This window comes from Photobacterium carnosum (assembly GCF_021236965.1).
In the GTDB taxonomy this organism is placed as follows: Bacteria; Pseudomonadota; Gammaproteobacteria; order Enterobacterales; family Vibrionaceae; genus Photobacterium; species Photobacterium carnosum.
In genome coordinates this window covers 288357-333569 of record NZ_WMDN01000003.1, presented here as the reverse complement: position 1 = coordinate 333569, position 45213 = coordinate 288357, and the positions used below count along the sequence as shown (strand labels likewise).

The 45213-nt window shown below is 36.3% G+C and carries 42 protein-coding genes and 1 pseudogene (1 of these 43 cut by a window edge); 17 read left to right on the top strand and 26 right to left on the bottom strand.

Annotation, left to right across the window (positions count from 1 at the left end; genetic code table 11):
• From GLP24_RS05195 to GLP24_RS05180, 4 genes and pseudogenes are all read left to right on the top strand, one after another.
• Positions 1–384: pseudogene (locus GLP24_RS05195) on the top strand (ISNCY family transposase); the annotation flags it as partial.
• Positions 385–740: 356 nt separating this feature from the next.
• On the top strand, positions 741–1535 hold the full coding sequence (locus GLP24_RS05190; protein ID WP_232615637.1) for a winged helix-turn-helix domain-containing protein: 795 nt from the start codon (positions 741–743) through the stop codon (positions 1533–1535).
• Entirely contained in the window at positions 1525–1941 is a 417-nt protein-coding gene (locus tag GLP24_RS05185; RefSeq protein ID WP_232615636.1) for a hypothetical protein, read from the top strand. The genes GLP24_RS05190 and GLP24_RS05185 overlap by 11 nt, the downstream gene beginning before the upstream one ends.
• Positions 1942–2056: 115 nt before the next feature.
• Positions 2057–2302, top strand: coding sequence for a hypothetical protein (locus tag GLP24_RS05180; protein WP_101768332.1), 246 nt, complete (start codon positions 2057–2059; stop codon positions 2300–2302).
• Between the two features lie 34 nt (positions 2303–2336).
• Here the strand turns inward: GLP24_RS05180 and GLP24_RS05175 are convergent, their stop codons facing one another.
• The 3 genes from GLP24_RS05175 to matP form a co-directional block, all read right to left on the bottom strand.
• Entirely contained in the window at positions 2337–2738 is a 402-nt protein-coding gene (locus tag GLP24_RS05175; RefSeq protein ID WP_232578936.1) for a PPC domain-containing DNA-binding protein, read from the bottom strand.
• A gap of 67 nt (positions 2739–2805) precedes the next feature.
• Positions 2806–3111, bottom strand: a complete 306-nt coding sequence (locus tag GLP24_RS05170; RefSeq protein WP_232578935.1) for a DUF3634 family protein — start codon at positions 3109–3111, stop codon at positions 2806–2808.
• 66 nt (positions 3112–3177) lie between these two features.
• A complete protein-coding gene (matP, locus tag GLP24_RS05165; RefSeq protein ID WP_101768335.1) occupies positions 3178–3639 on the bottom strand; it encodes a macrodomain Ter protein MatP in 462 nt (153 codons plus the stop codon).
• 195 nt (positions 3640–3834) lie between these two features.
• Here matP and GLP24_RS05160 point away from each other — a divergent pair, with 195 nt between their 5' ends.
• Entirely contained in the window at positions 3835–5550 is a 1716-nt protein-coding gene (locus GLP24_RS05160) for an AAA family ATPase (RefSeq protein ID WP_101768336.1), read from the top strand.
• 68 nt (positions 5551–5618) lie between these two features.
• Entirely contained in the window at positions 5619–6134 is a 516-nt protein-coding gene (gene fabA / locus GLP24_RS05155; RefSeq protein ID WP_152652664.1) for a 3-hydroxyacyl-[acyl-carrier-protein] dehydratase FabA, read from the top strand.
• Between the two features lie 317 nt (positions 6135–6451).
• On the opposite strand, the gene rmf is transcribed toward fabA, so the two are convergent.
• From rmf to pepN, 8 genes are all read right to left on the bottom strand, one after another.
• Complete coding sequence (rmf, locus tag GLP24_RS05150; RefSeq protein ID WP_045029021.1) at positions 6452–6625, bottom strand: ribosome modulation factor; 174 nt, start codon at positions 6623–6625, stop codon at positions 6452–6454.
• Between the two features lie 170 nt (positions 6626–6795).
• Positions 6796–8856 carry a DUF3466 family protein gene (locus GLP24_RS05145; protein WP_232615635.1) on the bottom strand — a complete coding sequence of 687 codons (2061 nt, stop codon included), beginning with the start codon at positions 8854–8856 and terminating at the stop codon, positions 6796–6798.
• An 11-nt stretch (positions 8857–8867) separates the two neighbouring features.
• Positions 8868–10790: an ATP-binding cassette ATPase Uup gene (gene uup, locus GLP24_RS05140; protein ID WP_101768339.1), complete on the bottom strand. Its 1923-nt coding sequence runs from the start codon at positions 10788–10790 to the stop codon at positions 8868–8870.
• A 6-nt stretch (positions 10791–10796) separates the two neighbouring features.
• A complete protein-coding gene (locus GLP24_RS05135) occupies positions 10797–11051 on the bottom strand; it encodes a glutaredoxin family protein (RefSeq protein ID WP_232615641.1) in 255 nt (84 codons plus the stop codon).
• A gap of 6 nt (positions 11052–11057) precedes the next feature.
• Complete coding sequence (rlmKL, locus tag GLP24_RS05130; RefSeq protein ID WP_101768340.1) at positions 11058–13196, bottom strand: bifunctional 23S rRNA (guanine(2069)-N(7))-methyltransferase RlmK/23S rRNA (guanine(2445)-N(2))-methyltransferase RlmL; 2139 nt, start codon at positions 13194–13196, stop codon at positions 11058–11060.
• A gap of 443 nt (positions 13197–13639) precedes the next feature.
• Positions 13640–14650, bottom strand: a complete 1011-nt coding sequence (gene pyrD, locus GLP24_RS05125; RefSeq protein ID WP_232599764.1) for a quinone-dependent dihydroorotate dehydrogenase — start codon at positions 14648–14650, stop codon at positions 13640–13642.
• 558 nt (positions 14651–15208) lie between these two features.
• A complete protein-coding gene (locus tag GLP24_RS05120) occupies positions 15209–15427 on the bottom strand; it encodes a DUF2835 domain-containing protein (RefSeq protein WP_101768455.1) in 219 nt (72 codons plus the stop codon).
• Positions 15428–15553: 126 nt separating this feature from the next.
• Positions 15554–18184 carry an aminopeptidase N gene (pepN, locus tag GLP24_RS05115; protein WP_232615634.1) on the bottom strand — a complete coding sequence of 877 codons (2631 nt, stop codon included), beginning with the start codon at positions 18182–18184 and terminating at the stop codon, positions 15554–15556.
• Between the two features lie 379 nt (positions 18185–18563).
• Here pepN and pncB point away from each other — a divergent pair, with 379 nt between their 5' ends.
• Positions 18564–19763, top strand: a complete 1200-nt coding sequence (gene pncB, locus GLP24_RS05110) for a nicotinate phosphoribosyltransferase (protein WP_101768343.1) — start codon at positions 18564–18566, stop codon at positions 19761–19763.
• Between the two features lie 102 nt (positions 19764–19865).
• On the opposite strand, the gene GLP24_RS05105 is transcribed toward pncB, so the two are convergent.
• From GLP24_RS05105 to GLP24_RS05090, 4 genes are all read right to left on the bottom strand, one after another.
• Complete coding sequence (locus tag GLP24_RS05105; RefSeq protein ID WP_232583955.1) at positions 19866–20531, bottom strand: lipocalin family protein; 666 nt, start codon at positions 20529–20531, stop codon at positions 19866–19868.
• Between the two features lie 250 nt (positions 20532–20781).
• Entirely contained in the window at positions 20782–22785 is a 2004-nt protein-coding gene (gene prc / locus GLP24_RS05100) for a carboxy terminal-processing peptidase (protein ID WP_152652659.1), read from the bottom strand.
• A gap of 17 nt (positions 22786–22802) precedes the next feature.
• Complete coding sequence (gene proQ / locus GLP24_RS05095; protein WP_101768346.1) at positions 22803–23435, bottom strand: RNA chaperone ProQ; 633 nt, start codon at positions 23433–23435, stop codon at positions 22803–22805.
• A 109-nt stretch (positions 23436–23544) separates the two neighbouring features.
• On the bottom strand, positions 23545–24003 hold the full coding sequence (locus GLP24_RS05090) for a GAF domain-containing protein (protein WP_101768347.1): 459 nt from the start codon (positions 24001–24003) through the stop codon (positions 23545–23547).
• Positions 24004–24089: 86 nt separating this feature from the next.
• Between GLP24_RS05090 and GLP24_RS05085 the strand changes: the two genes are divergently transcribed.
• The 4 genes from GLP24_RS05085 (at position 24090) to rsmF (ending at position 31479) form a co-directional block, all read left to right on the top strand.
• A complete protein-coding gene (locus GLP24_RS05085) occupies positions 24090–25922 on the top strand; it encodes an ABC transporter ATP-binding protein (RefSeq protein ID WP_232615633.1) in 1833 nt (610 codons plus the stop codon).
• Positions 25923–26039: 117 nt separating this feature from the next.
• Positions 26040–27236: a paraquat-inducible protein A gene (locus tag GLP24_RS05080; RefSeq protein WP_232615632.1), complete on the top strand. Its 1197-nt coding sequence runs from the start codon at positions 26040–26042 to the stop codon at positions 27234–27236.
• Positions 27217–29844 carry an MlaD family protein gene (locus tag GLP24_RS05075; RefSeq protein ID WP_232615631.1) on the top strand — a complete coding sequence of 876 codons (2628 nt, stop codon included), beginning with the start codon at positions 27217–27219 and terminating at the stop codon, positions 29842–29844. Before GLP24_RS05080 ends, GLP24_RS05075 begins: the two co-directional genes overlap by 20 nt.
• A 204-nt stretch (positions 29845–30048) precedes the next feature.
• Positions 30049–31479, top strand: coding sequence for a 16S rRNA (cytosine(1407)-C(5))-methyltransferase RsmF (gene rsmF / locus GLP24_RS05070; protein ID WP_232575598.1), 1431 nt, complete (start codon positions 30049–30051; stop codon positions 31477–31479).
• A 432-nt stretch (positions 31480–31911) separates the two neighbouring features.
• Here the strand turns inward: rsmF and GLP24_RS05065 are convergent, their stop codons facing one another.
• Positions 31912–32226 (bottom strand): DUF496 family protein, encoded by a 315-nt coding sequence (locus tag GLP24_RS05065; RefSeq protein ID WP_101768351.1) that lies wholly within the window; start codon positions 32224–32226, stop codon positions 31912–31914.
• A gap of 542 nt (positions 32227–32768) precedes the next feature.
• Between GLP24_RS05065 and cspE (GLP24_RS05060) the strand changes: the two genes are divergently transcribed.
• Together cspE (GLP24_RS05060) and cspE (GLP24_RS05055) are read left to right on the top strand one after the other, a co-directional pair.
• Positions 32769–32978 carry a transcription antiterminator/RNA stability regulator CspE gene (cspE, locus tag GLP24_RS05060; RefSeq protein ID WP_101768352.1) on the top strand — a complete coding sequence of 70 codons (210 nt, stop codon included), beginning with the start codon at positions 32769–32771 and terminating at the stop codon, positions 32976–32978.
• 387 nt (positions 32979–33365) lie between these two features.
• Positions 33366–33575 (top strand): transcription antiterminator/RNA stability regulator CspE, encoded by a 210-nt coding sequence (gene cspE, locus GLP24_RS05055; RefSeq protein ID WP_101768353.1) that lies wholly within the window; start codon positions 33366–33368, stop codon positions 33573–33575.
• Between the two features lie 78 nt (positions 33576–33653).
• Here the strand turns inward: cspE (GLP24_RS05055) and GLP24_RS05050 are convergent, their stop codons facing one another.
• The 8 genes from GLP24_RS05050 to GLP24_RS05015 form a co-directional block, all read right to left on the bottom strand.
• On the bottom strand, positions 33654–34115 hold the full coding sequence (locus tag GLP24_RS05050; RefSeq protein WP_232577982.1) for a GNAT family N-acetyltransferase: 462 nt from the start codon (positions 34113–34115) through the stop codon (positions 33654–33656).
• Positions 34116–34206: 91 nt separating this feature from the next.
• Positions 34207–34779: an elongation factor P-like protein EfpL gene (gene efpL, locus GLP24_RS05045; protein WP_101768354.1), complete on the bottom strand. Its 573-nt coding sequence runs from the start codon at positions 34777–34779 to the stop codon at positions 34207–34209.
• 208 nt (positions 34780–34987) lie between these two features.
• Complete coding sequence (locus GLP24_RS05040; protein WP_232577983.1) at positions 34988–35407, bottom strand: GNAT family N-acetyltransferase; 420 nt, start codon at positions 35405–35407, stop codon at positions 34988–34990.
• Between the two features lie 241 nt (positions 35408–35648).
• On the bottom strand, positions 35649–35864 hold the full coding sequence (locus tag GLP24_RS05035) for a hypothetical protein (protein WP_101768356.1): 216 nt from the start codon (positions 35862–35864) through the stop codon (positions 35649–35651).
• A gap of 196 nt (positions 35865–36060) precedes the next feature.
• A complete protein-coding gene (locus tag GLP24_RS05030; protein WP_232615630.1) occupies positions 36061–37443 on the bottom strand; it encodes an MDR family MFS transporter in 1383 nt (460 codons plus the stop codon).
• A gap of 134 nt (positions 37444–37577) precedes the next feature.
• Positions 37578–38375 carry a Cof-type HAD-IIB family hydrolase gene (locus GLP24_RS05025; RefSeq protein ID WP_101768358.1) on the bottom strand — a complete coding sequence of 266 codons (798 nt, stop codon included), beginning with the start codon at positions 38373–38375 and terminating at the stop codon, positions 37578–37580.
• Between the two features lie 221 nt (positions 38376–38596).
• On the bottom strand, positions 38597–38776 hold the full coding sequence (locus GLP24_RS05020; protein WP_232577984.1) for a hypothetical protein: 180 nt from the start codon (positions 38774–38776) through the stop codon (positions 38597–38599).
• A gap of 113 nt (positions 38777–38889) precedes the next feature.
• Positions 38890–39699, bottom strand: a complete 810-nt coding sequence (locus GLP24_RS05015) for a Cof-type HAD-IIB family hydrolase (RefSeq protein WP_232615629.1) — start codon at positions 39697–39699, stop codon at positions 38890–38892.
• Between the two features lie 409 nt (positions 39700–40108).
• Between GLP24_RS05015 and GLP24_RS05005 the strand changes: the two genes are divergently transcribed.
• Entirely contained in the window at positions 40109–40690 is a 582-nt protein-coding gene (locus GLP24_RS05005) for a TetR/AcrR family transcriptional regulator (protein WP_221945088.1), read from the top strand.
• A 171-nt stretch (positions 40691–40861) separates the two neighbouring features.
• The gene (locus GLP24_RS05000) at positions 40862–41086 is read left to right on the top strand and encodes a hypothetical protein (RefSeq protein ID WP_101768362.1); all 225 of its coding nucleotides are present in this window, start codon (positions 40862–40864) and stop codon (positions 41084–41086) included.
• Positions 41087–41175: 89 nt separating this feature from the next.
• On the opposite strand, the gene GLP24_RS04995 is transcribed toward GLP24_RS05000, so the two are convergent.
• Complete coding sequence (locus GLP24_RS04995; RefSeq protein WP_232615020.1) at positions 41176–42015, bottom strand: class I SAM-dependent methyltransferase; 840 nt, start codon at positions 42013–42015, stop codon at positions 41176–41178.
• Positions 42016–42467: 452 nt separating this feature from the next.
• Between GLP24_RS04995 and GLP24_RS04990 the strand changes: the two genes are divergently transcribed.
• Entirely contained in the window at positions 42468–43703 is a 1236-nt protein-coding gene (locus GLP24_RS04990; RefSeq protein ID WP_232615628.1) for an SGNH/GDSL hydrolase family protein, read from the top strand.
• 73 nt (positions 43704–43776) lie between these two features.
• Here GLP24_RS04990 and GLP24_RS04985 read toward each other — a convergent pair whose 3' ends face one another.
• On the bottom strand, positions 43777–44337 hold the full coding sequence (locus GLP24_RS04985) for a beta/gamma crystallin-related protein (RefSeq protein WP_101768365.1): 561 nt from the start codon (positions 44335–44337) through the stop codon (positions 43777–43779).
• Positions 44338–44654: 317 nt separating this feature from the next.
• Here GLP24_RS04985 and poxB point away from each other — a divergent pair, with 317 nt between their 5' ends.
• On the top strand, positions 44655–45213 hold the 5' end (the start) of the coding sequence (gene poxB / locus GLP24_RS04980; RefSeq protein WP_232575594.1) for a ubiquinone-dependent pyruvate dehydrogenase. 1160 nt of this gene lie beyond the right edge of the window; 559 of the gene's 1719 nt are visible here — the first part of the coding sequence; it begins with the start codon at positions 44655–44657; its stop codon lies beyond the right edge, outside the window.

The following is a 45213-nucleotide window of genomic DNA, read 5'->3' as shown; positions in this document are numbered from 1 at the left end:
AGGCTGCGTATTTTAAATCTCATCCACGAATATTACGCAGACTTCGGACCCACATTGGCACGTGAAAAACTGATTGAACGCCACAGTATTAAGATCGGATTAGAAACTTTACGTCAATGGATGATCGCTGATGGCCTTTGGGTTCCGCATTTCAAACGTAAGCCTTGCATTTATCAACCTCGTTATCGTCGCGATTGTTATGGTGAGTTAATTCAGATAGATGGTTCACATCATGATTGGTTTGAAGGCCGCAGCGACAAATGTTGTTTGTTGGTTTTCATTGATGATGCCACCGGCAAACTGATGAACTTGCGGTTTAGCGAAACAGAATCTGCGTTTGATTACATGGTGACAACGCGCGAATATGTTGAGCAACATGGCAAGATTGAGACTCAATATGGTCATTGAAAATTAGACTTTAACTATTCTATGAATTTAAGATGCTAACTTCCCTACTCTATAATTCATTTTGATCACAATTAATTACTTCAAATAATAAACCTGATTAGTATCATAAATAGGCACATATTTAAAATTAAGATAATAATGTATAGATAACCGTTCAAATAGAATGAACATTACCATGACATTATAGATTTAATACTGGTTATACTTATTTCACAATTGCATATTTAACGGTTTTGTATAAAATACTAAGATACTTTGTCTGTTTAGATATAGTGTGTTTGATGACAATTTAGCTATTGTTTTATAGCTAAAACTGATAGATAAGAATAAAAATGACCGATGAAATAAACGGCGCTTGTAAACGTCTTGGGCGTTTCGATATTGATTTTTCACGTAGAACTATAACGCGAATTAGTGATGGTGCTTTTATTAAAGCCTCTCGATCAGAGACCTTAATTTTCACTCTTCTTGCTGAGTCAGCTAATAATACGATATATAGAGAGGTCTTATTAGCTGAATGTTGGCAAGGAAAAATTGTAACTAACAATTCACTAACGGTCGCAATCAAAAATTTACGCACTGCTTTTGCGAAAATTGGAGAGCATAAAATAATAACAACAGAGCCTAAATTAGGTTATTGCATTCGACAATTAGCACTCATTGATGATGGCTCTCATCCTCCAAAAAATGATGTAATAAAGAGAGGTAATAAAAACACACTAATTTTAAATGAAGAACAACCTATTGGTAATATGGAAAAAAAAGAAAAGATAATCAGTCAAGAATTGAAAAATGTGACTATTAAAAAAACATCCATATTTAATGTTACATTTTTTGACATTATTATTATTATCATTTTTTTCTTTTCTACATTAATGATTTGTTATCGTTTTCTGTTCTTTATTGATACAACCTCTGTTGAGGGGCTTCCTGTGATTTATAATGGTATCGATTTACCTAAACCAGTACAAAATGCAATATTACAGAATGATAATAGCAATATCAGTCAATGGTATGCATTCCCTATAAGTAAAGGATGTAACTACTATCAATTATTTAGTATGAATAATGATCATTTTGTTGATTACTCTTCTACTATTAAACAGGAAATATGTAGTGTTAAATAAAGCGCTTATTGGCATTCTTACTGCTATTGTTTTTTTAATCACACAAGCAATAATTAGCTCTGTTAATACTAAAGCTACATATCAATTTTCAATAAAAAATAACAATATTACACAAAACACATTGCAGTTAACATTGAATGATGGTTACGCATCTATGTTAATTTCAAGGAAATGTAGTAATAACGATTATTCTAGTCGTCTAAATGGTATATTTTTACGCTTCCAAAATCATTATTATATATTTGGAATGGAACATATAGATGAGAACAATGCTCAGTTAATGTTTAGTAATTTTTTTATTGATTCACTACGATCAGGTGATGCTATTTATATATCACACTCTCCTTTTTCTTGCCCCAATAATAAAGTTTCTGAAGTATTGTTAGGCAAAAGAATTGTCAGTTAAAAGGTAAAGATTATAGCTGAGTTGTTTATTAATATCAATAAAGTTATAGTGCGTTAGAATGATGTATTCACGAGCAGCTATCATTTTGATATCATTAATAATAAAAGGGATATATATGGCTATTACAATAAGAGATATTGAACAACATTATTATATGATTGAATCATTAAAATCTTTAACAAAAACAAATGTAACAACAAAAGCATTAATTAAAGGTGGTTATTTAGCCGTTGAAGTAGGTGAACAATTAGAAAAAGAAATCATTCTACGTTTAAACGCAGAAAAAGAACTTGCTGAATTAAAAGGAAAAATCGCTTTTTTTATTCAAAGTAAAGAAGCATTACTTAAATCTATTGGATAATAATTACAGCCCAAGAATGAATCACTTGGGCTTATTAATCACGCTTCAATATAACCAATTCATCAAATCCAGTTTGATGATCATATTCACACTCAAAATTTAAATTATTATATTCAATCATGCAGAGCTCTGCCGTATAAGACACTATACAACCAGAGACTAAATGACCACCATATACCCGCCCTTCTCCATCAGCCACAGATATATGTATATGAACATGCTTAAGCGTCAATGTTCCAGATAGTGATATAATTTCTAATGGCCCATCAAGATGTAATATTTTTTGCTCATTCGCTAATCTGATTTTAGCTTGAGATAAACAACCAACACCTGTTAATAAGGAACCCGATTGTATCTTATTTAATTGAATAAATTCTAATAGTGAATGATGTAAATCATCCCCTTTTAATAATCGTTTTGCGTAAGGCGTTATCATTTTTAACCTTATTTAAATAAAAAACGCTATCTTTAAGAATAACGTTTTTTATTCTTAAATTATATTTTTATGCTCTTTTCCCACTTTTAGATGTAGATATATTATGTGGAAAAACATTTTTAATTCGTTGTTTTACTTTAGCAGGAATTGTATTTGAAAAATCTAATTTTGTAGCAAATCGTGTTTTATATACTTTTACACGCCCAGAAAATGGTGTTTTATGAGCGATTTCTTTGCAAGCCGTTTTAAATCCAGAAGGTACTTGTCCTTTCGTCTTAATAAGCTCACCATTTTTAAACTCTAACACCATTATAGGACGATCTTTAAATACAAGAAAAACGACTACAACCGCTAATAAAAGAACATATTCCATTACACACCTCTCAATAATTAAATTTAACTAAAAAGAAAAGCACTACCGACTTAATCAAAAAGTATATTACTCAAAAGAATCTGAATTAAGTTGCTGAGTGAGATCATTCTTTGAATTTAAAACAGTTTGATTCACTTGTTCGATACGAGAACTTTCACTGATCAAATATTCAATAGTATCTGATAACGTCGAACCCAACTCTTGTGATTTTTCAGCTAATTTTTCCCATACCCGAAAATCCAAATCAATTGATTTCTTTTTCGTATGTGTTTGTTCTGAATTAAAATGTCGCTTACGTTTAGCTCGAATGGCTTGCTTTAGCTTATTTTCTAAACTATTCGCCATATTGTTATTAATCCATTCGATAACCTTAGTTGGTTCATGTTCAATATCCAGTAATATTTTTATTGCTACATCCGCTTCACTTTGATCAATAAAGCTTGTTATTGCTTCTCCTTCTTTCCATTTTTTTACCAAATAAGTCCATTTCCAACCTGCTTCAAGGTTCTCAAGTTGCTGATATTTCATAGGATTAATAAGTCTCGAACTATTTATACTGACAGTTACAGTGTAACTCCTGCGAAGCAAAATAACAATCTCTTCCCTCAATATTAAATAACCTTAATAGTGAAATTTAAATATAGACGATAAGTGTCTATTATGAGTCCTTTGATTGCTTTATACTGCACATCTTTTCACAGTAACAATAGAAATCATAAATTTATGCATGAAGAATCTTGGCGTAACATGTTTCCAGATTACAGCCCGTATCAGCACGTATTAGATCAATATGATGATCTAGAACCTACTCTGGTCGGCATCCTTCAATCTCGCTTGTCCGATGCTATACGCCGCTTCACCGCGATGAATTTACAGCCACGCATTCTACGCATTACGGCTTCCGATAACACGTTATATCGTGATTACATTATTGAATTGCTAAAAAAAAGCATTAACAAATCAAGCAACAATAATGAAAATACCGTAGAACAGCCAATTATCATTGCTGGTGACAACGTCACTCATGAGAAATTATTTGGCGCAGTTTATCCGGCTAAAAATGGTGAGACACAACCCCAGCTTAAATATGGTTTACTTCATCAAGCACATAACGGCTATCTTGTTTTATCTATTACTGCAATTTTAAGCGATCCAAGCTTATGGCCACAGTTAAAGAATGTCTTGATGAATGGTCAGCTTGAGTGGCAACCAATCACTAATAAAAGTCTCTATGAATTACCAGCAACAGAAACAGTTAACGTTAAGCTTATAATTATAGGCGAACGTTATCTCATGGCTGAACTTGATGCTGCAGAGCCAGATTTAAGTGATGGTATGGCTATGTACGGTGAATTTGAGCAAGATCTATTGCTTAATGAAGCGACGATGACTGATTACATCAGTTATATTAAAGGTATTATCCAATACTATAACTTACCCGCACTTGCTGACTCAGACGCAATTCGAGCTCTGTTATTTGCAGGCGCTCGTCACGCAGAAGACCAAACGCGCTTACCATTATGCCCATTGTGGCATCTAAATTTACTCTCAGAAGCCGCTGTAGAATCAGAAGGCCGTCCAATCACTGCTGAGTACATTAAAGCATCATTGAGAGCTAAAGAATATCGCGAATCATATTTACCTGAGCGTGCAATTGCTGATATCCACCATGGTCAAGTATTAATCGCAACTGAAGGTGAAGAAGTTGGTCAGGTTAATGGTTTAACTGTGGTTGAAATGCCTGGACATCCACATGCTTATGGTGAACCCGCACGAATTTCTTGTGTAGTCCATTTTGGCGATGGTGATATTACTGATGTTGAACGAAAAGTTGAACTTGGTGGTAATATTCACGCGAAAGGCATGATGATTATGCAGGCCTTTGTTGCAACAGCACTCGATTTAGATCAAGCGCTTCCCTACTCAGCATCAATTGTCTTTGAACAATCTTATTCAGAAGTCGATGGTGATAGTGCATCGTTAGCTGAACTTTGTGCATTAGTGTCGGCGTTATCATTTCAACCCATTAATCAAGAAATTGCAGTCACAGGTGCCGTTGATCAATTTGGACGTGTACAAGCTGTTGGCGGGATTAATCAAAAGATTGAAGGTTTCTATAAGGTTTGTGTTCATCGCGGCCTTACTGGTAACCAAGGTGTGATTTTACCGCATACTAACCTATCTAGCCTTTGCTTAAACGATGAAGTGATTGAAGCTATTAAAGCAAAACAATTCCATATCTGGGCGGTGAATAATGTTGATGAGGCGATCCCTCGTCTTACAAATAAAGCCTTCCGCAGTGAAAATGAAGATGATGAAACAATCCTCTCTTTAATTGAAGAACGCATCGATTATTTCCACCATGGTGACCTTTCTGATCAGATTGGTATTATGAATCGACTTCGATTAATGATTTCCAACTGGTTGGGCCAGAACTGATCCGAGTTGTTTAGCGTACACGTGTAAGCTAAATTGCTTGCATACTTTTGAAGGAGTAAATGATTCTAATGACACGCCAGAATTCTTATACACACGAAGAACTAGTTGCATGTGGCAAAAGCGAGCTATACGGTCCTGAATTTCCATCATTACCAGTAGACAATATGCTGATGATTGACCGTGTAGTTAATATCTCAGCTGAAGGCGGAGACCACGGCAAAGGGTTTATCCATGCGGAATTAGATATCAACCCTGACCTATGGTTCTTTAACTGCCACTTTATTGGTGATCCCGTAATGCCCGGTTGTCTTGGCTTAGATGCCATGTGGCAGCTTGTTGGTTTCTTCCTTGGCTGGTCTGGTGGCGAAGGTAAAGGCCGTGCACTGGGTGTTGGTGAAGTTAAATTCACAGGTCAAGTTCTACCAACCGCTAAAAAAGTAACTTACGACATTCAATTTAAACGTGTTATTAACCGTAAACTTATTATGGGTGTTGCTGATGGCCGTGTACTTGTAGACGGTAAAGAAATCTATGTTGCTAAAGATCTTAAAGTAGGTTTATTCAAAGATACCGACAACTTTTAATTCGATTAGAAACTAAAACATTAAAGCTCTGAAGTCTTCTTCAGGGCTTTTTTTTACCCATTTTAGGGCAATAAATAATCTTTGATCTCATTTTAAGTCCACCAGCCATCACCTCAAAAAATATAACCACCCACACACTGTGTTTAAACCTAATGCTTGCTAATTTAAAACCACTCAATCAAATACATAAAATAGATAGCTTTTTATTAAGTGGTGATAAACACCATTGCAATAAAATGATGGCAATAATAACTTACGTAATAAAAAGCCCCTTCTCCTAAGGGGCATCAGAAAGGTTAACCATGAGGGAGGTTATCTTATTTATAGAGACCTTGTTGCATTTCCTCTCTTGCGTCTCGCCAACCGCCTAACCAATTCGTACGGGCATCTGTACCATTATATGGACAATCCTCTGTAGAACGGCCATTTAAACCGGCTTGATAACCTCGAGCTTGTGCGCGTTCTAAACGATCCCGCTTTTGTCTCTTCATAGTTCGATCCTCATCCTTATCTGTTTGGTACTTTTTATTACAATAAAGTAATAACGGAGTGTTATAGCTCCCTTTTAAAAATGGTTCAGATTATGAAATTGATCAAGCTTAAAAACAAAACGGGCCCACAAATTGTGAGCCCGTTATGATTAAATAATTTAATTAATAAATTATTTTCTTCTTCTGAAACCAATAAAACCTAACGCTGTCAAAGCTAAAATACCAAGTGAACCACCAGAACGTTTAAGTGGTTGATCTTCATCTTTCGCTCGTGGATGAATATCTGCAGCGGTTGCATTTGCATTTGGTACTAACTTAACAATCACCTGCTGTTCAGTACTATTACAATGTGCCAGTTTACTTAGATTAGCATAACCATCTTGACAATAAGATGCAGTCGCTGCAATTACACCCGCATTATTAATGCCTGTTGCATCGTGAATACGGTATGAATTTGCCAAAGAACCGACACCAGCACTTGGATCGTTAGTTAGATCATCAAGCATCCAAGCTCCACCAGTCTTGAGTGGACCTTGTGCAGTACTATTGATGTAAGTAAAGGCACGATGACGCGCTTCTGCACCATTGCTTGCTTCCACATCAACCCAACCTACAACTTGACCATTATTATTGATCGCAGCTGCATTACTGTTTGAATCTTTAAAGAAAATAGTCGGAGCTAGATCATCAAAGAACTGCGCTTTACTTTGTCCTGCTTTGTAAACAAATGCACGTTGTGGTTTCTCACTATTACCTTTTGCATCACCTACAATCACAGACTTACTATTAACGCCATTTGCAATAGTGTAAGTAAAGTCACGATCATCACCAGGCTTAATATCTAATCCAGGTATTAGAGTGCGTGTCCATGACGTTAAATCAGCCGATTTCGCAGTAAAGTATGCTGCTTGCATCGCATAGTAATCATCTCTAACATCTGCCGTTGAATAACCAACGGCAATGGGCTCACCATTCGTATCTAATGCTACTGCTTGTGCTGATGCTTGGAATGATAGTGAATCATTGTCTTTATCAATAACAGCTAAACCATCACGATTATCACCGCTTCCCGCAGAAATAGCATGAGATGTTACAGTGCCGTCTGTATTCACTAGCCAATATGCAGCTTCGTTTGCAAACGTACTAAATTGACATTCCCATCGACTATAATAAACATCAGGATTAGTAATACATTGTTTTAATTTACCAAAATCTAATCCACCAGCTGCAATACCAATATCATCAGTATCTGGTAATTTATCATCATCACGACCATCAAAATAAAAACTTGGTGCGTATGATGATGAACCAACAACTAACAAATCTCCATTAGTCAGAACTACAGCACCATTAGCTTCTGTTTGACCCATGTTATTAACAAAATCAGAGCCTTTAGAAACTGGAGGTAATTCTACTTTCTTAGATACTGTATTAACAAAGCCACGCTTTTCAAATGCGCGAGGCATATTGCCATCTGTATTTTTAAATAATGCAGATGTTGTTGTACCATAAACATAATCACCAACAATACCATTAGCAACAGCATCTGTGGTTGGATGATCAATAATTGTACCTAGTTTATCTTTTTTACTACCCGAGTAATTATCTTTACCTAAATCAGCAAAAGATGTTATATGCTTTCCATCATCAAGTGCAAACGAATTGGAATAATAATCATTTTTCCATGCTGCTTGTTTTTTCTGCAAGCCACCAACGCCTTCATTTGACATTGATGCATTTGGATTATAATTGTCACCAAAATATTGCATACCAGCCCAAGACATATAGCCTTCTTGAACATTTGAACAGTAACCTATATTAAGATTAGCGTCACAATATTGCTCTAATTCAGAAAAATCATTAACATGTTGATCGTTCTGATTATAAGCTACCGTATCATTAATTGGCGTACCCTGAGTACCACGACGAGCAGCACCTGTAACACCATAATTTTTAAGAACTACAGTCTGTCCATTTACAACTTCTACACACTTATCTATAAAACAATTTTCACCATCAACAGAAGCTTTAATTCCTGTTGAAAATACAGAAATAGGTATTTCATTAGCATTTGCCTGCGCTTCAGAAAAATAATCTAAATCTTTAATTACTTTACTGATGTTTTTATTACCATTATCAACAGGTACAACCGTATATACAGCAGCACTCGCTTGTGAGGCCCCTGCAATTAAAATAGCAAGTGTAGAAAGCTTTAACATCTTATGTGGCATTAGGATTCCTTTTACATCGCGTCCAGCTCTTCCCATCGTTCAAATGCAACTTCAAATTCGGCTTCAAGCTTCGTTAAAGCTGTTAGCGTCGCTTGGGTATCATTCTTCGGATCCGAGAAGAACGCAGGATCATTAACGAGTACCTGCAATTTTGCGATTTCATTTTCTAAGTCTTCAATTTTTTTCGGTAAAGCAGCTAACTCATGTTGAAGTGTAAAAGATAGCTTCTTACCTACGCGTTTTGGTGTTTCTTGTTGCTGCTTTTGTTCTTGTTCTGCTTTTTTCTTTTTTGCTAATTCAATTTGAGCGGCCTGCTCTTTCGCTTGATTAGCATAAGAATTCGCACGCTGAGATTGGGCATCATGGTAACCGCCAACGTATTCGTTAACAACACCATCACCTTCAAAAATCCAGCTTGTAGTCACAGTATTATCAACAAATTGACGATCGTGACTTACTAAAAGCAATGTCCCTTGATAATTGGCAAGAATATCTTCCAAAAGTTCCAATGTTTCGATATCTAGATCGTTTGTTGGTTCATCGAGAACCAACAAGTTATTAGGCTTAAGGAACAATTTCGCCAGTAGTAAACGGTTTTTCTCACCACCAGATAGTGCTTTAACCGGTGTACGAGCACGACGTGGGTGGAATAAGAAATCTTGTAGGTAACCTAACGCATGGCGAGTTTTACCATTAATGGTTACTTCTTGCTTACCATCAGCAAGGTTATCGATTACTGTTTTTTCTGGATCTAGAATTTCACGATATTGGTCAAAGTAAGCAACTTCTAATTTAGTACCACAATGGAAATCACCACCGGTAACTTGCAGTTGATCAAGCATGACCTTGATTAGCGTACTCTTACCACAACCATTCGCGCCAATTAATGCAATACGATCGCCACGCATTACGTTAAAGCTAAAATCATTAACGATTGGCTTATCACCGTAACTATAACTGATATTTTTCGCTTCAAAGACAATCTTACCTGAACGGTTCGCATCTTGTAGCTGCATATCAGCTTTACCAACAACGTCACGACGATCGCTACGTTCGTTACGTAATGCTTTCAGTGCACGAACACGGCCTTCGTTACGCGTACGACGAGCTTTAACACCTTGACGGATCCACACTTCTTCTTGTGCGAGCTTCTTATCAAATAATGAATTTTGTTCAGCTTGAACACGTAGCATCTCTTCTTTGCCATCAAGGTAACCTTCATAGTCACCAGGGAAAGACGTTAATTGGCCACGATCAAGGTCGACAATGCGTGTTGCCATTGAACGGATGAATGCACGGTCGTGAGAAATAAAGATAATTGAACCACGGAAGTCTTTTAGGAAACCTTCTAGCCATTCAATAGTTGTTACATCAAGGTGGTTCGTTGGCTCATCCAATAATAGGATGTCTGGATTACACACTAAAGCACGAGCAAGTGCGGCTTTACGCTGCCAACCACCAGAGAGATCTGTTAATAATACAGTTGGTTCAAGTTTTAAACTTTCTAACACTGCGGCAATACGTGTATCAAGCTGCCAACCATTATGATGGTCTACTTGTTCTTGAATACGCGCTAGCTTATTAATATTTGCTTCACTTGGATCTTCTGTCACTAAATCTAACTGATGATGGTATTCACGTAATACACGACCAGCATCAGCAAGACCTTCAGCAACATAATCAAATACTGAGCCTTCAGCATTACGTGGTGGATCTTGTTCTAAACGTGAAACCACCAGCTCATTTTGACGTTGAACGGTACCGTCATCAAGTAATACTTCACCAGCAATTACTTTCATTAACGTTGATTTACCTGCGCCATTACGACCCACTAAACATACACGTTCATGTGAATGAAGAAGAAATTCTGCTTTATCAAGTAATGCATGATCGCCGTAGGCTAGTTGAGCGTTACTGATTTTAATTAGTGCCATCTTATTTTAACCAAGCTTATAAGTAATTAACCATGCTGCTAACCTATTTCGGTCAAATGGCCAATGACGTTCTGGCGCCGAAATAGTGTGAACATCATGATTTAGAATTGAGAGTACGGGGATAGTTATACCGTAACGAGAAAATAAAGCATCGTCAAACGCAATATCAACGATGCTTACTTGATACTGCACACCCACCTCCACCAGCAAACCATAAGCTTGCTCGCAGAGATGACGTCCTTGTGTGCTATAAAGTGTGATTTACACTTAGTCTTCCTTGTGGGTAATAATCCAACAGTTATGAATTTGCTTATTTTTAGCGAAATCAATTGGTAAGGTCTTGTCTGAAATATTCTTCGCTTGTAGGCCAAGTTCAGTCAGTTTTTCAAGATCCATCTTGAAGTGACGCTTGTTGTTAGAAAATATAATTTGTCCTTCTGGACGCAACATACGTTTTAGATTTTCCATCAACATGATGTGATCACGTTCAATGTCAAACGTCTGCTTCATACGCTTAGAGTTTGAGAACGTTGGTGGATCGATAAAGATCAGATCAAACGTATCATCAACTTCTTGTAACCATTGCAGACAGTCAGCTTGAACAAACTCATGTTGATCACCTACTTGGTTATTAAGCTCCATGTTCTCTTGAGCCCAACGCAAGTAAGTATTCGACATATCAACTGTTGTTGTTGATTTAGCGCCACCTACTGCTGCATGAACCGTTGCAGAGCCCGTGTAAGCAAACAAGTTAAGGAAATCTTTACCTGTTGCCATTTGACTAATCATACGACGCGTAATACGGTGATCTAAGAATAGACCTGTATCAAGGTAGTCATAAAGATTCACTTTAAACTTAATGCCGTATTCATCCACTGTCATGTGACGTTCTGCACTTGATAGCTTTTGGTATTGATTACGCCCTTTTTGACGCTCACGTACTTTTAAAATAACTTTATTTGGCTCAACGCCGGTTACTTCAATCGTGGCACGTAATACATCCATAATACGGCGACGAGCGGTTTCTTCAGAAACCGTCTTTGGTGCTGCGTATTCTTGAATGATAAGGTAATCATTGTATTTATCGATAGCAGCATTGTAGTTAGGTAGATCCGCATCATAAATACGGTAACAATCAATGCCTTCACGCTTAGCCCATTTACCTAACTTAGCGATATTTTTCTTTAAGCGGTTAGCAAAATCAGGAGCTACGTCTTCTTGAACGATAACGCCTTCTTCTTCACCTTCTTCTTTCTTAACACTACCAGCAGTAATTAAGTATGTTTTAAGTACACAATCAAGGGCACCATTACTTAATTTAAATTGTTTATCTGCACGCATACGCATACAACTTAACAATTCATTCGAGCCAGAATAGATAGCCGCAACTGAGCCTTCAAAAGCAAGTTTTAAACGGTTACCAAACTCTTTGTACAATGAGATAAGTTCAGATGTTGTTCCTAAACGCTCACCATAAGGAGGGTTACAAAGAATGATGCCTGTTTCAAATCCTTCAGGACGAATCAGTTGTGTTGCATCACCGTAGGCAAAATCAATCAAACCTTTCACGCCAGCACGACCCGCATTATCACGAGCAATCGCTAATACACGTTGATCCATTTCACGACCAAAGAATTTTGTCGTTACTTTTGAAGGACCACGACGCGCTTTCACTGTCGCTTCAGCATGAATCTCTAACCATGCTTCTTTGTCAAAGTCTTTAATTGACTCAAAGCCCCAACGCTTACGTTTAAGGCCAGGTGCAATATCAGCGGCTATCATTGCAGCTTCAATGACTAACGTACCAGAACCACACATTGGATCTAACAATGCAGTTTCTGGTGTCCAGCCACTTTTCATCACTAATGCAGCAGCATGTGTTTCACGTAATGGCGCACGACCGGCTTCACTACGGTAACCACGTTGGTGTAAACCGCTACCTGCCATATCTAGGCCAAGAATACCTTTCTCACCAGAAAGACGCATATGAATACGTAGATCTGGATTTTCACGATCGATATTTGGGCGACGAAGATCAGCTTTAGTAAAGCGGTCAACAATCGCATCTTTGATTTTCATTGCGCCGTATTGGCTATTACGGATTTCACGGTTAGTACCATTGAAATCAACCACAATACGGGTATTGCTATCAAAGTGGCTCATCCAATTAATTGCCGTTGCACCTAAGTATAAGTCCATATCGTCACGGACATTAAACTCACTCAACACTTGGATGATTCGAGATGAAATACGTGTCCATAGACAGCAACGATAAGCCATTGCTTGATCGGCTTTAAAACGGACACCGGCATGCACAACTTGAATCTCTTGTGCACCTAATTGTTCTAGTTCATCCGCAAGCAAGTTTTCTAGGCCGCGGGAAGTAATTGCTAAATATTGATTCATGGCGTTCTTTTCACACTAATATTGCGTCGAATTATAACTGAAATCACATTAAATACCTCGTTTTTACCACAATCAATTTGTTAATTAGCAGAAAAAGGCAGCCTTTGATTCCTTATGAACATTCTATCTTTGTTATTTGAACACAAATACAGCGTAAATATTTGCAACTAAAACGTCACTATCCAAAATATCATCACTATTCTCATAAGGAAAAAACAGACTCAAATCAGGTATTTATTAGATACAAATTGCTATAAAAACAATGAACCACTTGATGACATAACATTCAATTAATTTTAATACTTAAAGCCACCAGCACTATTGAGATCAGATGTTAATCAAAAAATTGATGGCTATTAATTTGCAGATATAAAAAAACCAAATTGAACATCACATTCAATTTGGCTAAATAGATAATAGTCTTATTACATCATACGGTTATATTAAAGACCGTTAACAATGTCTTTAACTAAACGTGGACCGTGATAAATAAAGCCCGTATAGACTTGAACCAATTGCGCACCCGCTTGAATTTTTTCACGCGCAGATACTGCAGAATCAATACCACCAACACCAATAATCGGTAATGCACCATTAAGGGCAATCGCCATTTTACGAATAACGTCAGTACTCTTATTTTGTAATGGACGACCACTTAAGCCTCCCATTTCATCACAATGATCCATGCCTTCAACCAAGGTACGATCTAATGTGGTATTCGTACCAATAACACCATCAATATTATGACTAATAAGAGATTCACAAATCTGAACAATTTCATCATCATCAAGATCGGGGGCAATCTTAAGTGCTAATGGAACATACTTACCATGTAATTCAGCAAGCTCGATTTGTTTTTGTTTTAGCTGTGCTAATAAATCATCTAATGCTTCGCCGTATTGTAGCGAACGTAATCCCGGTGTGTTTGGTGAAGAAATGTTAACCGCAATATAGCCAGCGTACTGATAGACCTTTTCCATACAGATTAAATAGTCTTCAGCGCCCTTTTCAATAGGTGTGTCTTTATTTTTACCGATGTTAATACCAATAACACCGTCATAAGTCGATTTCTTGACATTCTCAACAAGTTTATCGACACCTAAATTATTAAAACCAAAACGGTTAATAATACCTTCAGCAGGAATTAAACGAAATAAACGCGGTTTATCATTACCCAACTGAGGACGTGGTGTCACAGTACCAACTTCAATAAAACCAAACCCCATAGCGCCAAATGCATCAATACATTCGCCATTCTTATCTAGGCCAGCGGCTAGACCAACAGGATTTTTAAACGTAATACCCATAACTTCAACAGGACGTTCAGGAACATGTTGACGATAGAAGAAATCAAGAGGAGTGCCAGTAAAGCGAGAAAAGTTTTGAATAGCGAGGTCGTGTGCTTTTTCTGCATCCAGCTGGAAAATAGCGGATCGTGCGATGCGATATAACATTATAACTCCATTAAAAATCCCGTGTAAACGGGGTGGTATTATTCACAGTTACAAGGCTAAATACAATCCCTATTTGTTTGATTATCATCAATAAAACATAGGCTTATATTTTATATCAACATTTACAATGAGTTATAAGTAGAGTTTATTTCAAATAATAATAACAAAAAGCAAACGTTTTCGTACAGATCAGAAAAGCAACTCATTTAAGAACATTAGCCTTACATAATAGTTACCTATTAATACATTCCATTTACGATAAACATAAAACCCAATGCTTTTAACCCGCAACATTAAAAGATGTAGACAAAATATTGAGTAAACAGGGGGTATATTACTGCTATAGCTATTATTTTAAAGCCGCTATTCTCATTAATAACTGCGAACGTGTCCTCTCTTACATTTTAATTTTGACTTTATTTATTCATACAAAATCACAACAATATCAATAATGATGGCATTCTATGGATGACATACAGTGACAGCGTCGCTAAATAGCATGCAATATCATTACCTAGGCCATTTTTAATAACCTATAAAATAAAGCCAAAATAAGCATTAAAGGCGTTCAATTGTCTCAAATTTATTATCAGTATTAACCATGACACGGAATTTTCCTGTAATACCAGCATGGGTTAGAAAACCTCGTAGTCTTATTGCAGGAAGTTGAAGCTTTAAGCCAGTATCAGTTACAACCACCACATTACTGGCAGCACCCGCATAGTGTTGCAAAAAAAGAGTGTAACTAATATTAATAGTAAACGTAAAACTGCGCATCGCTAATCCCCCCATTCGTTGTTATATAAAATCTTTAAAACAATAAGATAAGATAAAATAAAAGCCAGTGACTATTATCAATCAGTCACTGGCTTTCGCTTACAATCATGTTAAAACATCAATCACTTATTTTTGAACAAGTGTTTTTTGTACTTTTTCAAACAAATCTTTAGCCAAATTATCCATCTCGGCTAACTTTTCAAGTTGCTCACGCATCAGTTGTTGACGGTTAGCATCGTATTGGCGAAGTTTAAGTAAAGGCTCAATCAAACGTGCCGCTACTTGTGGATTACTGGTGTTTAGAATCGTTAATATTTCAGTTAAAAATGCATAACCAGAACCGTCTTTTGCATGGAAATGTACCGGGTTATTAGCACTGAAACCCGCCACTAAGCTACGAGTACGGTTAGGGTTTTTCAGGCTAAATGTTGGATGGTTCATAGTCTGGCGCACATTTGCTAATGCATCAGCCGCAGGATTGGTGCCTTGCAGCATAAACCACTTATCCATCACTAAACCATCATGGCTCCACTTATCGCTAAAATCAGCCATTTGTTCTGCACGACAAGCAAGTTGGGCATTATTAGCAGCCGACATTGCAGCCATCGTATCTGTCATGTTGTCAGCCGCTTTATATTGCGCAGCAACTAATGCATTACCTTGCGCTGTATATGCTAGGTATGACAAACATTTATTACGCAGTGCGCGTTGTGCCATTGCCGCATGATCTAAGCTATAGCTACCTTGCGTTAAGCTATGATAAATAGCACTAAACTCATCTTCCATTTCAGAAGCAAGTAATTGGGTAAATGCACCTACAACTTGATTAATCGCATCAACATCAACCGTAGTATACCAACCAGCAATTTCATTCTCACTCGGCAGCGTTAGCATTTCGGCAATGAAAGCGGGATCAAGGTTTTCGTCCAGTAATGCGCCACGGAACGCATCAATCACAGCGTCAGGTAACGTTACACTGTGACCTTGTTGTACTTGCTCAACATTTTGGCGAATATATTTAGCCAATAGCATTTGTCCCGCATCCCAACGAGCAAATTCATTTGATGCATTAACCATTAAGAAAATTAACTCATCGTCTGTGTAGTTATATTCTAAAATAACAGGCGCAGAGAATTCACGTAGCATTGAGATAACAGGCAGTTCTTCAACATTATCAAATACAAATGTTTGCTCGGCTTCTTTTACATCAAGTACGTTATGTACTGTTTCGCCATTGATTTGTAAGGCAATCACTTCACCTTTGCTATTGTATAGTTCAATATCAAACGGAATATGCAGTGGCTGCTTTTTAACTTGCTCGGCTGTTGGTAGCGTTTGCTGCTTAATAGTGACAGCGTAACTCTTCGCTGATGCATCATAAGCGGTTGATACACTAACAACAGGTGTACCGGCTTGACTGTACCAACGACGGAAACGGTTTAAATCAATCCCAGAAGCATCTTCCATTGCTTGTGCGAAATCATCACAGGTTGCTGCTGTACCATCATGACGATCAAAGTATAGCTTCATGCCTGCTTGGAAATTTGCTTCACCCAATAAGGTATGCAGCATACGGATCACTTCACTGCCCTTTTCATACACGGTTAATGTATAGAAGTTATTCATCTGAATGACTTTTTCAGGACGAATCGGATGTGACATTGGGCCACGATCTTCAGCAAATTGAGGGCCACGTACAATACGTACATTGGCAATACGGTTAACAGGTCGAGAGCCTAAATCTGAAGAAAACTCTTGATCACGGAAAACCGTTAAGCCTTCTTTTAAGCTTAATTGGAACCAATCACGACAAGTAACACGATTTCCTGTCCAATTGTGGAAATATTCATGACCGATAACCGCTTCAATGCCTTGATAATCAGTATCTGTTGCCGTGTTTGGATTTGCTAATACAAACTTAGAGTTAAAGACATTCAGACCTTTATTCTCCATCGCACCCATATTGAAGAAATCAACGGCTACAATCATGTAGATATCAAGATCGTATTCAAGACCGAAACGCTCTTCATCCCACTTCATTGAGTTCTTTAATGATGCCATTGCATAATCAGCACGATCAAGGTTGCCCTTATCGACAAAAATCTCTAACGCAACATCACGTCCACTCATGGTAGTGAATGTGTCACGCAATACATCAAAATCACCCGCAACAAGTGCAAATAAGTAAGATGGTTTTGGGAATGGGTCTTGCCATTGAACCCAATGGCGACCGTTATCAAGCTCACCTTCTGCAATGCGATTACCATTACTTAGCATGTATGGGAAAGCGGCTTTGTCTGCAATAATTTTGGTAGTAAAACGCGCCAAAACATCTGGGCGATCTAAATAGAACGTAATGCGGCGGAAACCTTCTGCCTCACACTGTGTACAGAAACCACCACCTGACTTATATAAACCTTCAAGTAAAGTATTCGCTTCAGGATTAATTTCAGTCGTGATTGCTAATTCAAAATCAGCAGGAAGGTTTGCCAACGTTAAATGACCTGACTGCTGGTGGTAATCTGACCACGCTTGGCCATTCACACTCACACTGATCAATATTAAATCATCACCATCTAACACTAATTCAGCATTTGTTTGATCACTAATTCGTACAACATGACTAACGGCAACAACTGTTGTTTTGGTATCATGAAGGTCAAATGTCAGATCGATATCCGTAATGGTGTAATCAGGCGAGCGATAGTCTGAACGATATTTTGCTGCAGGTTGAGTCACAGTAGAATGTTCTGTCATTATTTTTATATCCTTGATGATTGCTCAAATGCTGCATGCACGAGCTACCGATTAATGTTGATTGCTATTTAATAATATTGTGTCACCAATAACACTTTTCAAGCTTGAATGAATAGACAACATTTATTATTGTTAACGTAATCGTTTCCGTACTTTAATCGCGATACACGTTGAGATGATTAATGCAACAGTCACAACACCTAAACTTGATATTCCTTGACGTAGTTCACCTCTTAGGTCACAATCTCACACCAGTTAAATAGTTTAGTTATTTATTTACTAAACCTTATAAACCATGTCCAAGACATTGAATTTAAAGATCCTATAATTATAAAAATAAATTCTTTAAGTTTATTAATGTGAGTATCTACTACCAGGTATGAATAATAACAGACACAATAATAGGGTTATCGATTCCCTGCTAGATACTGATGCTTATAAACTGCATATGCAACAAGCGGTTTTTCATCAATACCCAGGCGTTGAAGCTGTGGCAGAATTTCATTGCCGTAGCGAAGAAGATCTACGCCCATACGCTGCTGAAATTAGAGCACAAATTGATCATATTGCGACCTTATCTTTCACCCAAGGTGAACTCGATTTTCTATCGACTCTAACTTTTTTCCATGCTGATTACCTTGCTTTCTTAAAAGATTTTAAACTTAAAGCAAATGACGTTGACGTTGATGTCTCAGGTGATCAACTGGCTATAACTATTCGTGGTACATGGCTTGATATCATTTTATGGGAAGTACCTTTACTTGCCATTATTTGTGAAACGCGTTGTAAGCATCTTTATCCACAAGCGACAGCTGCCATTGCTATTGAGCAACTAAAAACAAAAATTGATCGCTTTTATCACGATGCAAAAGACTGTGATTTAAGCCAATTTGCGTTAGTGGATTTTGGTACTCGCCGCCGTTTTTCAAAAGATGTTCATCATCATGTAGTTGATTATTTGAAAGATAATATGCCTGAATTTAAAGGCACTTCAAATTACTATTTAGCTTATACTCGCGGATTAACACCCGTTGGCACTCAAGCTCATGAATGGTTTCAAGCTCATCAACAATTATCTGGTGAATTAGCTGATTCTCAACAACTAGCACTTAACCGCTGGTTACAAGAGTATCCTCACGATTTAGGCATTGCTCTAACAGACTGTATCAATATGGATGCATTCTTACGTGACTTCGATCAGCGTTTATCTGAGCGTTTTATTGGTTTACGTCATGACAGTGGTGATCCTATTTCTTGGGGTGAAAAAGCCATTGCACACTACCAAGCTTTAGACATTGATCCAAAAACGAAATCATTAGTTTTTTCAGATAGTCTAACGCTTGATAAAGCATTAGTCATTTACAAGCACTTTAATGATAATGTTAATGTTAGCTTTGGTATTGGTACGCAACTTACCTGTGATCTACCTGGTGTAAAAACACTGAATGTCGTTTTAAAACTGACAGAGTGTGAAGGTCGACCGGTTGCCAAAATATCAGATGAACCAGGTAAAAGTATTTGTCGTGATGAAAACTATCTTGATCAATTACGTACCGCATTTCAATTAGTCAACGAATAAGAACAACCTACCGCGATCATCTATCAATAAAAAGAGCGAACAATAAATGTTCGCTCTTTTGCTATTTGGCGCTAGCATAATTAATACCATTCATTATTATTTTTACTCTCTATTTAATATCGCTTCCATACCAAAATATTTATTGGTCAACGTTAATGTATTATGCCCATTTAATACAAAACGACTATCATGTTGCCCTTCTTCATATAATAAAACAATTTGATCGTCTTCTAAATAATACACACCACGATGTTGTTTTGTTTTACCTGCTTGATTAGATATTTCAACGGAAAATAAAAAATCTGGCCGTAATGATAAGGCAAACTCTGAAATATTATCAGCAACATCCTGACCTGAAATATTTTTTGCCCGCCAGTTTCCAGCTAAATGTTCAGGTGCTAATTTAGTGAATTGAGCCCCATCAAGAACAAAACGATTATAGTTAAGTAAATAGGTATGTATCTGATCATCGTCATCTGCTGAGATAAAAGTAATATTGGTGTCATCAATATCATAATTACCTGTCCACTGTTCAACTTTGCCATCAATGCGTAATAATCGCATTGAAAAATGATAATCGGATTTAAACATCACATGCATTGCTCGATAACTTTCCCCCTCATTTTCAATACCTTCTTTTTGATTACTAAACCAATACCAATTACCTAATAAAAAAGGATAATCAAATTCAGTAATATCATCAGCAACAGTATTACAACTAAACAAGCTTAATATAAATAGCCAAAAAAAATAAAACGTCTTTATCATACGCATTTCCCCTTGCTTAACATTTTAGTTTTTATTGACCTTATCTAATTACAAAGGCCTTATACTTAACGTTAGTTGGGAAACCTAATTTTCGATGAAAAATATGCGCAACATCACACTTTGTAATTTACTCTCTCTCAATAATAAGACACTAAAAGCGTAGATAAAAAATAAAGATAAAAAAAAGCGCTCCGAAGAGCGCTTTGATAATAGAGACATCAACACTGTAATGTCATTCCGTTAATCATCATTACGATTGCTTTTGATTACTAAAATCAGCTGTTATCGCGACAGCTTCATCAAGATAAACATCAGGTGCTTCATAATCTTTTGGCACCGCATCCAAATCAGCGAAAGGTTTTTTACCTAATGCTTTTTGACGTTTATTTAAACGGGCTAAACGATCAGAATCATCTTTATCTTGTTCTGCTACACGTGTCTTTTTATTCAATGAAATAGTATTGATATCCTTTTCCTTTTTATAGGTAGAAATATCTTCATTGATAAAACCAAACTCCATATTATCTTTAATACGTGCTTGATGTTCAGCTGCTAGTATCGGTACAAGCGTATTATAATTATGTAACTTCTTATAACCTGCTGGCTTTATACTATCCCAAGGTAATGCATTATCTTCAACACTCTCTCCCGTTTCAGCAGGATCAATCGCTGATGGGAAAGAAATATCAGGCACAACACCTAGATTCTGAGTACTTCCACCATTAATACGGTAGAATTTTTGAATAGTATATTGAACATGACCTAATGGTTTATCAAATAAATCATAAAGATGATTTAATGACCGGTGTTGTTGCACCGTACCTTTACCAAAAGATTGCTCACCTAAAACAATGGCACGTCCATAATCTTGCATCGCAGCAGCAAAAATTTCTGATGCTGATGCGCTATAGCGATTAATTAATACTGTCAATGGCCCATCAAAAGAAATTTGATCATCTGAATCACCATTCACTTTAATTCGACCATAACTGTCTCGTACTTGCACAACAGGTCCACTTGAAATGAATAACCCCGTTAATGCAGTTGCTTCAGTTAATGCTCCACCGCCATTATTACGTAAGTCGATCACAACACCATCAACTTTCTGATCATTTAATTTGATCAGTTCTTTTTTGGTGTCTTCTGATAGTCCCACATAAAAGCTTGGAATTTCGAGTACACCAATTTTTTTACCATCGATAGTTTTCACTTCCGATTTTGCTGCACGATCTTCAAGACGAATCTTGTCACGTACAATAGTTACGGTGTAACTCTTTGCATTATTGCCTTCAGGTAATATATCCAGAATAACCTTACTGCCTTTCGGCCCTTTGATTAACTGCACAACATCGTCAAGACGCCAACCAATTACATCAACAACTTTCTTGCCTTCTTGACCTACGCCAATAATGCGATCGCCTGCTGCAATTTTCTTCGAACTTGCCGCTGGTCCACCAGCAACTAAAGAACGAATTTTAGTATAGTCATCTTCAACCTGTAATACTGCACCAATTCCTTCTAATGACAGATTCATCTCTGCCTGAAATTGCTCAGCATTGCGCGGCGATAAGTAACTTGTATGTGGATCGACCTCACGTGAAAAAGCATTCATATATAACTGAAATACATCTTCACTGTGTGTTTGTGTTAAACGTTTAATCGCATTGTTATAGCGTTTAGTTAACGTCTTTTGAATTTCAGGCCACTTCTTTCCTGCAAGCTTAAGATTTAGCGCATCGTATTTAACACGTTGTCGCCAAATCTCATTCAATTCAGTATCGTTTTTAGGCCATTCAAGCTCTGAACGATCAATAACAAAGTCATCTTTATCATCGAATTTTATTTCAGTATTCAATTGCGTAAGCGCAAACTGATACCGCTCAAAACGACGTTGAAGAACTTTGTTAAAAATATCAAACGCAGCTGATGTATTCCCTGATTTCAGTTGATCATCTAACTGGTTTTTCCACTTACCAAACTGCTCAACATCTGTAACGTTAAGAAAGCTTTTATTATAATCAAGCATTTCAATATAACGATTGAATACTTGTCCAGAGAACTGATCATCAAGCGTAAAATGCTTATAGTGGGAACGCATATAACGCGAAGCCACCCTAGTGCTCGCCGTGGCATGCTGTTTTTCAGGAGCAAGATGCGGCACATCACTTGATGCATACTTAGCCTCAGAGGCTTGAACCGAAGCTGCTAGCATCATGCCAGCAGCTATCAGTGAGAAACGGAATCGACAATTCATGTGTCGCGCATTCTCCTTTATGAACGCAAGTGCTCCGTTTTAACAGCCATTACTAGACCATTATTTAAACGAACTCGCACATCGTCCTTATTAATTTCAACAATAGTCGCAGGCATGTTACCTGAACCCATGTTCACTTGAACATTTTTGCCTACGATTACTTCATCAGCATTAAGCGCACGTGTCGTCTCTACAGGCTGCTTTTTAATAGTAGCTGTTTTTGGCTTAGTGTTACTAGATTTAGCTGTTTTTGCTCGTGTTTTTTTAGCTTCGCCTTCTTTAGCCGCTTTTGCAATTGCTTGCTCTTTACGACGAGTGCGTACTTTAGCCTTGCTTTCTTCTAAAGCTTTAAGCGCATGATCAACGTGCTCTTGCTCTAGAACATCACAATCATTACCATCTAGATCAACACGGTTCACACCCGCTTTAACACCGTGAAGGTAACGCCAAGAAGATGTGTATTGACGTAAAGCTGTACGTAGTTGAGTCTTGCTTACTTTTGGATCTTCATTAAGACACTCAGCAAGGTCTTGGAAGATACCAATTTTAAGTGGCTTAGCTTCACCTTCAACAGTGAAACATTTTGGGAAACGCTCAGCGATGTATGCAATAACTTCTTTACTGTTCGTTAACTTTTCAGAGTTTTCCATGGAGTTTCCTGACATAAACGAGGATTGCTCGTTATTTGTGCTTTGTTCAAAAAGAAATAGTGCTGCTATTATAATTACCTAACGAGGAAAAACCACCGAAAGCATGAAATTAGAGTACTTTTTGTAGTGCTTCTACGAAAGAAACTAGACCTTGTTCATCATTTTGGTCAAATCTTGACAAATTTGGGCTATCAACATCCAACACACCGATTAATTTTCCTTTCACAGTAAGTGGAATAACGATTTCTGAATTACTTGTAGCGTCACAAGCAATATGCCCAGGAAAAGTATGCACATCTGAAATACGTTGAACTTTGTTCTCAGAAATAGCGGTACCACAAACACCTCGTCCGACAGGGATACGGACACAAGCTGGATTTCCTTGGAATGGACCTAACACTAATTGGTCTTGTTTTAGCAAATAAAACCCAACCCAATTAATTTGTTCTAACTCCATATTTAATAACGCACTAATATTAGATAGATTAGCAATAAGATCTGTTTCACCTTCAATTAACCCTAATGCTTGTTGAGTAAGGCGATGATAAAAAGCGGTTGTCTTTTCCATAGATAACTCCGTATATAGCCGTTAGAATAGCAAGAACAATATTGATAATAGGAATTATTCTCACCGTGAAAGATAAGAACCATCTTATGATTAATTGGGCTTGGTTGCTACTACAAGCTAAGTTACATAAACCAAGGTTAATTGTTGCAAATATTATTGCAATTATCGCAACCTTGATCAGTGTACCCATTCCACTTCTAATGCCATTAATGGTAGATGAAGTTCTATTGCATAAACCGGGCGAAGGCATTACTTATCTTAATACTCTTTTACCTTCAACTTGGCACAATGCAACAGGTTACATTCTTCTCGTATTAGTCTTAGTCGTATTAATGCGCACATTTAGTCAGGCACTGAATATACTGCAAAGCAGACAATTCACATTAGTATCAAAAGACATAACCTATAACTTACGCCAACATTTACTTGATAAATTAGGCCGTATAAGTATGTGTCAGTATGAAGAGCGTGGCAGTGGTGGTATTAGCTCTCACCTTATTACTGATGTCGAAACAATTGATAAATTCGTTGGCGATACATTAAGCCGCTTTATTATTGGACTGTTAACCGTTATTGGTACTGCTGGTGTGCTTTTATGGCTAGATTGGAAACTCGGGCTTTTCATTCTGATCATCAATCCTATTGTTGTTTATGCCTCTAAACTGATGGGCAGCCGTGTTAAGAATTTAAAAAGTAAAGAAAACAAATCTTATGAAGTCTTTCAACATCGCCTAATTGAAGTATTAGATGGCCTCTACCAATTACGAGCATCTAACCGTGAACGTGATTTTTTAGATCAATTAAAAGGTAATGCCAATGATATTCGCCACAGCGCTGATAAATATGCATGGCAATCAGAAGCCGCTAGTCGTGTTTCCTTTCTCTTATTCTTAATCGGTTTTGAGATATTTCGAGCCGCCGCCATGCTGATGGTGTTATTTAGTAATTTAACCATTGGTGAAATGTTAGCTGTCTTTAGTTATCTATGGTTTATGTTAGGACCCATTCAAGAATTATTAGGTATTCAATTCGCTTGGTATGGCGCAGCTGCGGCAATGCAACGTCTTAATAGCTTATTATCACTTGAAGAAGAAACCCGTCCACCAGCAACGGTCTACCCTTTTAATGATGATCAAACTATTGCGATTAAGATTCGTGACTTACATTTTTCATATGATAATGACAAAGAAGTGTTATGTGGTTTAAACCTTGATATTCCAGCGGGTAAACGCGTGGCGTTAGTGGGTGCCTCTGGCGGCGGTAAATCGACCTTAATTCAATTACTCTTAGGTATTTATCAAAAAAGTAGTGGTGATATTTTAATAAACAACCATCCTATTGAAGCGGTTAGCTATGAAGCCTTGCGTGAAAAAATGGCCGTAGTATTACAACAACCCGTATTGTTTAATGAAACGTTACGTCATAACTTAACCCTTGGCGCGTCATTTAGTGATGAAGCACTGTGGCAAGCATTAGATATTGCTCAACTTACTGATGTTACAGAACGTCTGACTCACGGTTTAAATACTGAAATTGGTCGCCAAGGTATTCGCTTATCAGGAGGGCAACGCCAACGGTTAGCTATTGCACGCATGATACTGACTAATCCTGAGTTTGTTATTCTCGATGAAGCAACGTCAGCCTTAGATACCTCAACAGAAGCTGCTTTGCATACCGCACTTAATACGTTTTTAAAAAACAAAACGACCTTAATCGTTGCTCATCGTTTATCTGCTGTAAAACAAGCTGATATTATTTATGTACTTGAAGATGGTTTAGTTAGCCAATCAGGCACACACTTAGAGTTGGTCAATACACAAGGGCTTTATCAAACCCTTTATGGATCAATTCAGTCAGCCGAAGTATCTTCTCATCATATCGATTCTCACGAAGCAGTAGCCAGCGTCAGCGCAAAATAATATAGTGTGTATCGATCGGCGCTCATTGATGGTATTTATTGTATCCATTTCACAATAAATTACTCACCATTTAATGAGCGCTTTTGTACACATTATTATTAAAGGAAGAAACGCACCATGTCGAAGGCTCGACGCTGCCCAGGCTGCGATTTACTTGTTTTACCCGCAACAGCGACTCAAGGACATAGTGCTTATTGCCCTCGTTGCCATACTCGACTCTATCGTGGTGGTATTGCGCGTTTTAATGCGGAATTAGCGATTGCATTAGCTTGTCTTATTCTTTATATCCCTACAATAAATTTACCATTAGTTACTATTCGCTTAGTCGGTCAAATGATCCCAGCCTCGTTGGCATCAGGAACCATAGCACTTGCTCCCACCTTCCCTTCTGTCGCTATCTTAATTCTTTTTTGTAGTGCCATTGCACCGTTGTTACTGATCTGTGCCGTTTTAGGCGCACAGTTCGCATTACGTTTTCGACACTTTCATATATTTAAAGTGTCGTTATGGATCCTTTCTCATTTAAAGCAATGGACAATGCTAGAGGTTTTCTTAGTCAGTTTGGCTATTTCATGTTTTAAAGTGCAAGAAGTGGCAGAAATCTATGTGGGTATAGGATTATATTGTTTAATCAGCATGCAGATTTTATTGTCGGTATTATTAACTAAAATCAGTGTTCGTCGTTATTGGGATGCATGGCAACCAGAAGATGAACATATCAGTGATAAGCTCGACACAGTCTGTCATTGCTGCCAATTAACCCAAGAAGCATTATCCAATTGCCGTCGTTGTGACAGCCAATTACATCATCGAGTCCCTAAGTCACTACAGAAAACATGGGCATATCTTATTACTGCCAGTATTTTCATTTTGCCCGCAAACCTTTACCCTATTTCTATCTTTATGAATAACGGTAAACGGATTGAAGATACTATTTTTTCAGGCGTTGCCGGATTAGTAAAAACAGGAATGATCAGTATTGCCATCATTATCTTTGTGGCAAGTATTGTTGTTCCTGTCGCTAAAATTATTGGGTTAGCATATATATTATTATGTATTCAATTCAAACAGCGTCACCAACGTCTACAACGTATGCGCATTTTCCGAATAGTGCATTGGATTGGCAAATGGTCCGTAATGGATCTATTTGTAATAGCGATTATGGTCGCTTTAATCGATCGTGGACAAATTCTTGACTTCATACCAGGACCTGGGGCAATTGCTTTTGCCGTGGTCGTTATATTAACAATGTTAGCAGCTGAGAGTTTAGATTCACGTCTAATCTGGGACAAATATGAACAACGAACCAAATAATACACAACCACAACCGGTTAATATTCGCCGTGATCGTGGATTATCACCACTATGGTTATTACCCCTACTCGCGATCATTGTCGCTGGCTGGTTATTATATAAAGCCATTAATGAAGGCGGTGAACGTATTCAAATTCACTTTAATGATGCTGTCGGTTTAGTTGCAGGCCGAACGACTATTCGTTATCAAGGTTTAGAAGTGGGTATCGTGCGTGATGTGACATTATCTAAAGATCTTAAAAGTATCTATGTTTCTGCTGATATTTATCCAGAAGCAGTAAAAACATTACACACAAATACTCAATTTTGGTTAGTTAAACCAAAAGCATCCATTACCGGCATTTCAGGATTAGACGCTCTTGTGTCAGGTAACTACATTGCTCTTCAACCCGGTTCTGGTGAATTTGCAACAAAATTTACCGCGCTAGAAAATCAACCTGCAAATATGCCAGAACATAATGGCTTAACCCTACAATTAAAAGCCCCTAATTTAGGATCTCTGAGTATTGGTTCCCAAATTTTTTATAAAAAGATCCCTGTCGGTGAAATTTATAACTACACCCTTAGTACCAATAAAAAAGAAGTCTTAATTGACGCACTCATCAAACCACGTTATGTCAATCTAGTCACGAACAAAAGTCGCTTTTGGAATGTCAGTGGTGTGAATGCCAATATAGGCTTTAATGGTGTTAATGTTCAATTTGAAAGCCTCTCGGCACTCATTGCCGGAGCCATTGCCTTCGATTCACCCGATGAAGGTAAACCAATTGATGAGGGGCATTTATTTAACCTCTACTCTAATATTAATACTGCAGGTCGTGGAATAGCGATCACCATCACTCTGCCAGATAATAATAATGTCAGCAATTCAGGCGCTCCGATTATGTATCGAGGCTTACAAATTGGTAAAATTTCCAATTTAAAACTGGATGACAAAACCAATAAAATAATAGCCCATGCTGCAATAGAACCCAGTATGAGTAATTTACTCAACAGCGGTTCCCGATTATTACTCGAAGAAGCACACGTTTCACTTTCTGGTGTGAAAAATATCGGTAATCTTGTACGCGGCAATTACTTACGGTTAATTCCTGGTGATGGTAACAAAGCACGTCATTTTACCGCTATAACTCAAAACACACTGGAAGAACAACAACCAGGCGTTGCTATTTTCTCACTTTATGCATATAAAAGTTATGGTGTAAAATCAGGCACTACATTGCGCTATCGTGGCATCGATGTTGGCCATATTACAACGGTAACACTCGATGGTGATCAGGTTCGATTTGATGCATTAATTCAGCCGCAATATACCCATTTAGTTCGATCTCATAGCCGTTTCTTTATTGATGGCGGTATTGAAGCTAATATTAGTAATAATGGTATTGATGTTTCCATTCCCGCAGCAGATCAATTAATAAGTAGTGCAATAAGCTTTACCGCTAGCGGTAAACCGGGCATCAAAAAAAGCTATTCTCTATTCAAAAATAGACAGTTAGCTAAACTTGCCGATGAAAAATTAAAAGGCTTTACCTCTATTACACTTGTAGCAAAAAACTTACCGCCAATATCTGAAGGCAGCCCAGTGCTTTATCGTAATTTACAAGTTGGTGAAATCACCAGTTTTGCGCTTAAAACATCAGGAGTTGAGATAAAAGCTAATATACAACAAAAATATCGCCATTTAATTGATAACAATACTGTTTTCTGGAACCGTTCAGGCATTGAAGTCGAGGCTGGCCTTAATGGTGTTAAAATCAAAGCTGATCCCCTATCAACATTATTAAAAGGCGGTATCGCATTTGATTCCATTAACGGTGTCGTTAATCGTTCTGGCAATGACTATAAGCTTTACTCAAGCTTAGGCGATGCTCAACATTTTGGCATAATGATCACCTTAACGGCTGATGATGCCCGTTCTATATCAAAATCAACCGCGATTAAATATCAAGGTGTTGTTATTGGTAAAGTTGATAATATTGAACCAAACTTTGAGCGTAATAACGTCACCGTAACAGCACGCTTATTCCCTCAATATGCAAAAGTAATCGCACGTAAAAATAGCTATTTCTGGATGGTAAAACCAAAAATAAGTTTAAGTGGCAGTGAAAACTTAGACTCATTATTAAGCTCATACATTGCAGTACAACCCGGTAACGGTGCAAGTTCTCATAATTTCAAATTAGGTTCAGCTGAATTATTTGATGCAGGGAAAACCTTTATTCTTGAAAGTGAAGATCGCGGATCGGTTAGTGAAGGCACACCACTTCTTTATCGTGATATTCAAGTTGGCCAAGTCGTTAAAGTTACATTAGGTGCATTGGCTGATCGTGTTTTAATTACGGTTCAAATTGAACAAAAGTATCGTCACCTTGTTCGAGCTAACAGTATATTCTGGAATGCTTCTGGATTAAATGTCGATGTGGGTATTACTGGCGCGAAAGTAAAAGCAGGAACGTTTGATAGCTTACTGCGTGGCGGGATCTCATTTGCAACACCAGAAACTCACCCTCTGGCGCAACAAGCAACACAAGGTAAACACTTCCTACTTAATAAAGAAGTTAACCAACAATGGTTAGATTGGCGCACCGCGATCCCAATTAAATAACCCTTGATACTGTAAATAAAAAAGGAGCATCTAATGCTCCTTTTTTGATCGCTTATTCTCTAATAAACACGGTTTTTGTACACAAAATAATAGTGAGCGTAAATCCCTATTTATCCCCCCACTTAGAAGCATAGATAGCCGATATAATTTTGTCCTTATTTAGTATAGAATCCCGACATTGCTAGTTTGACAGAGAGTGCTACCTTGCATCCTAATATCTATATTCCTGACGCTTTTATTGATCTCATCAAGCATACAATGCCAGAAAACCTGAGTATTGATGAGTTTATTAGCTGTTGTAAAACGCCGTTACGTCGCAGCATTCGCGTTAATACACTAAAAATAAGTGTGGCCGATTTTCTTACTCGCGTTGCTGATAAAGATTGGACGTTAACCCCTGTTCCTTGGTGTGATACGGGGTTTTGGATCAAACGTGAGGATGAAAAGAGCGTTTCATTAGGTAATACTGCCGAGCATATGGCTGGATTGTTTTATATTCAAGAAGCCAGCTCAATGATGCCGGTTACCGCTTTACTTGATAACAATGACGCCCTTGATTGCGTTCTTGATATGGCATCAGCACCGGGTTCTAAAACAACTCAAATTGCTTGTGCAATGCAAAACAAAGGCGCATTAGTGGCCAATGAACTTGCCGCAAGCCGAATTAAAATATTACACGCTAATCTGCAACGTTGTGGTGTTCATAACGCAGCATTAACACATTTTGATGGCTGTGTGTTCGGCACATGGGCACCTGAAGCGTTTGACTCTATTTTACTCGACGCCCCCTGTTCTGGTGAAGGCGCTATTCGTAAAGATGACGATGCCATGGCCAACTGGAGCCTTGAATCCATCGATGAAATTGCCGCAGTACAACGCAAGTTAATCGTTAGTGCATTCCAAGCATTAAAACCAGGCGGCGTTATGGTGTATTCAACCTGTACCCTTAACCAGCGTGAAAACCAAGAAGTCTGTTATTACCTTAAAGAAACCTTTGGTGATGCTGTTGAATTTGAATCTTTAGGGGATTTATTTGAAGGCGCACAAAAAGCATTAACAACTGAAGGATTCTTGCACGTTTATCCTCAGGTTTTTGATAGCGAAGGCTTCTTTGTTGCCCGCATTCGCAAACATGCCTCTGTTGATACTGATCCAGTTAAAAAACGCATGGGTAAATTCCCATTCAATCAAGTTAAAGCCGATGAACAACAACTGATTGCTGAACAACTGAATATTGATCTTAATATTAGTTTATCGGCTAACAGTGATATTTGGTTACGTGATAAAGAAGTGTGGTTATTCCCAACACAAATTAAATCCTTAATAGGTGAGATTCGCTTCCAACGTATTGGCATTAAGCTTGCTGAACAACATAAGAAAGGCTATCGCTGGCAACATGAGGCGATCATGACGCTTGCAACAGGTCATGAGTCAGTTGCCATCGAGTTAACCGCACCACAAGCCAAAGAGTGGTTTATGGGGCGAGATATTCGTCCAGAAGATCTAACAGGTAAAGGCGAAGTAATCGTTACTTACCGTGATTACCCTATTGGTATCGGAAAATGGGTTGGAAATCGTATCAAAAATGGCTTACCTCGTGAATTGGTACGCGATACGAATCTATTTGATATTTGATCAAATCCAAGATTCTGATAACTATTAGTACTTTATTGATGAAACCAATAATTATTTTTTATAAAAACTGGAAAATCATCAAAGCTAAACTAATATTGATAGTGTAATCAAATTCCAAATATAAGCCAGTTAGCGTAAGGCTCGTCACTGAGCCATTCCCCTAAGCCCGACACAGGAATCGTTTCGGGCTCTTTTTTTGCACACTTTTCCCTTTTCTAACACCCTTGTTAAACATGCTCAATTAATCAAGAACATAACCATTAATACCCTCTCACCTCCCGTCACAGATATTCACCGTAAAATGACAACGTAATTCTGATTATTCATCATAGAATTGAAAATTTACAGTTGTAACATTAGAGCTAAGTTAGAAATAGGTAAAAAAAAACCTGAGCATATTGCTCAGGCCTTGATCAGATAACAATCATAAAATTAATTATGTTTATGCGCTGTGATTTCTGCTTTTCTAAGATCTTTAACGTTTTTACTAACGTCACGGCGTTCTTTAGATAGCTCTGCACTAATAATAATATGATCATCAACACGATCTTCATAATCGTTTTTCATATTTTCAATGATTTCTAAAATTTGATCATGGGTCATATCTACTTTGATATAATCCAACATGTTTTCTAGTAATTCTACACGCTTACGGTTATCACGAACTTTACGGTCATTATCTAAAATTTCGCGTTTAAGTTTGTTTTTACGACGAGCCTGACGAACAAGTTCAAGGATGTTGTTCATGTTTTGTCCTTAGTCTGAAAATAAAGCCTTATGAAACTGATTTAATGCTAATAATTAGGAAAAATGCACTTCCTAGTACATAACCGTCGAGTCTCAGTTCTTTTCTAAAATCGTTATATCAGAAAATCCGCTGTAAACTCAAGTAATACCCGAAGATTATCGTCTAGGTGGTGCGTTAACATACGCTTAAAGGTTCCTTCTTGTCTGAATTATGCTCTTTCTATTATTATTTGCTTTGATTTCGTTCAAGAAATATTTGAGATTATTATCGATACACAAGACATTTAAGTGAAATATCCAAGAAAGAATAATGACACCACGATTATTCTTTCTTTTACTCACAAAAATAATCAATTTGATTTGCAAATTACCGATCAGCGCCTAGTCTTCATAGTAGACCAGTACTTATTTACAATTAAGCAATCTGAACAAGGATATCTTCGCTGTCATCTTCATGATCAGCAACAGAGTTCAACACTCAAATCGCTCCGTAATCAAATATTGGCTATACCGTGTGATGAATAGATTGATCAGGAGACAACATGTCAAAAGCAACAGGTACCGTTAAGTGGTTTAACGAAGAAAAAGGGTTTGGTTTTATCACTCAAGATGACGGCGGTGCTGATGTATTTGTACACTTCCGTGCGATTAGTGGTGATGGCTTTAAAACCTTAGCTGAAGGCCAAAAAGTGTCTTACGAAACAGAGCAAGGTCCTAAAGGTCTTCAAGCAACAAATGTTGAAAGAGCTTAATAAATTAACCTTAAATATCTACAAAAACAAAGGGCTTATTCAGCCCTTTCTTTCAATTCAAACTACATGTCGAATAAAAATTCCAATTCTACTTTATTAAATACCCTTTCCTACCATACTCACATGATAGCATAACCGTATAACATGTTATTTTGTTAAAGTGGTCACATTATTAGCTTGTTATTAAAAGAGAAACTTGCCCTTTCAATATGAAAATGGCCTAATACTCATGGTTTATTAAAGGCCTATTTATGCAACAAATTGAAAGAGAAAACTTCGATACACTGTTCAAATGTTCACAGTTGTCCTGAAGCGCTTCATTATTCTTTTGTACATAAGTAAAACAGCGTAATGTGCGCTACTAATTTATTTTTCAGGAGACATCACATGTCTAAAGCAACTGGTATCGTTAAGTGGTTCAACGATGAGAAAGGTTTCGGTTTTATCACTCAAGATAATGGCGGCGCTGACGTATTCGTTCACTTCCGTGCTATCACAGGTGAAGGCTTCAAATCTCTAGCTGAAGGTCAAAAAGTTTCTTTTGACGTTGAGCAAGGCCAAAAAGGTCCTCAAGCGGCTAACGTTGAGCTTGCTTAATTTTTCAATGAACAGTTGAAAGAAGTAAAGGGTATCTTAGGTACCCTTTTTTATATCTATTATTTATCCAACAACAACTTATTCCACCACGTACATCATTTTAACGCGTGGTTGACCAATACCAAAATAATCATTTTCTTGCTCGATATCAGTAAAACCTAATTGTTGATACAATTTCTTTGCATGGTTATCTGGATGAACGGTCAACCATAGTTTTTTGCATCCGGCCAGCGTTGTCATACCTTCTTGCATCAATTTCTTACCTACGCCTCGCCCCTGTACGCTAGTATCAACGGCCAATGCAAGTATCCATCCCTCTAGTAACATTAACGACAGATCATTAAACTGAGGCGCACACAGCACATAACCAACAACGTTATCTTGATGACGAGCGACCAATAAGCCAGCAGGCCAACAATCATAAGCTTGGCGAATAAAAAAATCAGGATAACAATGATCGCCAAACAATCGCTGTTCTAACTGATACACCGCTTGTAGATCTTCTTTTTTAGCTACATCAATTATTATTGTCTGAACCACATTATTCCCTGTGCATTATTTTTATGATAAGTATAAAAAAGCCAGCGTCGAATAAACGACACTGGCTTTATAAAATAATAATAACTAATTATTATTTATCTGCACGGCTCATGAACTTGTGTTCAGCTGTGTTGATTTTAATTCTTTCGCCATTTGCAATGTACTCAGGAACTTGAACAACAAGACCTGTAGACAATGTTGCAGGCTTAGTACGAGCACTTGCAGATGCGCCTTTAATTGAAGGATCAGTCTCAACAATTGTTAGCTCTACTGTTGCAGGTAGTTCTAATGCAACTGGTGCACCATCTACAGTCAATACTTCAATACCTTTAGTATCTTCAGTAATGAACAGTAATTCTTCTGCAATTGCGTCTTTAGTGAAAGTGTATGGCGTGTAGTCTTCATCATCCATAAACACATATTCTTCACCATCGATGTATGAGAAAGATGCTTTCTGACGACTAAAATCTGCCAACGTAATCATTTCATCAGCTTTAAAACTAACATCTGATTTTGAACCCGTTGCAACATCATAAATACGCATACGGTAAAGACTTGCACCTGCACGACCACTAGGCGTTAGCTTAGTAATTTCTTTAACTAAAGCTACTTTACCGTTAAGTTCAATAGCAGCAAATTTTTTAATATCACTAGCCTTTGGCATGATCATTATTCCAAAAATAAATAGTGGTGAGAAATTACACCAAGATACAGATTTATAGCAAGTAATATGATAGTACAGACTCTATTTTTTTGCATTGTTCTACTAACATGGTCAATAGATAGACAAGACAATAATCAGATATTCTTATTACCCTCTTGTTATTTCTTTATATCGAGCAGATTTCATAAAGCATAAAATAACCACTATCTTATGGTAGAACTAATTCACTAATATCCGTTAATACCCAAGCGTTATTATGTTCTTTAAAACCAATTTTAGAATAATACCCTTCGGCCTTGGGTGCCGACAATAAAACGATTTTACACGTCTCTGCCACAGATTCTGCCGCCACTAAAATAAGATACTTATCAATTCCCATTGATTGAACACTTTCATCAACAGCAAGATCAGACACATAACAACAACAATGAAAGTCTGTCAGTGCACGGGCAATACCAACAAGTTGATCATCAACCCATGCCGTTACAATTAAATTACTATTGTCTAGCATCTCTTTGATTGTAATTTCACTTTCAGTAGGTCTACACTCACTTAATACTGCTTTATTCACCAACTCAATATACTGACTTGATGTAATAGGACAATTAACTTTATATTCTATTTCCATTTTCACCCTTCACACTGATACTATTATATTAATTCTATGTAAGCCGATTAATAAATCCGAAAAATACAGCTTAGATACTACACTATATCGCAAATGTATCGCTTTAATCTTACCAATTAATTTATCAGAGCTTAGCTTTTATGTATCAATGTGAAAATTGAAGGGCATGAACATTTAAAAGAAGTAAAAAATAAGCATAAAAATAGCAACGTAATATTGATTATCACGTTGCTAATGAGATTTACTTACTTTCAGATGTATAGCTAGAATATGAACAGTAATAACAACCATTTGATTGAGGATATATTTTTTTTGCGGCGTCTAAAGCAGTACTACATGCCGTATGGTAACCAAGTACATCACAATTATTTAAATTAGGGCTATGGCTACATGTTGCTGTATGAATTTCATGATCGCCGTTATCTTGCGCATTTTTATCAACATAAAACAAACTCATAATAACCTCTGAATATTAGTATTCTTAATCCAAGACATTACTCCTATCAAATTATAGGAGATACTTAATAATCCTAATAATTAGATTTACATCACTTTCATTGGAAAATATTAACCCTTAAATATTAATACTGTGATTCGCTCGGTTTATTTAAACATTACCCTAATATATTTTTATCTCATTATTTTAATCCATGTCACTCTAACTCAACTTCATCAGATAAAGACTGTGTTTTTAATGCAAATATAGCCAAAATAAAGGCAACAACAGCAACTGCTGCCATAACCAAATATGTAGTATTAAAACCAGATTCTAACAGTTTAGTCTCAACGCCAGCCAAACCATTTGCACTATCTGCTAATGCATTATCAGGCAATTGAAAATGGAATATAGCAGAACAAACAGCCACACCAATCGCACCACCTAACTCACGGCCGAAATTAAATAATGACATTCCGATACCACGATCTCTTGGCGGTAACACATTTTGTACAACAACACTTAACGCTGGCAAGGTAAAGCCAAGTCCAAGACCCGCAAAAATAAGTGCTAATTTAACTTCAAAATCAAAATGTAATTGCCATAAAGCCAATGACGTCATTAAAAATCCGATCATGACAAAAATTTTATAATTACCCCATCGCGCAATCGACTTACCACCAATAAACGCCCCTGTTGTAATACTAAACATAAAGATCATCATAAATAATCCACTCTCTGATGCTGTTAGCCCTTTTTGCCATTGAAGCTGTAAAGGGAAATACACTAACACTGCAAACATCAGTAACTGTGAACATAAAATCAAACTTACGCTAACTAAGTAGCCAGGTAAACGCGCTAAACGCACAGGAAGAATTGGATCTTTTGCAAATTTTTCAACAATATAAAGTAAAACTAATGACAATAACAAAGCACCTGCAACCCAACCTATTGGAAGTTGTGACTCTGGCGATAATAGTAATAATACCAATGTTGTCACACTAATAAGCAGTGCTGCGCCTTTCCAATCAAATGGTGATTTTCGACCTTTACTCAAATGGGATAGATTACGATTAACCATCCATAAAGCAAGAATCCCTAGTGGTAAATTAACCCAAAAAATCCAGCGCCAATTAAGATGTTCGGCAAAGAAACCACCCAATAACGGCCCTGCAATACTTGAAACAGCATAGACAATGGAAATATAACCCTGATATTTACCTACAATACGCGCAGGAATACTGTCGGCAATGACAGTAAATGCTAATGCAATTAAACCACCACCACCAAGCCCTTGTAAAACACGACTAGCGATTAATTGCCCTAACGTATCCGATAAACCACAAGCGATAGATCCCAACATGAATAGAACAATGCTCACATTAAGCATTTTTACACGCCCGAAAATATCACTTAATTTACCATACACAGGAAGCACTGCTGTTGCGGCCAATAGATAAGCAGTTACTACCCAGGTTAATGCCTGCCCTGCATTTAAGTCTTGGCCAATAATAGATAATGGTGTAGTAACAATACTTTTCTCTAATGAACCTAAGGCAATAACAAGTGCAACACTGGCAAATATTCTTTGGGGCGACATTCCCTTTTCCTTTATTTAAGTATACAAATACAACGCACTGTATTGTTTAATTATATTTAAAAACATCATCATCAAAACAGTTTGAATAATTTGTTAATATATAAATAAAATCAATCAATACCCTATTCCAATACCTATATTAATACTTGCTCTTTAATAATGGTCATTACACCTTGGTCATTATTACTTGGGGCGTGAAAACGGGCTAATTGTTTAATTTCAGGATGGGCATTATCCATTGCATAACTGAAATAAGTTTCTTTTAGCATTTCAACATCATTTAAAAAGTCACCAAAACTCATACTTTCTTCAAATTTAAAATCAAAAATACGTTGTAATTCTTTAATTGCAGTACCTTTAGATGCCGTCTTATGCATCACATCTAGCCAAATTTTCGCACTGATAACAACTTGATGAGTCTGTGAATATAATGGTGCAATAATAGGATATACCTGTTGTTCAGTACCATTAAAATTAAGTACTGCAATCTTAATAAATTCATCATCAACAGCCAGTAAATCATTAACAAATTCAAGATTATGGTAATATTTTTTAATTTCTTCTAGTGCCTGTATATCTGTTGTTTCAGTATAAGCAGAATTTTTACCGCAGAGAATAATGAAAGTATTATCAATGGTTTTAATGCTATTAATAATAGTATGAATTTCTGATGTTGGGATGGTTGAACTATAGAGTTCTCTTCCTTGGTACATCACTAACGTACCGTTTTCAGCAATAAACAACATCTTGTCTTTAATTGGCTCAAAAGTATTCACCAAACTTTGATACTGTCGACCTGATGCCGCAGCAAAGAGAATATTTCGAGCATCAAGCTCATTGAAAACGTCGTAAAAATCAGTAGGCAAGACCTTGTCGTCACTCAATAAGGTGCCATCCATGTCTGTTGCGATAAATTTGATTGAAGATGTCATAAACAGTAATTATTCCAATATCTTATTATTAATGTTTAATATTCTACCTGTTAATGATGTTAATTTTAATCAAAAAACCAATGCCTTAAACTATAAAAAGTGATCTACATTAAATAATCAGCTCAAAATGTATAATAAAACGAACATATAATATTAACCTTCTACCTTAAAAACAAAAAAATGCCATTACATTACATAATGGCATTTTTTCATCTAAACAATTAGTGATGGTTATTGCTCCTTTTTTTCTTTGATACTGGTTTTACTTCTACCTTACAGCAACCCCCAATATTTTCTTTTTTCGCTTTTAGGTATAACTGTATAAATAAAAAGAACATAAAAAATAAAAAAACAACAACAGAAATAATGATATATAAAGGAAATAGTTCATCTGTATTCATTGAATACTCCTAGATTATGCAACGTAGCAATACATCTAAATAAGAATGTAACGCATTACCAATATTTGTCAACGGAATTTACACTCTTAGTGATACTTATAAATATCTGTTACTCACAATGCGTGACAGTGTAACACTTGCTGTTTGATCACCGTTATTACACCCTGCTCATTATTACTCGGTGCTATAAAACGTGCTAATTTTTTAATCTCTGGATGTGCATTACCCATTGCATAACTAAAATAGGTTTCATGAAGCATTTCTACGTCATTAAAGAAATCACCAAAACTCATGCTATTTTCAAACGTAAATCCAAATTTATCACGCATAGCCTTAATCGCCTGCCCTTTGGATGCTTGCTTATCCATAAAATCTAACCATATTTTACCGCTAACGACGACTTGGTGCGTTGCTGCAAATAAAGGTGCTACTAATGGATAAACATATTCTTCAGTACCCTTAAAATTTAATACTGATATCTTAATAACCTCATCATCAACATCTAATAAGTCATCAACAAACATGATGTTATGACAATATTTTATTATTTCTTGCTGAGCCTGTTTATCTTTTGTCTCTATATACGCTGATTTTTTTCCGCATAATACAATATGACTATTCTCAATATTACGTACTGTTTCAATAATTAAATCAGATTCAGATTTAGGAAGCATGGCACTATAAAGCTCCTTACCTTGATACATCACTAAAGTGCCATTCTCTGCAATAAAAAGTATCTTATCTTTAATCGATTCAAACATTTTTAATAATGTGAAATATTGTCGACCAGACGCAGCAGCAAATAAAATATCTCTGGCATCTAACGCATTAAATACGTCTAAAAAATCATGAGGAAGCTCATTTACATCATTCAGTAAAGTGCCATCCATATCTGTTGCAATAAATTTTATCGGTAATGCCATTACTATTATTACTCCGATTATATGTAACCTAATTAAGTGACAATATATTACCTCTAAATTCGCTACTAGCATATAACAGCGATACTCTTTATCTTCAAAGAGTGTTGCCATATATTATAGAATAGTCTATGTTTTATAATTACTTATCTGCCGCTGATGATAATTTTTTATTGTGTTCAACAACCATTATTGCTATTGCTAGAAATAGAATGTCTTTAACTAAAAAGAAATTTGCAATAGGAACACTATCGACCACTTTCTAGGTGTTTGGTGTATTTATACCCTACCGTTGTTGCTGGTGGCGATACTGTATTTATCCTTAAACTATCCATACTGATCCTATCAAGTATTTTGAACTAAACAGTTTATTTTGTTATGATCGGGATAACAACAACTGAGGTTAAGAGCTATGAATAAGCAACAGGAAAAGCGATTAAACATCGTTAATAAAACAATCACTTTATGTGCGCAATATGGCTTTCACGGCACCAGTATGGATAGTATTACGTCTGCGACAGGAGTATCTAAAGCAACTATTTATAAATATTTTATTTCAAAAGAGAATTTAATAAAAGAAGCCTTATTTTTATTCAGTGAACAAGCATTAAATAGTCTAAATGTTATTTTTTCTGATCCTACATTAACACTAGAACAAAAACTGTCAGAACGATTTGAGATATTAGTAACATTAATGAAAGATGACTTATTCAATGGCTGTTATTTTCAATTAGCCTATAGCGAATTTAACCATACAGACGATAACATTGCTAAAATATGCAGTAATTACAAAAATACGCGTGTAAATATGATTAAGGATTTATTAACAGAAAATAACATTAATAATGCTGAGCTTAAATCACAACAAGCAGAATTAATTTTTAACGGATTATTAGCAACATTACAAATAACCAAAAACACAAAATTAATACCAATGGCAAAAAAGATGTATCTCAATGTTATTTTTGAAAAAATCAATCATGAACACTATTAATTTAATAGTCATAGTAAATAAACTCATGACTGTTTAATTAACCTACTAATCTATTTTAAATCAATTCAATTTTGAAGTTGATCACATATCGATAATAATTACCTTTTCTAAAAACAATTAAAGTGGCATAAGAATAAATATAAGTACACCAATGAAAAAAGGACAATTCATATGAAAATTTATTTTATTTTTTGTTTATTATTTATATCGACATCTGCTTTTTCTAGTACAGCAGTTATCAATTCAAAATTTCATAATCCTGATAATAAAAAAAATATTCTAAAAATAGTAACGCCAACGATAACTGACAATAGAGTAATCAATTCAAAATTTCATCATCCAGGCAATAAAAAATATCATGTTGTAAATAAAACCAAAAAAGAAACGACTCTTTAGTAATAAGTAATTTAATTGTTAATAAAAAAGGGTCGATACAATCATCAGTGTATATTGCTAATGATTATTATCGACTCCTTGTATATCATTTATTTTTGAGCACTAACACCCATTAAATGATCAACTTTCTGTATATTCTTAAAACCAGCAGCTTTTAATCGACGAATAACGCCATCAACAAAACTACTGCCTTTTTTTATAATATGTGGATTACCTGTATAGTGGAAAAGTCGCCCATTTGGGCGTAATACACGATAAATTTCACAATAAAACCCTTCACTGTAAAGTTCACCAGCAAGAGAAAAACGTGGTGGATCATGAATAACAGCATCAAAAGAAATTGAAGGCATGGTTTCGATCAACTCAAAACTACTTCCCTGACGTTGCTCAATACCATCATTATTTAAATCGTTTGACCACGGATTTTGTGCTCGTAATCCCATGACCGATTCACTTAACTCAATGGTTAATACTTTTTTCGCACCCAGCCGATGAGCAGCAATCGCCGCATAGCCTAAACCACTGCAGCAATCTAATACATTATCACCACTGCGTACTGCTTGTTTAGCCATCTCTGACGCACTTTTGAAAGGATCGGTTCCTTTCGAGATATGCATTTTAACACCACTAATTTCAAGCAGTGGCGCACCATCTGTTGGTGCTAGTTTGTAATAACCAACACTACGATCTTCCAATGGCTCCATATAGCCATCACTACAAATATAAATTCGTTGTGTCTTTTTAACGATTTTTTTAAGATCAGCAATAGAAAGTTTATTTTCTTCGTCAAGAATTAAACCTTGATCAGTGACTGAAAAATCCTGTTCGCTAAGGTTAAGATCTGTCGAGATTCGAACGCTAGAAAGTCCTTTCTTGATAGCATCTAATGCCTGTTGCGCATTTTTTGTATGAAGGTAGTAGCCAAGCATAGTTCATTTATCTAATTAGAAACACTTATTGCATTATAACATAAAATAGAACCGTCATATCTTCATCGTTCTCAGCCTACCCTGCCTTGATTAAATAAATACATTTCAACATATTACTTATTTATTCAGCTATTTATTATGATAATCACAACACATTGATAAACAATTATATGCCATCCTCTAAAAGTATTCTTTCATTAAAAACACAGCAATACATTCACCAATAGAATACTTAGCAACAAATACCCATTTAATATCATAATAATATGAATGGATATCAAAATAAAAAAATCTTAATTAATCAATTTATTAGAAGAATATCCCATTATAGAATATAAAATCTGACTCTCATCACTGGCTCTATTAATGTAACCAACCAATGCAATTATTTACATTGTCTTTGCGTGTTATTTTTAACTTTATTAACACGAACACTTAAATAAAGGACTGTCATGAACAAGGCATATTTGCTATTAACGTTATTATTCCCTTTTGCTGCAACTGCTTCTGATAACGTTCAACATATTGAAAATCATCCACAACAACAGAATGCTACACCTCACACCAATAATACTTATACTTATGTAAAATGCTGGTATCGCACCAGTATTAGCCATGATGAACCAGCTACAGATTGGGTTTGGGCTAAAAATAATGATAATAGTTATTATGAACTACCTGGTTATTGGTGGTCATCTATTTCATTTAAAAATATGTTTTACACTGATGTCTCGAATAAAGATATTGCACAACGTTGCGCAGCCTCTATTGATACATATAATAAAAATGCAGACATTATTTTCTATGCCTCAGATATAAAGTCATCTTATAGCCATACTATTTGGAGTAATGATAACGTTAGTCAACCAAATACAATCAATAAAATTGTGGCCTTTGGTGATAGCCTTTCAGATACAGGTAATACATTTAATGGCTCACAATGGTTATTTCCGAATAGTAATAGTTGGTTCTTTGGGCATTTCAGTAATGGTTTAGTTTGGACTGAATATCTGGCTAACGCTAAAAATTTACCATTATATAACTGGGCGGTGGGTGGTGCTGCTGGCGTAAATGAATATGGTATTCTTACTGGAGTTTATGACCAAATATCTTCTTTTATTACCTATATGAAACTTGCAAAAAACTATCATATTGAAAATACCCTATTTACTCTAGAGTTTGGTCTTAATGATTTTATGAATTACGATCGAAATATTACTGAAGTCAAAAGCAATTACAGCACTGCACTTATTCGTTTAACCGATGCTGGTGCCAACAATATTTTATTAATGACATTACCTGACGCGAGTAAAGCACCACAATTTAAATATTCCACCGCAGATAAAGCGGCTTTAGTCAGTCAACAAATTAAACAATTCAATCTCTTTATAAAAGAACAAGCGGCTTATTATAAACAAAAAGGCATCAATATTACGTTTGTCGATGCATATCAGATATTTGAAAACGTAACCTCAGAGCCTCAAAAATATGGTTTTATAAATGCTAAAGATGCTTGTATGGACATTAATCGTAGTTCATCAAAAGACTATCTTATTAGCCATAGCTTAACCAATGATTGTGCACAACATGGCTCTGATAAATATGTCTTCTGGGGCGTTACCCACCCGACCACAGCGATGCACAAATACATTGCTCAAAAAATTATTACTAATGTTTCAATAAACTAAAGAATGTTAATACTATTGGCACTAACTTTTGGTTAGTGCCAATTATTTTAGATATACACAATAGAGTCAGAGATCAAAAAGTGCTTAATATCTTAATTGAACTCACCTGATTATCGAATCCTGTTGCATTAGCATCACCACTATTACGCGTATAATAAGCACCACTATAATTGACGCCTTCATAAAATCTTACTGACCACCCCATCGGTATATCATAAGACGACATTTTATTATCAAAATTATAATCACCCAAATTAGGAATATCATGAGTAATCTTTACGGACTCTCCCATTTGATAATTTTGACTATAAATTGAAACACCTTTACCTTTATATCGACCAGTATCAGCTTCCGAAACAAGGGATGATTCAACACACTTCGCTTCTTTTGCTTTACAGAAAATACTGCCTTCACCTTGAGATTTTTCACAGCGACGTTGCACTTTATAACGTGCCATATCCTCTGTTACACCAACATCCGCAAAAACATCACTAAACGGTTTCAGTGTACAAACATAAACTCGACCGCTGTTACTTCCATTAAGATTATTTACATTTTTGAACTCAAGATGTAAACCCGCGTATGAAGCAGTGCTGAAACCTAAAAGTGTGGTTAAAAAGATTATTTTTTTCATAACTACTTACTCTGATATAGCAAAATAAATGATTACTATATGATTAATAAACGGGCGGCATCATAACACTAAAACGAATACTTATATATAATACAGTGTACAAATATTCCATTTAAATATAAATCAAACTATTTAATTTTATTTTTTATCTATATTTAATGTTCAACATATTAAATTAATAACACAAAAAAAAATTCATCGTAACGATTAAATACACTAATAAAGATAAATTATAATTCCTTAGTAGTATTTTGTTTTAAATTATGTAATTAATATAACAGAGAAAGAACATTAAATAATAATATAAAAGGACTACCATGAATATTGCTCAATATATAGTAAAATCACTCAGTACTGCAGGCATAAAACGTATTTGGGGAGTAACAGGAGATTCTTTAAATGGAATAAGTGATAGTTTACGTGCAGATGGCACAATAGAATGGATCGGAACAAGGCACGAAGAAGTCGCTGCATTTGCTGCGGGAGCAGAAGCGGAACTGACAGGTGAACTGGCTGTTTGTGCAGGATCTTGCGGCCCTGGCAACATGCACTTAATTAACGGATTATACAATTGTAATCGCAATAAAGTCCCCGTACTCGCTATTGCTTCAGATATCCCCTCATCAGAAGCGGGCAGTCGTTATTTTCAAGAAACGGATCCTCTTCACTTATTTAAAGAATGCAGTGTTTTTTGTGAAAAATTAACGCATCCATCACAAATGCCATTTATTTTAGAAGCGGCAATGAGACAAGCTATTTTAAAGCAAGGGGTTAGTGTCATTGTTATTCCTGGCGATATTGCCTTACTTGATATGCCCCAAAATACGCCAATAAAATGGCAACGCCCTGCTTTACAACAAATTACACCCGTATTAT

What these genes read in the sequence shown, in the direction of transcription:
- GLP24_RS05190 (WP_232615637.1), top strand. Translation starts at nt 741, where the DNA reads ATGACCGATGAAATAAACGGCGCTTGTAAACGTCTTGGGCGTTTCGAT.
- GLP24_RS05180 (WP_101768332.1), top strand. Translation starts at nt 2,057, where the DNA reads ATGGCTATTACAATAAGAGATATTGAACAACATTATTATATGATTGAA.
- GLP24_RS05175 (WP_232578936.1), bottom strand. Translation starts at nt 2,738, where the DNA reads ATGATAACGCCTTACGCAAAACGATTATTAAAAGGGGATGATTTACAT.
- GLP24_RS05170 (WP_232578935.1), bottom strand. Translation starts at nt 3,111, where the DNA reads ATGGAATATGTTCTTTTATTAGCGGTTGTAGTCGTTTTTCTTGTATTT.
- matP (WP_101768335.1), bottom strand. Translation starts at nt 3,639, where the DNA reads ATGAAATATCAGCAACTTGAGAACCTTGAAGCAGGTTGGAAATGGACT.
- GLP24_RS05160 (WP_101768336.1), top strand. Translation starts at nt 3,835, where the DNA reads ATGCATGAAGAATCTTGGCGTAACATGTTTCCAGATTACAGCCCGTAT.
- fabA (WP_152652664.1), top strand. Translation starts at nt 5,619, where the DNA reads ATGACACGCCAGAATTCTTATACACACGAAGAACTAGTTGCATGTGGC.
- rmf (WP_045029021.1), bottom strand. Translation starts at nt 6,625, where the DNA reads ATGAAGAGACAAAAGCGGGATCGTTTAGAACGCGCACAAGCTCGAGGT.
- GLP24_RS05145 (WP_232615635.1), bottom strand. Translation starts at nt 8,856, where the DNA reads ATGCCACATAAGATGTTAAAGCTTTCTACACTTGCTATTTTAATTGCA.
- uup (WP_101768339.1), bottom strand. Translation starts at nt 10,790, where the DNA reads ATGGCACTAATTAAAATCAGTAACGCTCAACTAGCCTACGGCGATCAT.
- rlmKL (WP_101768340.1), bottom strand. Translation starts at nt 13,196, where the DNA reads ATGAATCAATATTTAGCAATTACTTCCCGCGGCCTAGAAAACTTGCTT.
- pyrD (WP_232599764.1), bottom strand. Translation starts at nt 14,650, where the DNA reads ATGTTATATCGCATCGCACGATCCGCTATTTTCCAGCTGGATGCAGAA.
- GLP24_RS05120 (WP_101768455.1), bottom strand. Translation starts at nt 15,427, where the DNA reads ATGCGCAGTTTTACGTTTACTATTAATATTAGTTACACTCTTTTTTTG.
- pepN (WP_232615634.1), bottom strand. Translation starts at nt 18,184, where the DNA reads ATGACAGAACATTCTACTGTGACTCAACCTGCAGCAAAATATCGTTCA.
- pncB (WP_101768343.1), top strand. Translation starts at nt 18,564, where the DNA reads ATGAATAATAACAGACACAATAATAGGGTTATCGATTCCCTGCTAGAT.
- GLP24_RS05105 (WP_232583955.1), bottom strand. Translation starts at nt 20,531, where the DNA reads ATGATAAAGACGTTTTATTTTTTTTGGCTATTTATATTAAGCTTGTTT.
- prc (WP_152652659.1), bottom strand. Translation starts at nt 22,785, where the DNA reads ATGAATTGTCGATTCCGTTTCTCACTGATAGCTGCTGGCATGATGCTA.
- proQ (WP_101768346.1), bottom strand. Translation starts at nt 23,435, where the DNA reads ATGGAAAACTCTGAAAAGTTAACGAACAGTAAAGAAGTTATTGCATAC.
- GLP24_RS05090 (WP_101768347.1), bottom strand. Translation starts at nt 24,003, where the DNA reads ATGGAAAAGACAACCGCTTTTTATCATCGCCTTACTCAACAAGCATTA.
- GLP24_RS05085 (WP_232615633.1), top strand. Translation starts at nt 24,090, where the DNA reads ATGATTAATTGGGCTTGGTTGCTACTACAAGCTAAGTTACATAAACCA.
- GLP24_RS05080 (WP_232615632.1), top strand. Translation starts at nt 26,040, where the DNA reads ATGTCGAAGGCTCGACGCTGCCCAGGCTGCGATTTACTTGTTTTACCC.
- GLP24_RS05075 (WP_232615631.1), top strand. Translation starts at nt 27,217, where the DNA reads ATGAACAACGAACCAAATAATACACAACCACAACCGGTTAATATTCGC.
- GLP24_RS05065 (WP_101768351.1), bottom strand. Translation starts at nt 32,226, where the DNA reads ATGAACAACATCCTTGAACTTGTTCGTCAGGCTCGTCGTAAAAACAAA.
- cspE (WP_101768352.1), top strand. Translation starts at nt 32,769, where the DNA reads ATGTCAAAAGCAACAGGTACCGTTAAGTGGTTTAACGAAGAAAAAGGG.
- cspE (WP_101768353.1), top strand. Translation starts at nt 33,366, where the DNA reads ATGTCTAAAGCAACTGGTATCGTTAAGTGGTTCAACGATGAGAAAGGT.
- efpL (WP_101768354.1), bottom strand. Translation starts at nt 34,779, where the DNA reads ATGCCAAAGGCTAGTGATATTAAAAAATTTGCTGCTATTGAACTTAAC.
- GLP24_RS05040 (WP_232577983.1), bottom strand. Translation starts at nt 35,407, where the DNA reads ATGGAAATAGAATATAAAGTTAATTGTCCTATTACATCAAGTCAGTAT.
- GLP24_RS05035 (WP_101768356.1), bottom strand. Translation starts at nt 35,864, where the DNA reads ATGAGTTTGTTTTATGTTGATAAAAATGCGCAAGATAACGGCGATCAT.
- GLP24_RS05030 (WP_232615630.1), bottom strand. Translation starts at nt 37,443, where the DNA reads ATGTCGCCCCAAAGAATATTTGCCAGTGTTGCACTTGTTATTGCCTTA.
- GLP24_RS05025 (WP_101768358.1), bottom strand. Translation starts at nt 38,375, where the DNA reads ATGACATCTTCAATCAAATTTATCGCAACAGACATGGATGGCACCTTA.
- GLP24_RS05020 (WP_232577984.1), bottom strand. Translation starts at nt 38,776, where the DNA reads ATGAATACAGATGAACTATTTCCTTTATATATCATTATTTCTGTTGTT.
- GLP24_RS05015 (WP_232615629.1), bottom strand. Translation starts at nt 39,699, where the DNA reads ATGGCATTACCGATAAAATTTATTGCAACAGATATGGATGGCACTTTA.
- GLP24_RS05005 (WP_221945088.1), top strand. Translation starts at nt 40,109, where the DNA reads ATGAATAAGCAACAGGAAAAGCGATTAAACATCGTTAATAAAACAATC.
- GLP24_RS05000 (WP_101768362.1), top strand. Translation starts at nt 40,862, where the DNA reads ATGAAAATTTATTTTATTTTTTGTTTATTATTTATATCGACATCTGCT.
- GLP24_RS04995 (WP_232615020.1), bottom strand. Translation starts at nt 42,015, where the DNA reads ATGCTTGGCTACTACCTTCATACAAAAAATGCGCAACAGGCATTAGAT.
- GLP24_RS04990 (WP_232615628.1), top strand. Translation starts at nt 42,468, where the DNA reads ATGAACAAGGCATATTTGCTATTAACGTTATTATTCCCTTTTGCTGCA.
- GLP24_RS04985 (WP_101768365.1), bottom strand. Translation starts at nt 44,337, where the DNA reads ATGAAAAAAATAATCTTTTTAACCACACTTTTAGGTTTCAGCACTGCT.